This is a genomic window from Halomonas denitrificans, from assembly GCF_003056305.1.
Lineage (GTDB): Bacteria > Pseudomonadota > Gammaproteobacteria > Pseudomonadales > Halomonadaceae > Halomonas > Halomonas denitrificans.
In genome coordinates this window covers 787,283-842,213 of sequence record NZ_PYVX01000001.1, presented here as the reverse complement: position 1 = coordinate 842,213, position 54,931 = coordinate 787,283, and the positions used below count along the sequence as shown (strand labels likewise).

The window sequence follows — 54,931 nt, the reverse complement described above, 5'->3', positions numbered from 1 at the left end:
TTCTTGTTGGAAAAGACTTCCATGCGTCAATCAATCCATGGTCCATGTGGCCCAGCGTCAGAGGGAAACTGGTCCTATTCAGGCCTCAGCCGTCCCTCTAATGTTGCGTGTTGGAATTCTTATGGAAGGAGAGTCGCCAGCAGGAGTACCTTGAGGCGGGTTTTTTTCTGCATGCCTCTACTTCGCCGACTCGCTGTGCCATCCGCGCAGCATGATCGGGCGAGACAAGAATAAACGTAATCGAGAGACTTCCACGAGATGCCGGACAAGAGAGCAGATCACTGCCGACAACATCGCATCTCAGGGACGACGGAGAGACGGAATGGAAGCATCCAATACACTCAAGAAATGCCTCAAGCCACACTGGGTATGGGCAATCGCCTTCGGCTCCGCCATCGGCTGGGGGAGCTTCGTCTTGCCGGCGGACTGGATCGCCACGGCGGGCCCGATGGGCGCCATCATCGGCCTGGTCATCGGGGCGCTGCTGATGATCGTGATCGGCGTCAGCTACGGATTTCTGATCAAGATATTTCCGGTGGCAGGGGGAGGGTTCTCCTACGCCTACCTGGGGTTCGGGCGCCGGCATGCCTTCTTCTGCGGCTGGTTCTTGACCCTGGGCTACATCTCCATCGTGGCATTGAATGCCTCGGCGCTGGCGCTATTGGCGAAGTTCCTGGTGCCGGAGATCGCGACCTTCGGTGAGATGTATACCATCGCCGGCTGGAAGGTGTACTTCGGTGAGGTGGCCATCGCCAGCCTGGCACTGATGCTCTTCGCCTGGATCAATATCCGCGGAGGCAGCCTCTCCGGCAAGAGCCAGTTCGTCTTCTGCATGCTGCTGGTTACCGGCGCACTGCTGGTGGCGACCGGGATGCTGGTGTCGCCGTCCACCTCCTTCGACAATGTGGTTCCCCTCTTCCAGCCTGACAAGGCGACCTGGTCGGCGATCTTCGCCATCGTGGCCATCGCCCCCTGGGCCTATGTAGGCTTCGACAGCGTGCCCCAGGCGGCGGAGGAGTTCGACTTCTCACCGGCCAAGGCCTTCACCTTGATCGTCCTGGCCCTGGTCATGGCGGCCGTGCACTACTCGATCCTGATCGTCGCCACCTCGATGGCCATGCCCTGGACCGAACTCGTGGCCGGTTCGCCGGTGTGGGGCACCGGCGAGGTGGTCCAGGGGGTGCTCGGCAACCTCGGGCTGGCGGTGCTGGCGGTGGCATTGCTGATGGGCATCGCGACCGGCCTCAACGGCTTCTACATCTCCACCAGCCGGCTGCTGTTCGCCCAGGGACGTGCGACCTTCCTGCCCGAGGTGTTCGCCCGCCTGCATCCCGTTTACGGCACGCCGTCCGCGGGCATCCTCTTCACCTGCGGCGTCTGCCTGCTGGCGCCCTGGTTCGGCCGTGAGGTGCTGCTGTGGATCGTCGACATGGCCGCCACCGGCGTGGCCATCGCCTACTTCTATTGCTGTGCCGTGGCCTACAAGTGCTTCAAGTGGTCCCCGGCGGGGGCGGGCGAGCATTACGAGGGCTGTGTCTCGCCATTCAAGAAGGTGCTGTCGCTGCTGGGGGCGATGAGCAGCCTGCTGTTCCTCTCCCTGCTGCTGATTCCCGGCTCGCCGGGGGCGCTTGGCCTGCCGTCCTGGATCGCCCTGATCGGGTGGGGAGCCCTGGGCATCGTGCTCTATGCCGCCCGCCGCTTCCATATCCATGGCATGCCCAAGCACCAGCTCGACCGCTTGATCCTGGCCGTCGGCGAGGGGTAGGGCAGCACGCATGCCCATCGCTGCTGGGGGCCGTGGCGGCGGCCCGGATACTGCGCCTGGGCCATGACCCCAGGGCGGTGGTGGACGATGAGCTGCGCGTGCACGGCCTGGAGGGCCTGCGCGTGGTGGACGCCTCGATCATGCCGGTGAGCGTCTCCGGCAATCCCAATGCCCCGACCATCATGATCGCCGAGAAGGCGGCCGAAATGATCAGGGCGGCCCGCGCCGCGCCGGCGCGCACCTCGACGGTGGCCTGAGCGTTGGCCTCAAGGGCGGCCGGCAACTGGTCCTAACCCCGCTTGCCCCATCCCGTCACCATGATGCCCAGGCCGGCCGGCGAGGGCATGCCGCGGCCGGCACCGGCGTTCCGCGAGGACGCCGTCGGCACCCCTGCCGAGCGCCAGTGAGACCCCATTCCAACAACGAAGGGCCGAGGCCGTCGCGGGACGCGACGCTCGTGCCATAGCTTATCGAGGTGGCGATATGACTCGTCGAGACGCCGACGCGGCAACCGATCCGTCGACCTTCCAGGCTGACAAGCGGGTCCTGCCGCGTCGCCTGGAACCCCTCCAGCGCGTGCTTCCCGGGCTGATGATCTGCGTCACCATTGCCCTGGCGACGACCTTCATCGCCGACCATTATGGCGGCCCGACACTGCTCTATGCGCTGCTGTTCGGCATGACCCTGCACTTCCTCTCCGAGGAGGGGAAGTGCCTGGCCGGCGTCGAGTTCGCCGCCAAGAAGGTGCTGCGGCTCGGCGTGGCGCTGCTCGGCGTGCGCATCACCATCGAGCAGGTCGCCGAGCTCGGCATCGGGCCGGTGCTGACCGTGGTCTGCGGGGTGATGCTGACCATCGCCCTGGGTGCGCTGCTGGCGCGCCTGCTGGGGCTGGACAAGGACATGGGCCTGCTGACCGGCGGCTCGGTGGCGATCTGCGGCGCCTCGGCGGCGCTGGCGCTGTCGGCGGTGATGCCGCGCCACGAGACCCACGAGCGCAACACCATCATGACGGTGGTGGGGGTGACCACGCTCTCCACCATGGCGATGGTGATCTACCCGCTGATCGTCGGCCTGCTGGGCCTCGGCGACACCGAGGCGGGCATCTTCCTCGGCGGCACCATCCACGACGTGGCCCAGGTGGTCGGCGCCGGCTACATGATCTCCGAGGGCACCGGCGACGTCTCCACCTTCGTCAAGCTGCTGCGGGTGGCGATGCTGGTGCCGGCGGTGATGGTCTTCATGTTCCTGTTCCGCCGCGAGCGGCGCCAGGAGGAGGGCGCCAGCAAGGTGCCGATGCTGCCGACCTTCCTGGTCGCCTTCGTGGCGCTGGTGATCATCAACAGCCTCGGCTGGATTCCGCCGGTGGTCACCGAGGGCTTCACCGACCTGTCGCGCTGGTGCCTGGTCACGGCCATCGCCGCGCTCGGCATCAAGACCTCCTTCCAGAAGCTCGCCGTGGTCGGCTGGAAGCCGGTGGTGCTGATGGTGGCGGAGACCGTCTTCCTGCTGCTGCTGGTGCTGGCCTTCATCTACTTCGGCGTGGCGAGCATCTGACCGCACCCCAGGCGTAAGGCGTTATCCGCGGGCGCCCCCTCGAGCGATCGAGTGGGGCGCCCGCGCCGTGAGGGGGCCGGATCCCCGCGGGCGCGTCCTCAGCCCCCCTCGGCGGCCTGGATGGCGGTCAGGGCGATGGTGTAGACGATGTCGTCGACCAGCGCCCCGCGGGAGAGGTCGTTCACCGGCTTGTTGAGCCCCTGCAGCATCGGGCCGACGCTGACCACCCCGGCGCTGCGCTGCACCGCCTTGTAGGTGGTGTTGCCGGTGTTGAGGTCGGGGAAGACGAAGACGGTGGCGCGCCCGGCGACCGGCGAGTCTGGCGCCTTCTGGCGGCCCACGCTCTCGATGGCCGCGGCGTCGTACTGCAGCGGCCCGTCGATGCAGAGCGTGGGCTCGCGCTCCCGGGCGAGACGCGTGGCCTCGCGCACCTTCTCGACGTCCGCGCCGTGGCCAGAGGCCCCGGTGGAGTAGCTGATCATCGCCACCCGGGGCTCGATGCCGAAGGCCGCGGCGGAGCGGGCGCTCTGGATGGCGATCTCGGCCAGCGTCTCGGCATCCGGGTCGGGGATCACCGCGCAGTCGCCGTAGACCACCACCTGCTCGGGCAGCAGCATGAAGAAGATCGACGACACCTGGCGATAGCCGGGGGCGGTCTTGATCAGCTGAAAGGCCGGGCGCACGGTGTTGGCGGTGGTGTGGACCGCCCCGGAGACCAGGCCGTCCACCGCGCCCTCGGCGAGCATCATGGTGCCGAGCACCACGCTGTCCTGGAGCTGGTCCGCGGCGGTCAGGGCGTTGAGCTTGCCGGGCCGGCGCTTGACCATCGGCTTGACGTAGGAGAGGCGAAGCTCGGCCGGGTCGAGGATCTCGAGCTCCTCGGGGAGCTCCAGGCCGCGGCTCCGGGCCACCGCCTCGACCTCCTCGCGCCGGGCCAGCAGCACGCAGCGGGCGATGCCGCGCTGCTGGCAGATCACCGCGGCCTCGACGGTGCGCGGCTCGCTGCCCTCGGGCAGCACGATGCGCTTGCTCGCCTGCTGGGCCAGCCGCACCAGCCGGTGGCGGAAGGCGGCGGGGGAGAGCCGGCTCGGGTAGCCGAGGCTGAGGTGCGCCTTGAGCCAGCCAAGGTCGAGGTGCTCGGCGACGAAGCGGGTCACCTGCTCGGCCCGCTCGGGGTCGTCGATGGGGATGTCGTTGGCCATGCGGTCGAGCTGCTGGGCCGTCGTGTAGCTGTCGGTGTCCACGGCCAGCACCGGCAGGCCGCTCGCCAGCGCCGGGCGACAGAAGTCGATCATCGCCTCCTCGGGCAGTTCGCCGTGGGTCAGCAGCAGGCCCGCCAGCGGCACCCCGTTCATGGCCGCAAGCGAGGCGGCGAGCAGGATGTCGTCACGATCGCCGGGGGTGACCAGCAGCCGCCCGGCGCGGAAGACGTGCAGGGCGTGGGAGGCGCTGCGCGCGCACAGGCTGGTGCCGAGCACCCGGCGGCGGTCGGCCTCGCCCTGGTGCAGGATGCGCGCCTCAAGGGCCCGGGCGACGTCCAGCACCCGGGGGGCGGAGAGGGTGGCGTGCCAGGGCACCGCGCCGATCAGGTGGAAGCGGTCGTCGTCCAGCGCCGGCAGGTGGCGGCGCAGGCTCGCGAGCTGCGGGTCGTCGAGCCCGGTCGTGGGGGCGGGCGCCGCCAGCGGCGCGGGGGCCTCATCGGCGGGCTGCGGGCGCAGGCGCATCAGGATGCAACCGAGGGTGCGCGGCGAGTCGACGCCCTCGAAGGGCTGGGCGTGCAGGTCCAGGCGCTCCGCCAGGTCGCGCGGGTCGCTCAGGTCGCCGTCGGCCACCAGGATGACCCGCGCGTTCAGCGCGTGGGCCAGCGCCTCGTTGAGCCGGCTCGCGTAGCTGCTGTGCGGGCTGGGCGCGAGCCCCTCGATCACCACCAGCTCCGGGGCGTCGCCCGCCTCCGGCAGGGCGACCCGGGCGTGGCGCTCCACGGCCTCCTCCATCAGCTCGTCGGCGCGCTCCTCGCGCAGCAGGCGCTCGAGGCGCGCCTGGGGCAGCGGGGCGGGCGGGTCGAGGCCCAGGGTGCTGGCGGCCAGCGCACAGGAGCGATCGGGCCCCTGGCCGTTGATCTCGTCCTGGCGGAACGGCTTCATGAAACCGGCCTTGAGCCCGAGGGTGTCCAGGGCGCGGATCAGGCCCAGGCAGGCCGAGGTCAGGCCGACGCCGCTGTCGGTGGGCACCAGCAGCAGGTTGCGGGGATCGGGGCGGCGATCACTCGGGTGGTCATTTCGTGGCATGGGCGGCCTCTTCCTTGAGCAGCTGGCGGGTTTCCTCGGCGATGCGCCCCTCCTCGTCGGTGGGGATGACCCACAGCTCGGGGGCGTGGGCCTCCTTGCCGGGATCGATTCGGCCCTCGCGGCCGCCCACGGCCTCGGCGTTGGCCGCGGCGTCCACGCGCAGGCCGAAGTGGCGCAGCTGCTCGACCACCCGGGCGCGCACCTCGCCGTCGTTCTCGCCGATGCCGCCGGTGAAGACGATGCCGTCCAGGCGCGGCAGGGCGCAGGTGAGCCCCGCCAGCGACTTGGCCAGGCGGTAGCAGAAGACCTCGATGGCCAGCTCCGCGCCCGCGTGGTGCTGGGCGGCGGCCTGGTGCAGGCGGCGCATGTCGTTGGAGAGCCCCGAGAGGCCGAGCAGGCCGCTCTCCTTGTTGAGCAGGGTGTCGATGCGCTCCAGCGACCAGCCCAGGTGGCGCGCCAGGTGGGCGTGCAGGCCGGGGTCCACGTCGCCGCTGCGGGTGCCCATCACCAGGCCCTCCAGCGGGGTCAGGCCCATGCTGGTGTCGACGCTCTGCCCCTGCCACACCGCGCAGGTGGAGCAGCCGTTGCCCAGGTGGGCGACCAGCCAGCCGCCGTCGCCGCGCTCGCTCAAGGACGCGACCCGCGCGCTCACGTAGGCGTGGCTGCTGCCGTGGAAGCCGTAGCGGCGGATGCCATGACGGCGGTAGAGGGTGTCCGGCAGCGCGTAGCGAAAGGCGCGAGGGGGCAGACTCTGGTGGAAGGCGGTATCGAAGACCGCCACCTGGGGCAGGTCGGGGAACAGCGCCTCGGTGGCCGCCAGGCCCGCCAGGTTGGCCGGGTTGTGCAGCGGCGCCATGGCCACGGTGGCCTCGATGGCGCGCTTCACGGCGGCGTCGATGCGGGTGGCGCGGGTGAAGCGCTCGCCGCCGTGGACGACGCGATGGCCCACCGCCCCGGGGTGCTGGCCCTCCAGGCCCTCGAGGATCGCCGCCATGGCGTCGGTGTGGCCGGCCCCGTGCAGCGGCCGCGAGAAGGCGCGTCCGTCGCTGTCCACGCCCTTGAGGCGCGCGTCCTCGCCGCCCAGGCGCTCGGCCAGGCCGGAGAGGCGCGGCACCCCGGGCGAGGCGGGCACCAGCGCATACTTGATCGACGAGGAGCCGCAGTTGATGACCAGTACCGGGTCGTTCATGGCACATCCTTTCATTGCGTGGGGCGCCGGGCGTGCGAGCGCCGGTCAGCGGGCGGGCACGGCGCCTGATCCTCGCGAAATTAACACGTGGCGAGGCGAGAAACAGTGACGTGGGTCGCACGGTGACGCGGACGCTTCTCGTTCGTTGCGCGACGCCGCTGTCCGTCGCCTCGAGGTGAGCATTGCACCTTGGTCGAAGCTGTACCAGAATGACGAGGTGAATGAAAACAGTGTTTTCTAACTGGAGTGCCGCCATGAAGACCCTCACGATCTCTGCCGTCTCCGCCGCCCTGCTGCTGGCCGGCACCAGCGCCCTGGCCCAGGGCAGCCCGATGAACTACGACCCGAGCCCCTACCTCGGCGCCGACGCCCTGTTCTGGGAGCTCGATCCGGACCGCGGCCCCCACAAGGCCGACAGCACCGGCCTGCGCCTGCGCGGCGGCGTGGCCTTCAACGACTACTTCGCCCTGGAGGGCCACCTCGGCGGTGGCGGCTCCGACGGCAGCGTCGAGCTCGACTACCTGGCCGGCGCCTACGCCAAGGGCATCCTGCCGATCACCCCGGACTTCCGCCTCTACGGCCTGGCCGGCTTTACCGAGGTGGACTTCGACCTCGACGAGGAGACGGGCTTCTCCTGGGGCGGCGGCGCCGAGTTCGACGTGGCCCCGAACCTCGCCCTGGGGGCCGACTACGTCCGCTACCTCGACGAGTCGAACTACACCTTCGACGCCGCGAGCGTGGGGATGACCTTCCGCTTCTGACAAGCGCCGGGCGTACGTTCGCCGCGCCATGAAAAAACGCCCCCGCCGGCTGACCGGCGGGGGCGTTCGAGTGTGTGAGGGGAGCCCGCGACCGTCAGGGACGGCGACGGTCGGGGCGTCGCCTCAGACCTCCTTGTAGAGCTCGGCGCCCTCCTGGCGGAACTTCTCGGCCTGCTCCTCCATGCCCTTCATCACCGCGGGCTGGTCGCCGTCGAGGCCCTTGTCCTTGGCGTAGTCGCGGACCTCCTGGCTGATCTTCATCGAGCAGAACTTGGGCCCGCACATGGAGCAGAAGTGCGCCACCTTGGCGGAGTCCTTGGGCAGGGTCTCGTCGTGGTATTCCCGGGCGGTGTCCGGGTCGAGGCCCAGGTTGAACTGATCCTCCCAGCGGAACTCGAAGCGCGCCTTGGAGAGCGCGTTGTCGCGGCGTTGGGCGGCCGGGTGGCCCTTGGCGAGGTCGGCGGCGTGGGCGGCGATCTTGTAGGTGATGATGCCGGTCTTGACGTCGTCCTTGTTGGGCAGGCCCAGGTGCTCCTTGGGCGTGACGTAGCAGAGCATGGCGCAGCCGTACCAGCCGATCATCGCCGCGCCGATGCCGGAGGTGATGTGGTCGTAGCCGGGGGCGATGTCGGTGGTCAGCGGCCCGAGGGTGTAGAAGGGCGCCTCGTCACACTCGGTGAGCTGCTTGTCCATGTTCTCCTTGATCAGGTGCATGGGCACGTGGCCCGGGCCCTCGATCATCACCTGGACGTCGTGCTGCCAGGCGATGCGGGTCAGCTCGCCCAGGGTCTCGAGCTCGGCGAACTGCGCCTCGTCGTTGGCGTCGGCCACCGAGCCCGGGCGCAGGCCGTCGCCCAGCGAGAAGGCCACATCATACTTCTTGCAGATCTCGCAGATCTCCTCGAAGTGGGTGTAGAGGAAGCTCTCCTGGTGGTGGAAGAGGCACCACTTGGCCATGATCGACCCGCCCCGGGAGACGATGCCGGTGACCCGCTTGGCGGTCAGCGGCACGTAGCGCAGCAGCACCCCGGCGTGGATGGTGAAGTAGTCCACGCCCTGCTCGGCCTGCTCGATCAGGGTGTCGCGGAACACCTCCCAGGTGAGGTCCTCGGCCACGCCGTTGACCTTCTCCAGCGCCTGGTAGATCGGCACGGTGCCGATCGGCACCGGAGCGTTGCGGATGATCCACTCGCGGGTCTCGTGGATGTTCTGCCCGGTGGAGAGGTCCATGATGGTGTCCGAGCCCCAGCGGATGCCCCAGGTCATCTTGTCGACCTCGTCCTCGATGGAGGAGGTGACCGCCGAGTTGCCGAGGTTGCCGTTGATCTTCACCAGGAAGTTGCGGCCGATGATCATCGGCTCGGACTCCGGGTGGTTGATGTTGCAGGGGATGATCGCCCGGCCGGCGGCCACCTCGTCGCGCACGAACTCCGGGGTGATCTCCTCGGGGAGGCGGGCGCCGAAGCCCTGGCCGGCGTGCTGGTGGCCGAGGATTCGCTCGACCTCCTCGCTGCCGAGCGCCTGGCGACGCTGGTTCTCGCGAATGGCGATGAACTCCATCTCCGGGGTGATGATGCCCTGGCGGGCGTAGTGGAGCTGGGTGACGTTGCGACCCTCCTTGGCGCGACGGGGCGTGCGGGTCAGGTCGAAGCGCAGGTTGGCGAGCATCGGGTCGTTGGCGCGCCGGCGGCCGTACTCGGAGGTCGGGCCGTCGAGCTGCTCGGTATCGCCGCGCTCCTCGATCCAGGCGCGGCGCAGCTCGGGAAGGCCCTGGCGCAGGTCGATCTCGGCCTCGGGGTCGGTGTAGGGACCGGAGGTGTCATAGACCAGCAGCGGCGGGTTGGCCTCGTCCTCGCCGGAGGTCCTGGTCGGCGAGAGTGAGATCTCGCGGAACGGGACCCGGATATCGGGGCGCGAGCCCTCGACGTAGACCTTGCGCGAGCCGGGCAGCGGCTGGATGGCGGCCTCGTCGACGCGGGCGCTCTCGGCGAGGAAATGGGCGGTCTTGCTCATGGTGTTCTCCCTTGGATTGTCGGGGGTCTTGTTCAGGGAGGACACAGGCGGGAAGGACAGGGGCCGGGCGTCAGGGGGCACGCGGCCTGTCGCTTGATCCCTACGCTGGTCCTAGCCAGTTCAGGTTCAACGGGATCCATGCTGGCAAGCGCATGGTCTCAGCCGTCATCAACGGCGCCCCGTCAAGCGTTGGTGGTCGGGCAATCTCGCGATTCCCCTTCTATCCCGTGGGTGGGCGGCCTGACCAGAACCAGCCCGGGACGTCAGGTGGGGCCAGCTCAGAGGCGCTGGTCGAGCCCCATCTGCCAGAAGTCGATCTCGAGCCGGGTGGCATCGCGGAACACCGCGGTGAGCTCGGCGAAGCGCGCCGGCGTCACCTCTGCCAGGCGCGCGTCGAGCCAGGCGCGCTCGTCCGCCATGGCCTGCTGGAAGGCCTCGCTCTCGTACATGGTGATCCAGGCGTCATAGGGGTTCGCGTCGCCGCGCACCGTGGTGGCGCGGCCGTTGAGCCACTGGGCGATCTCGCCGTAGCCGACCAGGCAGGGGGCGAGGGCCACGTGCAGGTCGAGCAGGTCGCCGCGGTGGCCGGTGTCCAGCACGTAGCGGGTGTAGGCCAGCGTCGCGCGGGCCTCCGGCAGCCGCTCCAGGTCCTGCTCGGCGATGCCCCAGCCGCGGCAGTACTCCACGTGCAGTCCCAGCTCCACGTCGAGGATGGTCTTGAGGCCCTCGAAGGCGTGGCGCAGCTCGCCGAGGTCGCGGCTCTTGTAGGCAGCCAGGGCGTAGGCCCGGGCGAAGTGGATCAGGAACAGGTAGTCCTGCTGGAGGTAGTGGCGAAAGGCCCCCTCCTCGAGGGTGGCGTCGCCGAGCCGGCGCACGAACGCATGCTCGATGTAGCCGCGCCAGTCGTCCTGGCAGGCCGCGGTAAGGTCGTCGAAACGGTAGCCCATCATGCCTCCGGTCAGGGGTCGATCCGGAAGCGGGGCAGGAGAGGGTGGCCAGGGAAGGTGCCGGGCGGGCACTGGTCACCGCTTGATTCCTACGCCGGTACTAGCCGGATCAGGTTCCACGGGACCAGCGCTCGGTGTCTTCACACCCCGCGCCATCTCAGCCGGCTCTACCGGCACCCCGTCAAGCGAAGCACTTACCTTAGCATCCTGTCGTCGTCTTGCCACCCTCTGAGGGGATGCCGGTGTCGGCACTCCCGTCTTTCGGCACCGGCTCCCCGCCGGTTGGTACCGCGACGCATCATTCCGGCTCGGCATCCAGCAGGTCGATCCACTCCCTCCGCTCGGGAAGGGTCAGCTCGCTGGCGGGCCGACCGCTGGCATACCACTCGCGGACGTTGCGCAGCTGCCATCGCCGGCGGTCGCCGAGAAGCTCGATGCCCAGACGAAAGGGCCCGTAGCGGGCGAGGGCGCGGCCAGACAGGCGGGCATCGCGAAGGGCGACGTTAGCCAGCAGCTCCAGGCGTTCGCCGCCCTGCACGGCGAGGTCCTCCAGGCGGAGGGTGTCGTCGACGAACATCACGCGCGCCGCGCCGCGTACCTCGCCGAGCGTCAGCCTGTCGCGCAGCCAGCCCCGCTCCTTGGTCGAGTCGATGAACAAATTGACCAGCAGGCCGCTGTCGCGCATGGCCAGGTCGACTCGGGCGTCGAGCGCCAGCGGGGCCACCCAGCGCATCTCTCCCTCGGGGATTTCGAGGCGCGCCCACCAGCCTCGGGTGAGGCCGCCGGCGGCGTCTTCCAGTCGCACGTCGCGCATGCTCAGCTGCGAGCCGGACACGTCGAAGCGCAACGTCTCCAGGTCGCCATCGGAGAGGCGCGTCGTCAGCGTCAAGTTGCCCTCGAGGATCTGGTCATCGATGGCGAGGCGGGCGTCGGAGGCGTGAAGCTGCAGGCTGCCCTCGGCCCCCAGGCCCTCCAGCCGCAGGTGGGTGGCCATCGTCGCCTGGCCCGAGAGGAAGACGATGCCGGCATCCTTCGGCAGGTAGTCGTTGAAGGCGGCGAGATCCAGTATTGCCACATCGGGCATGTCGATGCGCGTGCTGAGTGCCCCCAGGCCCTCGCCGGGGTCGAGGTGGGGCGACTGGCTGCGGATCTCCAGCAGTCGGCCGTCGATCAGCGCGTCGCTTCCCCCTTGGCGGCGCAGGCCGAAGCGGGGCAGGGAGAGGTGCAGCTGCGCGCCGGGGGCGGTGGTCTCGAGCACCAGCGAGCCGTCGCCGAAGGCCTCGTAGTGCAGGAAGCGCACGGCGAGCCGGTCGGAGTGCACGCGAAGCCGGCTTTCCGGCATCACCTCGCCGTTCGCCAGGTCGAGGTCGAGGCCCAGGCGTCCGCCCCCCTCGACGCCCAGGCCATGTTCGTCAGGCAGGAAGGCATTGAGGAAGCCGAGCCGGTCGAGCTGGCCATCCAGCTGCAGGGTGCCGGCCAGCGGTTGGCGTGGCGCCTCCCGGCCGGGCCAGTCGAAGCCGCCCTCGAGGCGCGCCTGGCGCAGCACCAGCCGGGTGCGAAGCGTCTCTCCGCGACTCGACGAGGCGGTCAGTGCCAACCGGCTGCCGGACAGGTCGACTCGCTGGCGGTCGGGAAGGATCTCGCCAAGCTCCAGGGTCACGTCCAGCTCGCCCTGGAACTCCTCCTCCAGCAGGCGCCCCCGGATCGCGTCGCCGGCGAGTGTGATGCGCCCACGGCCCCGGTCGTCCTCCAGCACGATGCGCCCTCGGCTGTCGGCCCATCCGGCGGCCAGCTCCAGCGGCGCGGCCTCTGGGAGGTAGGCGTTGAGCACCGCCACATCGGGGATGCGCGCGCCGTGCCACTCCACCGTCAGCGAGCGGGAGCCCGGGAGCTGCGGTCCTGCACTCGCCGTGCCGGTGAGAGAGAGCCGCTCGGCCTGGAAGAGTCGGCGGCCATCCGCGAGGCGGGTGAGATCCACCTCATGGAAGGCGAGCGCGAGATCTGCCTGCGGATCGGTGCCGTCGGAACCCAGGGTGAGGTGCGCCTGACCCTCGCCGCGAGCCTGGACGCCTAGGAAGCGCACACCCAGCGCCTCGGAGCGCACCTCCAGCTGGCTGCCCTCCAGCGGCTGCCCCTCCTGGATGCGCAGGGTACCGGCGAGCCGGCCGCCGCCTTCCAGGGCCAGTCCGACGCCGTCGAAGCGTTGGGCGAGGAAGGGGGTGAGCATGCCGAGATGGTCCGCCCGGCCATGCAGTTCCACATCCGCCGACCAGAGAGAGGCGGCGTCGAGCGCCGGGGCGGCATCCGGGGCTCGCCAGGCCAGCGGGAACTGGAATCGGGCCCTGGGCAGTTGCAGCTCGGCGTTGAGCGGCTGCGCTTCGCCCGGGGCGGCGGCGTCGAGGTCGAGTCTCGCGCCGGAGATGTCCACCAGGCCGCGTTCGACGTCGAGCTCGGTAATCGGCAGGTGCAGGTCGAGTCGTCCCGTCAGCGACTGCTCGCCCAGGCCCAGGGCCAGGGCCTCGCCGGAGAGGTCGAATCCCCCGCTCAGGCGCTCGCCGTCATAGTTCAGCTCGCCCTGCAGCTGTGCCACGCCGCCCTCCAGCGTCCATGGCACCCCGGCCGGGAGATAGCGGTCGAGGGCGGCGATGTCGCCCACCTCGGTGTTCCGCCAGTTAAGGCGGGCCCGGACATGACGCGCCTCGTGACGCGGGTCGGAGAGCGCCTGAAGGCGCAGGGTGGGGGCGGTGAGGTCGAGCTCGAAGCCGTCGCCGTGGAGCAGCGGGGGAGCCCCGGGGGACGCGGCGACATCGGCCATCTCGATGTCGTCGAGGTCGACGGTGAGGCGGGTGCGCTCCTTCATCTCGGCCACCACCGACCCGGCGCCATCGATCCGATAGCGTACCCCCTCCTCCAGCCAGTGGCGCTCGTCGAGTCGCACGCTCAGCTGCGGGGAGTCGAGGCGCAGGCGGCTGCCTGGCTGTACCTCGCCCTCCTCGATCATGACCTCGCCGCGCAGGTCGCCGCTGCCATCGATCTCCAGCCAGCCGAGCGAGGCGAGGTAGGGGTTGAAGACGGTGTAGGCATCGCTGCGACCGGCCAGGACAACGGTACCCGAGACGGCGCGTCCCGCCTCGGTGCCGGTCGCCTCGGCCAGCGCCAGCGGAGCGAGGGACAGGTCGGCCTCCAGGGTGACGCCCTGCACCAGTCGCGTGTCGTCCTTCAGCACGGCACCGTCGTCCAGCGTCAGCCGCACCGCCTCCGCGGCCAGCGTGCCGGCTCCCCAATGAAGGCCCGCCAGGTGCAGGCGGCCGCGTCCCTGCAGGCGGTAGGCATCCAGCCTGGCGTGGCGGATGCCCTCGGCATCGAGGCGGCGAAGCCGGACCTCACGACTGAGCAGCGGGGCGAGTGCGACGCCCAGCGTGGCGGCCGCTGCCTCAAGCGCGACGTGGTGTTCGGCGGCGGTGCCGGCAAGGCTTAGACCGGCCACCCGCAGGTGGCCGGGAAAGGCCGTCCAGGCCCGCTCCCACTCCAGCGTGAAGTGCGGCGCGCGGTCGAGTTGGCGGCGTCCCCAGTCGCTGTTGAGCAGGACGTTGGCGATGACGAGGTAGAGAGCATAGAGGGCCGCCAGGAGGAGGGCGAGCCGGGCCAGCGTCCTGAGCGGCGTGGGACGAATCATGGAAGGCGTTGGCGTGTCGGATGCATGGGGACACCTTCAGGTCGGACGGCAACAGCCGCGCTCAATAGAGCCGGAAGCGCTTCCAGCCGGGCTTGCCCTCGGCCTCCTCGGGGGTCTTGCGATAGCGCTTGTACTCCCACTGGTACTGGACCGGGTCCAGGGCGATGGTCGACTCCACGCAGGCGTTGACCCCGGCGGCCGAGACCGCCTCGTCGGGGTCGTAGACCCGCTCGTCGGCGGCCAGGAAGTGCAGGGCGTAGCCCCGGCCGGGCAGGCGCAGGGCGACGCCGGTGACGACCCGCGCCTCGGTGCGGGCCACCAGCTTGGGCAGCAGGGTGGCGGTGTAGGCGGGTCGGCCGAAGAAGGGGGCGAAGACCCCGCTGCCCCAGCTGGGCACCTGGTCGGGCAGGATGCCGACCGCCTCCGAGCGCTTGAGCGCCTTGAGCAGGGCGGCCACGCCGCGGGGATTGGTCGGCACCAGGCGGGCGCCGCGGCGCTCGCGGCCCTGGCGGATGATCGGGTCCAGCCCGGCGAGCTTGGGGGGCTCGTACATGGCGGTGAAGGGGAAGTGGCCGGAGAGCCAGAAGTTCAGCACCTCCCAGTTGCCGAAGTGGGGCGCCAGCACGATGACGCCGCGCCCCTCGGCGCGGGCCTCGTCGAGGAGCTCGCGGCCGTGGACCTCGATGATCGACCCCTCGACCCGCTCGGGGTCGCCCATCCAGGCGAAGCCGAGCTCCAGCATGGTGGCGGCGGAGTGGGTCAGGCTCTGGCGCGCCAGTCGCCCTCGCTCGGCGTCGCTGCGCGAGGGGTAGGCCTCGGCCAGGTTGATACGGGTGACCGTGCGCTCGCGGGTACTGAAGCGCTCGACCAGCGGACCGATCATCCGGGCCAGCCGCCACAGGGTCGTCAGGCGCCGGTTGGCGAGGCTGCGCCACAGGGTGGCGATGGCGCGCGCCTGGCAGGCCGGCAGGCGGGAGTCACCGTCGCTCATGTTTTACACCCACCAGGTATCGACGTTGTCCGGCGCACGCCGCTCGTTGAGCGCCTTGAGGCCCTTCACGCAGCGGATCACCAGCCACACCACGGCGGCCAGCCAGGTCAGAAAGCCGATCAGTACCAGGGTGAGCAGGCCGGAGATGCCGAAGTAGAGCAGGGCCATCCAGAAGGTGCGGATCTGGTAGCGGTAGTGCTCGTCGAGCCAGTCGGGCCCGTTGCCGCGGTAGACGTAGGCGATCACCACGGCCACCAGCGAGGTCAGCCCGCCGGTGACCATGCCCGCCAGGTGCAGCACGTACACCACGATGGGAATGGTCGTGTCGGGGGCGCTGCCCTGTTCGGCGACGGCCCGGTCATCATCTCGGTGCAAGTTGTCGTTCATGGCTCGTCCCTGATGGTGGCTTGGCTGGCGCCAATGATACCGACCGGCGCCGACAATGACACCGGGTCGCCCCGGCGATCGCCCTGGCAGGTCGCGTCGTCAGGAGGCGGCGGGCTGGGGCTTCACGGGACGGCTGATCTCGATGAGGTTGCCGTCGGGGTCGCGCAGGTAGAGCGAGCTGAGCTCGCCCGTGGCGCCCTGGCGGGGCACCGGGCCGAGCTCCACCTCCACGTCCAGCGCCTCCAGGTGGCGCTGCACCTCGTCCAGCGGCAGCAGGCTGCGCACGCAGAGATCCACGCTGCCGGGGGTGGGCGTGGCGGCCCGGGGGGTGATGTCGGTGGCAGTCCAGTGCAGGCGCAGGGCCATGTCGCCCAGCATCAGGTCGACGCGTTCACGGTCGCGGTAGCGGACCTCGAGCCCGAGGACGCGGGAGTAGAAGTCCACGGCGCGGGATATGTCGGTCACGGTGATGACCAGGTGGTCCAGACCTGACAGCATGCATGTCTCCTCGGAATGATGGCCTGGCAAGAGAATACGATGATGCTGATCTGTCCGCTATGCGCGTCGGTCGATACCGCGCCCTTTCACCGCGACGCCCGGCGCGACTATCAGCGCTGTGGACGCTGTGAACTGGTCTTCGTGCCGCCGGCCCAGCGCCTCGATGCGGCGGCGGAGCGGGCGGTCTACGACCAGCACGAGAATAGCCCCGATGACCCCGGCTATCGTCGCTTCCTGTCGCGGCTCTTCGACCCGCTGCGCGCAAGGCTCGCCCCGGGCGCGCCCGGCCTCGACTTCGGCGCGGGCCCGGGGCCGACCCTCTCGGTGATGTTCGAGGAGGCCGGCCATCCGATGGCCATCTATGACCCCTTCTACGCGTCGGATGCCAGCGTGCTCGGGCGCCGCTACGCGTTCATCACGGCCACCGAGGTGGCGGAGCACCTCTTCGCCCCCGGCGAGGAGCTCGAGCGGCTGGTCGACCGGCTCGAGCCCGGCGGCTGGCTGGGACTGATGACCAAGCGCGTCACGACCCGCGAGGCCTTCGTCGGCTGGCACTACATCCTCGACCCCACCCACGTCTGTTTCTTCAGCGACGCGACCTTCACCTGGTTCGCCCGGCGCCACGATCTGCGCGTGTACTTCCCCGCCGACGACGTGGTATTGCTGCAGCGCGGGTAATCGGGCTTCGTTCAATAACGTGTCATTATCGTAAGGAAAAAAGCCGTGAATCGGCCCCGCCAGGGGGATTGGCGGCGCCCGGCGGCGAGCGTATATTCGACCCATCGAGTTCATGCTGCCCGACCGCGGTGGCTTTCACCCACCCCGTCCGTCGCGAGATTCTTGCCCATGTCTCGGCAGTTGCTGCTCATGGCCCTGGCACCCCTGCTGGGGCTCTTCATTCTGGGGATCGGCAACGGTTTCCTGGCCACCGTGATCACCCTGCGCCTGGACGCCGCCGGCGAGTCGCCGGTGGTGATCGGCTGGGTCTCCTCCGCCTACTTCGTCGGCCTGGCGCTGGGCGCCATGCTCAATGACCGGCTGCTGCTGCGCATCGGCCATATCCGCGCCTACGGCAGCTTCGCCTCGCTGGTGGCGGTCACCGTGCTGCTGCAGGGGCTGGTCGCCGAGCCCTGGGCCTGGTTCGCGCTGCGCCTGATCGGCGGCTGGGCCACGGTGGGGGTGTACCTGGTCATCGAGAGCTGGCTCTTGGCCTCCGGCGATGCACGGGTGCGTGGTCGCCTGCTGGCGCTCTACATGATCGCGCTCTACGGTGCCGGCGTACTCGGCCAGCTGCTGCTAGGCGTCACCGAGGCGATGGGCGGACCGGCGTCGTTCATGGTGATCGGCCTCTTGGCCTCGCTCTCGGTGCTGCCCATGGCGATGATCCCGCGCGTCTCGCCGCTGATCGAGAAGGCCGAGCCGCTCTCGCCGCTGCGCCTGGTCACCCTGACCCCCACCGGGGTGATGGGTAGCTTCGGCTCGGGGCTGGCGGTGGCCGCCGCCTACTCGCTGCTGCCCCTCTACCTGCAACGCACCGGGCTCTCCGTCGACCGGGTCGGCCAGATGATGGCGGTGATGGTGCTCGGCGCCATGCTGCTGCAGTACCCGGTCGGGCGCTGGTCGGACCGCCACGACCGCCAGCTGGTGCTGATCCTGATCGGCGCCTTCTGCACCCTGATTTCCGCGGCGGTGCTCTGGCTGCCGATGAACACGGCGGTGTTGGCGGCGCTGCTGTTCCTGCTCGGCGGCGGCATCTTCTCGCTCTATCCGGTGGCGGTGGGCCACGCCGCCGACCGTGCCCCGGCCGGGGCACTCGTGCGCATGAGCCAGGGCCTGCTGCTGATCAATGCCATCGGCTCGGCGGTGAGTCCGCCGCTGGTCTCGCCGGTGATGAGCCTGCTCGGCGATGCCGGCCTCTTCTGGGCCTTCGGGGCCATGGGCCTGTTACTGGTGCTCTTCTTTAGCTGGCGGCGCAGCGTGCGTCCGGCGCCGGTGCCGGTGGCTCCGTTCTCCGCCTCCACTCCGATGTCCTCGGCGGGCGCCGAGCTCGCCGTCACCGAGGAGTGGGTGCAGGGCGCCCTGGAGCACGAGCACGTGGAGGACCTTTCCGAGGCCGGTGCCATGGCCGACGTCGAGGTGGCGGAAGCCCTGGTGGGCCCGCCACCCCCGGACGAGCCGCACATCGTCTACTACGACGAGGACACGGAGCCGGAAAAACCGTCGGCCCCCGCCCACGCCTGATGCCACACGAGCCCGCCGCCCTGCCGCGGGCTCGTGCACATCCACGCCTCCCGACGGGCAGGGAGCGACCCTCTTGAAGGACGACCTTGGGCTAATGGCCAACGAAAAGTAGGGAATCTACTATCGTGGCTATCATTTTTCCCAGAGGTGCTCCATGACTCCCTATGCCGCTCCCGTCCGCGACCTTCGTTTCGTGCTGGAGGAATTGCTCGAGCACGGCTCCCTGGCCCTGCCCGGCTTCGAGGAGGCCAGCCCCGACCTGGTCGAGGCGGTGCTCGAGGAGGCGGCGAAGCTCGCCGGTGACGTCTGGGCCCCGCTCAACGCCAGCGGCGACCGCCAGGGCTGCGTCCGCCGCCAGGACGGCTCGGTGAGCGTGCCCGACGGCTTCATCGAGGCCTACCGCGCCTACGCCGAGGGCGGCTGGAACGGCATCGGCGTCAGCGAGGCACGGGGCGGACAGGGCCTGCCCGAAGTGGTGGCGAGCGCGGTGCAGGAGATGCTCCACGGCGCCAACATGGCCCTCGGGCTCTGCCCGATGCTCACCGCCGGCGCCATCGAGGCGCTGGCCCACCACGGCAGCGAGACGCTCCAGGCCCGCTACCTGCCGAAGCTGGTCGAGGGCACCTGGACCGGCACCATGAACCTCACCGAGCCCCAGGCCGGCTCCGATCTCTCCAAGGTGCGCACCCGCGCCGTGCCCCAGGAGGACGGCAGCTATCGGCTCTTCGGCCAGAAGATCTACATCACCTGGGGCGAGCACGACGCCGCCGAGAACATCCTGCACCTGGTGCTGGCGCGCACGCCGGACGCCCCCGAGGGCAACAAGGGTATCTCGCTGTTCCTGGTGCCCAAATACCTGGTCGACGACGACGGTTCGCTCGGCGAGCGCAACGACGTCATCTGCGCCTCCCTCGAGCACAAGCTGGGCATCCACGGCTCGCCGACCTGCACCCTGAGCTTCGGCGAGAACGCCGGCGCCGTCGGCTACCTGGTGGGCGAGCAGGGGCGAGGCCTCAACCACATGTTCACCATGATGAACGAGGCGCGCCACAAGGTGGGCGTGCAGGGCATCGGCGTGGCCGAGCGGGCCTGCCAGCACGCCTTCGCCTACGCCCTGGACCGCGTGCAGGGCAGGCGCCCGGCGCACCGCGGCGGGGGCGAGTGTCCCATCGGCGACCACCTGGACGTGCGGCGCATGCTGCTCTCCATGCGCGCCCGCACCGATGCGCTGCGCGCGCTGGCCCTCTACTGCGCCGCCCAGCTCGACGTGGCGCGCCACGCCGCGGACGAGAACGAGCGCGAGGCCGCCCAGGCGCGGGCCGAGGTGCTGATCCCGGTGGTCAAGGCCTTCTCCACCGACCAGGCCGTGGAGATCGCCTCGCTCGGCGTGCAGGTGCACGGTGGCATGGGCTTCATCGAGGAGACCGGCGCCGCCCAGCTGCTGCGCGACGCCCGGATCGCGCCCATCTACGAGGGTACCAACGGCATCCAGGCCCTGGACCTGGCCGGGCGCAAGCTGCAGCGCGACGGCGGCCGGGCCCTGGGCTCGCTGATCGACGAGGTGGAGGGTTCCGCCCGGGCGCTGTGTGCCGCCCCCGGGCTGGCGCCGCTCGGCGAGGCGCTCGCCGCCGGCGCCGCCGACCTCACCGCGGCACTGGCCGTGCTGCTCGAGCAGGGCTGCGATCCCGAGCGCGGCCCCGACGCCGTCCAGGCCTACGCCACGCCCTTCCTGAGCCTCGCCGGCCACGTGCTCTGCGCCTGGCAGATGGGGCGCTCGGCGCTGGCGGCCACCGCCGCACGCCAGGATGGCAGCGACGATCCCTTCTACGCGACCAAGCTCGCGAGCGCCGACTACGCCCTGCGCCAGTGGCTGCCCGTGGGGCGCGCCCAGCGCGCGGTGATCGAGGCCGGCATGGAGAGCCTCGTCGCCTTCGAGCCCGGCGCCCAGTAAGCCTTGAGCCGAAAGCCTCCCCGCCGCCGGCCTTCGGGCCGGCGGCGACCCACCGGAACCTCCGTGGAGCCCATCATGACCCAGAGCATCTTCGAGCAGGGCCTGCCCCAGACGCCGGCCAACCACGTGGCGCTCTCGCCGCTGACCTTCATCGAGCGCAGCGCCAGCGTCTACCCCGACTACCCGGCGGTGGTGCACGGCGAGATCCGCCGCAGCTGGGCCGAGACCTGGGAGCGCTGCCGGCGCCTCGCCTCGGCGCTTGAGCGTCGCGGCATCAAGCCCGGCCAGACCGTGGCCGCCATGCTGCCCAACGTGCCGGCGATGTTCGAGGCGCACTTCGGCGTGCCGCTGGCGGGCTGCGTGCTCAACACCCTCAACATCCGCCTGGACGCCGAGGCCATCGCCTACATGCTCGAGCACGGCGAGGCCCAGGCCGTGCTGGTCGACCCCGAGTTCGCAGAGGTGATCGAGGCCGCGGTGGCCGGCCTTGCGCACAAGCCGCTGCTGATCGACGTCGACGATGCGCTCTACGAGGGCGAGGCGCGCCGCATCGGCGAGGTGGAGTACGAGGCGCTGCTGGCCGAGGGCGACCCGGAGTACGCCTACGTGCTGCCCCAGGACGAGTGGCAGGCGATCTCGCTCAACTACACCTCCGGCACCACCGGCAAGCCCAAGGGGGTGGTCTACCACCACCGCGGTGCCTACCTGAACGCGGTGAGCAACATCCTCGAATGGGCCATGCCCCACCATCCGGTCTATCTGTGGACGCTGCCGATGTTCCACTGCAACGGCTGGTGCTTCCCCTGGACCATCGCCGCCCGGGCCGGCGTCAGCGTCTGCCTGCGCCGGGTCGACCCGAAGCGGGTCATGGACCTGCTCGCCGACGAGGGCGTGACCCACTTCAGCGGTGCGCCCATCATCCTCAACGGCCTGGTCAACCTGCCCGACGAGCAGAAGCGCGACTTCGACCACCCGGTGAAGGTCACCACCGCCGGCGCCGCGCCGCCCGCCTCGGTGATCGCCGGCGTCGAAGGGCTCGGCATCGAGGTGACCCACGTCTACGGCCTGACCGAGGTCTACGGCCCGGTGACCGTCTGCGCCTGGCGCGAGGCCTGGAACGAGTTGCCCCTGGAGCAGCGCGCCCGGATCAAGGCCCGCCAGGGCGTGCGCTACCACATGCTCGAGGCGCTCTGCGTGGCCGACCCGACCACCCTCGAGCCGGTGCCCAAGGACGGCGAGACCATCGGCGAGATCCTGATGCGCGGCAACAACGTCATGAAGGGCTACCTCAAGAACGAGGCGGCCACCGAGCAGGCGCTGGAGGGCGGCTGGTACCATACCGGCGACCTGGCGGTCTGGCATCCGGACGGCTACCTCGAGATCAAGGACCGCTCCAAGGACATTATCATCTCCGGCGGCGAGAACATCTCCACCATCGAGGTGGAGGACGCCGTCTACTCGCATCCGGCGGTGGAGGAGGCCGCGGTGGTGGCCAAGCCCGACGAGAAGTGGGGCGAGACGCCCTGCGCCTTCGTCAAGCTCAAGGTGGGCTACGGCGAGGTCACCGAGGAGGAGATCATCGAGCACTGCCGCAAGCACCTGGCCCGCTTCAAGGTGCCGAAGACCGTGATCTTCACCGAGCTGCCCAAGACCTCCACCGGTAAGATCCAGAAGTTCGTGCTGCGCGAAGAAGCCAGGAATCAATAGGTTGTCAGAACCAACCGGATCAACGGAATCAAGGAGAGTGCTATGAGTGAGCAACCGATCGGCGTGGTCGGCGCCGGCACCATGGGCCAGGGCATCGCCCAGGTGCTGGCGGCGAGCGGCTTCGAGGTCAAGCTCTACGACGTCGCCGACGAGCAGCTCGGCCGCGCCACGGCGGCCATCGACAAGGGGCTCGGCAAGCTGGTCGCCAAGCAGAAGCTCGGTGAGGCCGACAAGGCGGCCGCCATGGCGCGCCTGGACACCACCACCGCGCTGGACGCGCTGCGCGAGTGCGAGGTGATCATCGAGGCCGCGCCGGAGCAGCCGGCGCTCAAGGAGAAGCTCTTCCGCGACCTGAGCCGCCTCACCCACGACGCGATCCTCGCCTCCAACACCTCGTCGCTGTCGCTGACGCGCCTGGCGGGCGTCTGCGAGCGCCCCGAGCGGGTGGTCGGCATGCACTTCTTCAACCCGGTGCCGGTGCTCAAGCTGGTCGAGGTGATTCGCGCCGAGCAGACCAGTGACGCCACCGTGGCGCGCATCGAGGCCCTGGCCGAGGCGCTCGGCAAGACCGCCGTGCCGGTGGGCGACTCGCCGGGCTTCGCGGTGAATCGCCTGCTGGTGCCGATGATCAACGAGGCGGCCTTCCTGGTGCAGGAGGGCGCGGCCACCCCCGAGGCCATCGACGAGGCGATGAAGCTCGGCGCCGCCCATCCCATGGGACCGCTGGCGCTCGCCGACCTGATCGGCCTGGACGTCTGCCTGTCGATCATGGAGGTGCTGCAGGAGGGCTTCGGCGATCCCAAGTACCGCCCCTGCCCGCTGCTGCGGCGCATGGTCGATGCCGGCTACCTGGGGCGCAAGAGCGGGCGCGGCTTCCATATCTACGAGTGACCCTCTGGGGCTGTGCCGGCGACAGGCTGTCGAGCAGGCGCTGTGAATACTTCCCTGTACGCTACCGACGCCATCCCTGGCGTAGGACCTGCTCTTCAGCCTGCCCCCGGCGCCCCTGTACTTCACGGGTGGCCGGCCCCGACAAAAGAGGGGATTGCCGCCCAACCAAGCGTTCGCTAGGGTTGGGCGGTCTGCTGTCGATAACGCCTTCCCCCTCAACAACAATCCCAGGAGCCATACCATGAGCGAGACCCTGATCGAGGTCGCCGACAACGCCGGCGTCGTACGCCTGACCATCAGCCGCCCCAAGGCGCTGAACGCCCTCAACAGCGCCGTGATCGGCGAGCTGGCCGGCGTGCTGGACGAGCTGGAGCAGCGCGACGACCTGCGCGCCGTGCTGATCACCGGGGCCGGCGAGAAGTCCTTCGTCGCCGGCGCCGACATCGCCGAGATGCGCGACAAGACCCCGGAGCAGGCCCGCGCCTTCGCCGGCCAGGCGCTGAAGACCATCAAGCGCCTGGAGACCCTGCCGGTGCCGGTGGTGGCGCTGGTCAACGGCTTCTGCCTGGGCGGCGGCTGCGAGCTGGCCCTGGCCTGCGACTGGGCGGTGGCCAGCGACAACGCCATCTTCGGCCAGCCCGAGGTGCTGCTCGGCGTGATCCCCGGCTTCGGCGGCACCCAGCGCCTGCCGCGCCGCGTCGGCCCGGCCATGGCCATTGACCTGGTGACCACCGGGCGCAAGATCGATGCCCAGGAGGCGCTGCGCATCGGCCTGGTCAACCGCGTGATGCCCCAGGACGAGCTCGAGGCCTACGCCGAGGAGCTCACCAAGCAGCTCGCCGGCAACGGCCCCGAGGCGGTGCGCGGCGCCAAGCAGGCGGTCCACGACGGTCTGGACCAGGACCTCGACAGCGCGCTGGCGCTCGAGACCAGCCTGTTCGCGCTCTGCTTCGCCGGCGAGGAGCAGCGAGAGGGGATGAGCGCCTTCGTCGAGAAGCGCAAGCCGAACTTCTGATCCCGCTGCCTCTGTCCGGACACAGCGCGGCCGTGGCCTTCCTGCCACGGCCGCGCTGTCTGTCGAGCCCACCGCCCACCGCTACCCGCTGCAGATGATCGTCGACGCCTCCGACCTCTTCTCCCACCAGCCCGATGGCGTGCTCAAGGTTGCCCTCAAGGTATCGTCGATTTTCACAGCGCTTCTTCGAGTCCGATCAAGAGGCTCAATGACACTCCAAAAAATCGAGTACGAGCTCAGGGCATCACTTTCCAATATTGCCGTTTATGAGTCGCCACTTGCCGATTTTTACCCAGCCTAATTGTCGGTTTTCACCGCTCAGGGAGCCAGCGGATCAGTCTCGAGTTAGGCATCCTAAGCCATGTGCTTAGTAAACATCTCTTTACAGTTAACCTGCGCCATTCCTATTCTTGTGATGAATTATTGCTGCTCGTGGATGAATGTTTTTATTCGAGGGCATGGCTGAAGTGCTGGCCAAATAATTTGGCGGGCAGAGAGTAGTAGATTCAAGCGTCATAGTGTCACTTGTTTATTAAAGGAATGATCATGTCTACCACGAAGAAACGTGTTCTCGTTGTTGGCGGTGGGATCGGTGGTACTATGACCGCGAATCATCTGGTCGCAAAGTTTTATCCTGAAATTCTCAGGGATGAAATCGAGATCATGATGCTCTCGAACTCCCCCGACCATGTTTACAAGCCGGCCAACATGTATGTGGCCTTCAATAGCTATCATCCGCATGAGCTGGTTCGCAAGCAGCGTTCGCTGTTGCGGCCCGAGATTGTCTTTCATGTGGATGGAGTTGAAAGTTTCGAATTCGATAAAAGCCGCGTCTCGTGTGAAAGTGGCAAGCGCTACGATTATGAGTATCTCGTTATTTCCACTGGCTGTATCCCCGCGCCAGAACGTATCGAGGGTCTGAAGGAGGCCGGAGATCATTTCTATCAGACGAGGCCGGCCCAGCAACTCGCCAAGAAGTTGAGTAGCATTAACGAGGGGCGTATCTTTATCACGGTCAATTTCCCTAAGACGCCCAATGTTCCTCACCAGTGTGGCATCGCCCCGATCGAAACCACCTTGATGCTCGATGAGTATCTGCGTAAGCGCGGCGTGCGAGATCGCGTGGAAATCATATATAGCTACCCGACGGTTTCACAGCTCTTGCGCAACTGTCTTTTTTTGCAAAAGCCGACCTGCGAGATACTGCCTGGCATTTTTGATAGCAAGAACATCAAGTATCAACGTGGCTTTACCCTGGACAAGGTCGATCCCGAGTCCAAGATCGCCTATTCGGAGGAAGGGGCTTCTCAAGAGTTTGATATCCTGATGGCGACGCCGCCTATCCGGGCGGTTGATGCCGTCATAAATTCAGGTAAATCACAAGCCCAGAATAATGAAGGCTGGTTACCCACCGACTTCGAAACGTTGAAGATGTACGGTGCCGATAACGTCTATGTCATGGGAGATACCGTTGACTTGCCTGTGAGTAAAGCAGGAGGCTCATGTCATAACCAGTCGCCCATCATCGTGGAAAATATCGCCTCGGAAATCCGTCGTGGGTATACCTCTGCGATCTATGATGGGAAGGTTCAGGCAATCGCTCAGATGGGATTGGAAGCCGGCATGCCGCTCTGGTACGACTACAAGAGCGATGTCCAGGTCGCGCCACCCACCAAGCTGGGGGGCTTGATGCGGAAAACGTTTAATCGCGGTCTTTATTGGGCCGTTGCACGTGGCATGGTTTGATTCACCAGGAGACTTTCATGTCTGATCAAGAGCAGTTGGCCATGAGCTTGGAGAAACTCGCATCCGAGACGGCCCTTAATGACCATGCCACTATCGACGGCCTCAGGGCCTTGATCGATAAGGCAGCACCATTAGTTCAGGCTGGCCGGTTGAACAACATCATTGATCTGTTATCGGTCATCTCGGACAACATCGAGTTTCTAGACGAAGCGGCATTGGAAAAGACCACTAAGGTGGGTGAGGAAGTCCTGGCCCTGGGTTGGACCACCGGCAATGCCATGCGTATGGCGAATGCCCAGACCCAAGCCTTGGACAAGCCGCCGGGTCTGTTCCAGTTGATGAGCTCCCTGAAGGATCCGGATGTCCGCCGTTCGTTGCATTTTCTCATTGGGACGATGCGCATCATTGGCCGACAAATGAAACCTGATTGAGCCCGCCGTGCGCCTAGCGCCGCGCCAGAGCGATGGTGTGCTCAAGGTCGGCGTGGGGTATGCCGTGATGTCCTCAGAGCCACCATGGCCGTGCAGCACAAGGCGACTGCGCGGCCATGAGAAGCAACCGTGTCATGTAACGCGGTTCTTCGCGCTACTGACCGACCGTTCCTGCGGCGTGGGTCAGCGCAGCGGCTCGACCCCCTGGCCCGAGAGCTCCGGGAAGTCGTCGTGCATGGTCAGCGCCTCGACGTCCTCGCGAGCCGCCAGGTACTCGGGTCGCCGCGTGGGCGCCGCATAGGGCTCGTCCAGGGTGTTGTCCACGCTGTTGTAGACGAAGAACAGGTTGGAGCGCGGCCAGGGCGACATGTTCTCGTTCGAGGCGTGCAGGGTGTTGCACTCGAACAGCAGCAGCGAGCCCGCCGGCCCCTTGGGCGCCTGGATGCCGCCATGCTCGGCGAGCTGCGCCAGGGCCTGCTGGTCCGGCACGCCGACCTTCTGGGCCTTCAGCGACTCCTGCCAGTTGGCCTCGGGGGTCTCGCCCATGCAGGGCACGAAGTGGCGGTGCGAGCCGGGAATCAGCATCAGCGGGCCGTTGAACTCGCTGTTGTCGGTCAGCATCAGCGAGGCGCTGACCGCCCGCATGCGCGGCATGCCGTCCTCGGCGTGCCAGGTCTCGAAGTCCGAGTGCCAGTCGAAGCCGCTGCCCTGGAAGCCGTACTTATCGTTGATGCGCGACTGATGGATGTAGACCTCGCTGCCCAAGAGCTGGCGCACCATGCCGAGGATGCGCGGGTCGCGGGTCAGCCGGTCGAAGTGCTCGGAGAAGCGGTGCATGCCGAACACCGAGCGGATGGCGCCGCTGTTGGGGTCCTGGATGACCTGCTCGGAGCGCATCAGCGCGTCGTCCTTGGCCATCTCCTTGAGCTCCTCGAAGAACGGCTCGATGCGATCCCGCGAGAAGAAGCCGTCGAACCACAGGAAGCCATCCCGCTCGTAGCGCGAGAGGGCGACTTCATCCAGCGGGCCCTCCCAGCGACGCTGGTTGCGGGCATGCACCACCGGCTCGCGACGGGGCAGGGGGGCGCGGTGGTGGTTCAGGCGAGTGGGATAGGGATCTGCCAGCATGAGAAAACCTCCTCGTGATGTCAGTGACGCTAAACCCACTTCACTATCTTCAGTGAATCGAAGCTGACTTCAACCCCTCGGCCGGGAGAGCCGGGGCGATCGCGTCGCCGAGGAGGGGCGCCGACGTGGCGTCGTCCCGCCTTTAGCGCAATCGCCACGGGCGTCTTGCGCTGGGCATAGACTTATGGATAATCGCGACCGCAAACGTTTGCGTCCTACGCTGAAGCTCATTATCGCGATACCTCGCCTGGATGTGTCATGAAACGCCACGGCCTTCTCAATGCCCCCCTCGCCACGCTCATCGCCGAGCTTGGCCATACCGACACCTTCGTGATCGCCGATGCCGGGCTGCCGATTCCCCCGGGCGTGCCCCGGGTCGATCTGGCGCTGCGCCCCGGCCTGCCCGGCTTTCTCGAGGTGTTCGATGCGCTGGCCGACGAGCTCTGCCTGGAGGGGGTGACCCTGGCCAGCGAGCTCGCCGAGGCGAGCCCCGACCTGCATGACCGGCTCTCGGCCCGCCTCGATGCCCTGGACGCCCGGGACAAGGCCCCGATGGAGCGCACCCGGGTCGCCCACGAGGCCTTCAAGCGGCTGCTGCCCGAGGCGCGCTTCGTGGTGCGCACCGGCGAGTGCACGCCCTTCGCCAACGTCGTGCTGCGCAGCGGGGTGCCGTTTTGAGTGCCTCAGAGCAGCCGATCGAGGCCGCGCAGCCGCGCATGGCGCTGCAGGGGATCGGCAAGTCGTTCGGGGCGGTGACCGTCCTGCAGGACGTCGACCTGGACCTCTACGCCGGCCACGTGCTGGCGCTGGCCGGCGAGAATGGGGCCGGCAAGTCGACCCTGATGAAGGTGCTGAGCGGCGTCCACCAGGCCGACGCCGGGGTGATCCGCCTGCACGGCCAGGAGGTGCGCTTCACCACCCCGCGCCAGGCCATGGATGCCGGCATCGCCATCATCCACCAGGAGCTCAACCTGGTGCCGACCCTCTCCGCCGGCGAGAACATCTTCCTCGGCCGCGAGCCGCTCACCGCCTGGGGCAGCGTCGACTGGCGCCGCCTGTTCCGCGAGGCGGCCGCGCTGCTCGAGGAGCTCGAGCAGCCCATCGACCCGCGCGCGCCAGTCTCCGAGCTGAGCATCGGCCAGCAGCAGATGGTCGAGATCGCCCGGGCGTTGTCGCTGGACGCCGAGATCATCGTCATGGACGAGCCCACCGACGCGCTGACCGACGTCGAGACGGCGGTGCTCGAGCGGGTGGTCGCCACCCTGCGCGCCGCCGGCAAGTCTCTGGTGCTGATCACCCACCGGCTGGCCGAGATATTTCGCATGTGCGACGACGTCGCCGTGCTGCGCGACGGCCGCCTGGTGCATCAGGGCCCCACGGCGGAGTCCAACGAGGATCGGTTGATCCAGCAGATGGTCGGCCGCGAGCTGGCCGACCGCTACCCCTACGAGCCGCCCCAGGCCGGCGACGTGGTGCTCGAGGTCGAGCACCTGGCGGCGCCGGGCGTCGACGACGTCTCGTTCACCGCCCGCGCCGGCGAGGTGCTGGGCTTCGGCGGCCTGATGGGCGCCGGGCGCACCGAGATGTGCCGCGCCCTGTGCGGCGACGTGGCGCGCCGCGCCGGTCGGGTCCGGGTCAAGGGCCGCGAGGTGCGCTTCGCCTCGCCCCGCCAGGGCCTCGAGGCGGGGCTTGTCTACGTGCCCGAGGATCGCAAGCAGTCGGGCCTGGTGCTCGAGCACTCGGTGGCCGACAACATGTCGCTGACCGCGCTGCCGGCCTTCTGCGGCCCGCTGGGCGTCGTCCGCCACGGCCGCGAGCGCCGCGCCATCGACCACTACATCGAGGCCTTCCGCATCAAGCTGAACGATGCCGGCCAGCCGGTGAAGACCCTCTCCGGCGGCAACCAGCAGAAGGTGTCGCTGGCCAAGGCGCTGATGCCCGAGCCCGAGATCGTGATCCTCGACGAGCCCACGCGCGGGGTCGACGTCGGCGCCAAGCGTGAGATCTATCTGTTGATCAACCGGCTCAAGCGCGAGGGCAAATGCGTGCTGCTGATCTCCTCGGAGATGCCGGAGCTGATCGGCCTGTCCGATCGCATCCTCGTGCTGGCCAACGGCCACATCAGCGGTGAGTTCACCCGCGACGAGGCCACCCAGGAAAAGATCATGACCGCGGCGGCACATGTCGCCACGCCGATGGAGACTTGAGAGACCATGACTGCTACCCCCATGAATCGGTCGGCGGTGCGCCTGCTGATCGACAACAAGGCCTTCCTGGCCCTCGTGCTGCTGGTCGTGGTGAGTGCCGCCATGAGCGACAACTTCCTGACCGGGGACAACCTGCTCAACGTCCTGCGCCAGACCAGCATCAACGCCATCATCGCGATGGGCGTGACCTTCGTGATTCTGACCGCCGGCATCGACCTCTCGGTGGGCGCCGTGCTGGCGCTGAGCGGCGCCTTCGCCGCCTCGATGACCGCCTCGGGGCTCGCCCCCTGGATCAGCGTACCCGGCTCCATCGCCGCGGGCGCGGCGATGGGCATGGTGTCGGGGCTGTTCGTGGCCTACGGCCGCATCCAGGCCTTCGTGGTCACCCTGGTCGCCATGACCGTGGTGCGCGGGGCAACCCTGGTCTACACCGACGGCCGGCCGATCTCGATCGGCGGCGGTGACGTCGCCGATGCCTTCTGGCAGCTCGGCGGCGGCTACTGGATGGGGATCCCGATTCCCATCTACCTGATGTTCTTCGTCTTCGTGCTCTGTTGGGCGGTGCTGCACCACACCCGCTTTGGTCGCCACGTCTACGCCGTGGGCGGCAACGAGCAGGTCGCGCGGCTGTCGGGCATCAACGTCAACCGCATCAAGGTCAGCGTCTACGCCATCGCCGGGGCCTGCGCGGCGCTGGCCGGCGTGGTGCTGACCGCGCGCCTGGGTTCCGCCCAGCCCAATGCCGGCATGACCTACGAGCTGGACGCCATCGCCGCGGTGGTGATCGGCGGCACCAGCCTGATGGGCGGGCGCGGGCGCATCTTCGGCACCCTGGTCGGGGCGCTGGTGATCGGGGTGCTCAACAACGCCCTGAACATCCTCGGCGTCTCGTCCTACTTCCAGATGATCGCCAAGGGCGCGGTCATCCTGCTGGCGGTACTGATCGACAGCCGCTCGCAGTCCTCGTCCTGAGCTCGCCCCGAGCCGGGACACTCGACACTCGACCGCAGGAGCCTTGCCACATGAAAAAGCTGATCCTGGCCACCGCCGTGGCCGCCGGAGTGGGCCTCGGTACGGCCCAGAACGCCATGGCCGACCGTATTGCCCTGGTGATCTCGACCCTCAACAACCCCTTCTTCGTGACCCTGCAGGAGGGCGCCCAGGCCCAGGCGGAGGCACTCGGCCATGAGCTGATCGTGCTCGACTCGAGCAACGACGCCGCGCGTGAGCTCTCCAACGTCGAGGACGCCCTGTCCCGTGACGTCGACGTGCTGCTGATCAACCCCACCGACTCCGATGCCGTGGCCTCCAGCGTGCGCACCGCTAACGCCCAGGACGTGCCGGTGATCACCCTGGACCGCAGCGCCAACGGCGGCAACGTGGTCTCGCACATCGCCTCCGACAACGTGGCGGGCGGCGAGATGGCCGGCGAGTTCATCATCGAGCAGCTCGGCGGCGAGGGTAAGGTCGTGCAGCTCGAGGGCGTGCCCGGCGCCTCGGCGACCCGCAACCGCGGCGAGGGCTTCATGAACGCCATCGAGATGATGGACGGCATCGAGCTGGTGGCCACCCAGCCGGCCAACTTCAACCGCAGCGAAGGCCTCAACGTCATGGAGAACCTGCTCCAGGCGCACCAGCAGATCGACGCGGTGTTCGCCCAGAACGACGAGATGGCCCTCGGCGCCCAGCGCGCGCTGCAGGCGAGCGGGCTCGACGACGTCGTGCTGGTCGGCTTCGACGGCACCGACGACGGCATCCAGGCCGTCAACGACGGCAAGATGAGCGCCACCATCGCCCAGCAGCCGGCGCGCATCGGCGAGTTCGGCGTGACCGCCGCCGACCGCCTGCTCAAGGGCGAGAGCGTCGAGGCCAACGTGCCGGTGCCGCTGCAGCTGGTGGTTCAGGAGTAACGCCGGTGACGGAAAGGCTGGGCGCCGCGCCATGATTCGTCTCAAGGACGTCGCCCGGCAGTCGGGCGTCTCGGTGACCACGGTCTCCCACGTGGTCAACGGGACGCGGCGCGTTGCCCCCGCCACCCAGGTGCGGGTGCAGCGCGCCATCGCCGAGCTCGGCTATCGGCCCGACAGTATCGCCCGGGCCCTGAAGTCGAACCGCAGCCGCACGATCGGCATGATCGTGACGGCCGCCAACAACCCCTTCTTCGCGGAGATCATCCGCGGCGTCGAGGATCACTGCTTCGCCCACGGCTACAGCCTGATGCTGTGCAACACGGGCGATGCCGACACTCGACAGCTCACCTACCTGCAGGCCCTGCGCGACAAGCGCGTCGACGGCCTGATCGTGATGACCGCCCACAGCGGTCCCGACTTCCTGGCGGCGCTGGCACGCCAGCCGCTGCCCACCGTGTTGATGGATGCCGACCCGACCAGCGGCGAGGAGATCGCCGTGGTCAATGACGACTCGCGCCTCGGGGCGCGGCTCGCCATCGAGCACCTGCTGGAACGCGGCTTGACCGACATCGCGCTGCTGACCGGGCCCGCCACGCACCCGCGCTCGCGGGAGCGCCTGGCCGGCGCCTTGGAGACGCTGGCGGAGGCGGGCCTGCGCTCGCCCGAGTCGCGCATCGTCGCCACCAACCTGATGGCCGACGGCGGCCACGCCGCCATGCGTCGGCTGCTCGAGGCGTCGTCGCCGCCCCAGGCGCTGTTCGCCTTCAACGACCTGGTGGCGATCGGCGCCATGCGCGCGGCCCGCGAGCACGGGCTTGCGCTTCCCGACGACCTCTCGGTGGTCGGCTACGACGACATCGAGCTCGGCCGCTACCTCACCCCGGCCCTGACCACAGTGCATCAGCCGGTCTACGAGCTGGGCGCGATGGCCAGCGCCCAGCTGATCGAGCGCCTGGAGCACGACCGCCCCCTGCAGCCGGTGCTGCGGCTCGATCCCAGCCTGGTCGTGCGAGAGTCGGTGAGGGAGCCGGCGAGCGAGTCGCTCAGCGCTCGCTCTTCCTGAGCCCTCGCCGCCTGAGGCGCGCCACGCGTTCTTCCAGACGCGCGACATGGCTGCCGTGCCAGTAGAGCTGGCCGCACGCCTCGCATTCCAGAAACGCCTCGGCATGGCGGCGGGTCAGCGGCTCCAGCCGGTGAAGCACCGCCGCCTTCTCGACGCTCGCCAGCCGGCCGTTGCAGCGCGCGCAGCGGGTGAAGGGGGCGAAGGCGGGATAGAGGTCGAACTCGTCGCACACCTCCTCGACCTGGCGCCAGGGATCGGTGTGGCGCACCCAGTGGGCGAGGCGGATGCGCTTGCGCCGCAGCAGCGGGCGGTCGCGGGTCAGCACCACGCGATCCTCCCGCTCGGCGATGGCGGCCAGCTCCGCATCGGCGATGTCGGGGCGGTAGCGGCAGTCGAAACCGAGCAGGCGCAGGTGGCGGGCGAGCCGGCCGAGGTGGGCGTCCAGCACGAAGCGCGGGCAGGCCGGGGGCGTTGGGCGCAGGTGCTGCGCCGCCTCGGGGGCGGTTGGCCAGGGGTAGACCTCGACCCGCTCACCGCCGGCCAGGAGATGATCGAAGCCCACCGAGGCGCCGTCGACCAGGATGACGTCGACCTCGGTATGGGGCACGCCCAGCGACTCGATCACGTCCTTGATCGCCGCCCGCCGCGTGGCGGCAAGCGTCAGCGTCCGGCCGCGCCGGGCAGGCTTCAGCAGGTCGTTCAGCCGGTCATGGAAGCGAAGCTCGACGTCGGCCATGGCGTCTCCCGCCGGCGGGTGGATGCTCGCTCAGTCTAGGCCAGCGCCCGGCGCTGAAGCCGGATCATCCGCGTGGCGATGGCGGTGCCCGCCAGGGTGATCGCCATGCCGGCGAGGATCTGCAGGCTGAGCCCCTCGTCGAGCAGCAGGTAGCCCCACAGCAGGGCGCTGACCGGCACCAGGAAGGTGACGGTGGAGGTCGCGGTGGCGCCGGCGCTGGCGATCAGGCCGAAGTAGAGCAGGAAGGCCAGGGCGGTGCTCAGCACCGCCAGCGCCAGGCCGTTGCCCCAGGCCAGGCCGCTGATCGGCGCCTCGGGCCAGAGCAGCAGCCCCGGCACCAGCAGGATCAGCGCCGAGGCGGCGGTGCTGCCGGCCGCCAGCACCCGCACCGGCAGGTGCGAGAGGTGGCGCCGGGCGTAGTTGCCGGCGATGCCGTAGCAGAAGGTGGCGCCCAGCACCGCGAGGATGAACCAGCCGTCGCCGCCCAGCGCGAAGTCCAGACGGTCCGCCGAGAGCACGTAGACGCCGAACAGCGCCAGGGCGAGCCCCAGGTACTGCTGGCGCTGCACCGGAGTGGCGAAGAACAGCGCCCCGATCAGCGCGGTGAAGATCGGCGTGGTGGCGTTGATCAGCGAGGTGAAGCCCGCCTCCAGCCGGGTGGTGGCGAGCGCCAGCAGCGAGAAGGGCAGCACGTGGTTGATCAGGCCGAGCAGCAGCAGCCGGCCCGCGTGCTCGCGCACCAGGCGCAGGTAGCGCAGGCTCAAAAGCAGTGGTACCAGCAGCAGCGCCCCGATGCCCATGCGCAGCAGGATCAGCGGCACGGGACCGAACTCGGGCACCGCCACCCGCATGAAGATGAATGACATGCCCCACAGCGTGGAGAGCAGGATCAGGCGCAGGGTATCGGCCGCTGACATTCGACGTCCTTGTCGTTGGGGGAGGGCAGTGCGTGATGGCACGGGCACCAAGTCGAGGCGTCCTTGACGTGCATCACGGGCAAGAGTGTCACATGGCTGCTATAGCTTAACCGCTTATATTCTAATGCACGCCAGGAGCCCTGCATGCCCGCCATGATGAAAGCCGCCATCTTCGTCGAACCCGGCCGCATCGAGATCGACGACAAGCCGGTGCCGGAGATCGGTCCCAACGACGCCCTGATCCGGGTGACCACCACCACCATCTGCGGCACCGACGTGCACATCCTCAAGGGCGAGTATCCGGTGGAGCGGGGCCTGACCGTGGGCCACGAGCCGGTGGGGGTGATCGAGAAGCTCGGGGCCAACGTTCAGGGCTACCGGGAAGGGCAGCGCGTCATCGCCGGGGCGATCTGCCCCAGCTTCACCTCCTACGCCTGCCAGGACGGCTGCAGCGCCCAGGACGGCGGCCATCGCGGACACGGCTACAAGCCCATGGGCGGCTGGCGCTTCGGCAACACCATCGACGGCGCCCAGGCCGAGTACCTGCGCGTGCCGGATGCCCAGGCCAACCTCTCGCCGGTGCCCGATGGCTTGAGCGACGATCAGGTGCTGATGTGCCCGGACATCATGTCCACCGGCTTCGCCGGGGCGGAATCCGCCAATATCCGCATCGGCGACAGCGTGGTGATCTTCGCCCAGGGACCCATCGGCCTGTGTGCCACCGCCGGCGCCCGGCTGCGCGGCGCCGGGCTGATCATCGCCGTGGACGGGGTCGACGAGCGGCTCGAGATGGCCCGCAAGATGGGCGCCGACGTGGTCATCGACTACCGCAAGGTCGACGTGGTCTCCGAGGTGCTGAAACTGACCGGCGGGCGCGGCGTGGATGCCTCCATCGAGGCGCTGGGGCTGCAGCAGACCTTCGAGTCCGCCCTGCGGGTGCTCAAGCCCGGCGGCACCCTGTCGAGCCTGGGCGTCTACTCCGAGGACCTCACGATCCCCCTGGACGCCTTCAGCGCGGGCCTGGGCGATCACCGCATCGTCACCTCGCTCTGCCCCGGCGGCAAGGAGCGCATGCGCCGGCTGATGCAGATCATCGACAGCGGCCGCCTGGACCTCGGTCCCATGGTCACCCACCGCTATCCGCTGGAGCGGATCGTCGACGCCTACGACCTCTTTTCCCACCAGCGCGACGGCGTGCTCAAGATCGCCCTCGAGGTGTCGTGAGCCGCCATCGTCCTGCATGACCGGGCGGCATCCGGCCGCCCGCTCCTTGTCCGTCCGCCGCCCGCACCACGCCACGGCCGTGGTGCGGGCGGCGTGTCGTGCCGTTGGCCCTTCTGGCAGGAATAAGGCGAGGGGTTTCACTGGCCGAGAGGGGACGATAAGCTGTCTCACTTCACTACCCCTTGTGGTTCAGCGTGGCGTTATACTATCGCCCTGCGATGCAGGCCCCTGATGTGGCGCGCCCTCGGGCGGCCCCTCGGCTTCGCATCGGTACGATCTTTCGATAGGCACTCTTTCGACAGGCAGTCTCGCCTGGACGACGCCTGAGCGCGCGTCCAGCCGACGGCCGGTAGTCGTAAGCCTTGCGACCATCGCCATTGTCACTCGCCACCACGTCATCGCAGCGAGGCTCTCCGGCTCTGTTGCCATGGCGTGTCGAACCGGCGCCGTCGAGCGATGGATGTCGCCCCCTTTGATCACCCGCCGCATGTGCCCATGCGGCCCACGGAGCAACGATGGAAACAGAACTGAGCGAATTCGAACAGGTGATGCGTCGCCAGATCGAGGACTTCATGAGTCCCAAGCAGGGCGAGGCGAAGCGCCGCGATGCGAAAGCCGCGCCGAGCGCCGCCGCGCCGGCGCCCAAGGCGCCCCGCAGCAAGGCCGCCGGCGCGCCGAAGACCGGCCATCGGGTCAAGCTGGCGGTGCGCACCAAGCCGCTGGAGATGGACACCGAGTTCGAGCACATCTCCACCAGCATCTCCAAGATCGAGGCCCAGCTCGAGGCCGAGAAGGCCGCCAAGAAGGCCGGCTACCCGATCATCGGCTACGTGATCGAGACCCAGCGCCTCTGAGGCCGCTTCCTCGGGACGCCCACCCGCCACGCCGCGTGAGGCCCTTCACCGGAGGGCTATGCTGAAGAGAGAGCCACCCACGCCCGCGAGGAGTCCGGCATGACGGAGATCGTCACCACATCGACCCTGACCTGCCCGGAGTGCGGCCATCGCAAGACCGAGACGATGCCCACCGACGCCTGCCAGTATTTCTACGAGTGCGAGCAGTGCCACCGCCTGCTGACGCCCGAGGCGGGCGACTGCTGCGTCTTCTGCTCCTACGGCGACGTGCCCTGTCCGCCGGTCCAGCAGGACCCGGGCTGCTGCGGCGGTGAGTAACTGGCGAGTCAGGTGCGCCTGACATCGACCGCCCGTTGACGCGCCCGCGTCGCACGCCCCTTTGCCCGGCCGCCCCGGCACGGCACGATAGGGGCCCCAACGGCGAGAGGCACGACCCGTGAAGATCACCCAGCTCACCATCTACCCGGTGAAGTCGCTGCGCGGCATCTCCCTCGAGCGCGCCGCGCTGACCGAGCGCGGCCTGGCCCATGACCGGCAGTGGATGGTGGTCGACGACATCGGCCGCTTCGTCACCCAGCGCCAGCTCCCCGGCATGGCCCGAATCGGCGTGCGCCTGACCGACGAGGCGCTGGTGCTCGAGCACCCGGCCGCCGCGCCGCTCGTCGTTCCCCTCGAGCGCGCGGACCAGCCGCGCCTGCCGGTGTACGTCTGGGACGACCTTTGCCAGGCGCTGGACGAGGGCGCCGAGGCCGCCGCCTGGCTTGGCGCCGTGCTCGGCGACTTCAAGGGCAGCGGCCTGAGCCTGGTGCGCTTCGCCCCGGACCAGCGCCGCGGCGTCGAGCCCCACTACCTGGCGCCCGGCGAGCAGGCCCACACCGCCTTCGCCGACGGCTACCCCTTCCTGGTGGTCTCCGAGGGGTCGCTTGACGAGGTCAACCGCCGTCTCGCGGCCAAGGGGCTCGCGCCCGTGCCCATGGCGCGCTTCCGCCCCAGCATCGTCATCGACGCCGCCGAGCCCTTCACCGAGGACGGCTGGGACGAGCTGAGCCTTCATGACGGGGCGGTGCGCCTCGGCCTGCGCAAGCCCTGCCAGCGCTGCAAGATCACCACCGTCGACCAGGCGACCGGCGAGATCGCCGTGCCCGGCGAGCCGCTGCGCACCCTGGTGGAGATGAACACCCGCCGCGCCCCGGGCGGCTACTTCGGCCAGAACGCCATCCTGCTGGCCGGCGGCGGCCGCACCCTCGCCGTCGGCGATGCCCTGGTGGCAAGCCCGAACTGAGTCAGCAACGGGCCGAAGCAAGCCGCTCCGCCGCGCCCCGCACCGCGGCGGGGCTATACTCCGAAGAAGGGCGAGCCGCGTGATGCCGGCCGCGATCGACCGACCCCAGCCCGCCTGCTTCCGCTCCCATCGGGGGGATGGATGGGAGATAGGGGAGGGCGCACGATGAACGACACAGCGATGACCCGGGAGATCGAGGCCGCCCGCGCCTACGAGGCGCTCTTCGTCCCCGCGCTGTTCCGGCAGTGGGCCACGCCGCTGCTCGACCTGGCGCGGGTCGCGACCGGCGATCGCGTGCTGGACGTGGCCTGCGGCACCGGCATCCTCGCCCGCGAGGCGCAGCCCCGCGTCGCCCCCTGCGGCTTGGTGGTCGGCCTGGACGACATGGCCGGCATGCTCGAGGTGGCCCGCGAGCTCGCCCCGGAGATCATCTGGCGCCAGGGCGACGCCCAGCAACTTCCCTTCGAGGCCGAGGCGTTCGACGCCGTGCTGAGCCAGTTCGGGCTGATGTTCTTCGTCGACCCGCGGGCGGCGCTTGGCGAGATGCACCGCGTGCTGGTGCCGGCGGGGCGGCTCGCCGTGGCGGTGTTCGACGGCCTGGACGGCAACCCCACCTACGCCCGCGAAGTCGCTCTGCTGGAGCGCATCGCCGGCCCTGCCGCCGCGGAGGCGCTGCGCGCGCCCTTCGTGCTCGGCGACGCGGCCGCCCTGGCGGCCATGGCCCGCAAGGCGGGCTTCGAGGACGTGGCGGTGACCACCCGCCAGGGCCTCGCCGACTTCCCCAGCATCACCTCCCTGCTCGAGGCGGACCTGCGCGGCTGGCTGCCGGTGATGGGCGTGCACCTCGATGAGGCCACCATCCAGCGGGTTCTCAGTGAGGCCCAGGTCGAGCTGGGCGATGTCATCGATCCCACCGGCCGCGCGGTGTTCGAGGTCTCCGCGCACCTGCTCAGTGCCCGCCGCGGGTAGGGCCTCTGTCTTCCACGACGAGCACCTTCGCCGCCGAAATACTTCCTTCTAAGACCTATGTATTAGTCTCCACTCACACACCCAAAGGAATCTTTGGTAGCCTCTGTGTTACCAGATGTTTCCGCGTGGATGTGTGCCGTAGCCGGATGGCGACGCTTCTTTCCCGCAGCGGCCAGGAAGGCGGCACCTCACGGGCCTGTCGTGGCGGTAGCGTGCCTTCCTCTGAAATGCGGGTTTGTGGCGGTACATTTGCGTTGATAGGCGAATGTTCTCACCAAATTTTGGAAGTGGGAGCATTACTCTCTCACGGGCTGCTATCGACCCAAAGGTGACATGCCGAAAAAGGCAGCAGGCAAGCTCATTTCTGTTATGCATCCGGCAGGATGATCGGTGTTATGCTGACGAGTTATAATCAATTGTCAGGTGGTCAACTAGGTGAGAGGTGGTCAAGCGCCCAACATAAAGTTATTTAACGCGCAGGCGCGCTCACCCAATGTTAGAGTATGCAGTATAATGCCTGTTAAGGGTTTAAGGAATGAATTTTGTTAGAAAAAATTGGACATATAAAAAACCCGCTTACAGTAATAGCCATCTTTGCTGCTATAGCAGAGATTAGCGGTACTACTGTTTTGCCATTCATTGAGCCGGATAATCAGGGCCTCTACGTTTGGTTTTTAATGCTTTTTCCAGTATTCCTTGTTGGCGTGTTTTTTCTGACTCTGAATTTTAATCATAAAGTTCTATACGCTCCTTCGGATTATAAAAATGAGGACAACTTCCTTAAGTCGTTTAGCCGAGCGACTGCGGAAGAAAGAGAAGAGAAATACAGAGAGGAGTTTGAGGAGACTGCCGAGGAGACGCAGTCGGAAAACACGCAAGAGTCTAAAAGCCAGGCTGACCAAGGCCAGAAGAATTCTTTTAATAAAGATCGCAACTCTATGTTGATGGCGAATTTTTTCTTGGCCGAAAAATTGGCTATTAACAAGCTTTCAAAAGAGCTGAGTCTAGACTTTAAGACCGACGTTAGGTTTGAAACGTCCAGCCATAGAAAAATCTTCTTTGATGGTTTAGCTCTTGATGGCGATACGATTCATGCTGCTGAGATAAAGCTGTTTCGTAATGAGTATGTAAGCCCCTCGAGAATTGATAAGGTTTTACTTGAATCAGAGCTTATGAAGGGGCACCTAAAGGGAATGGATTCGAAGGAGTTTGTTCTTCACTTTGTAGCGGTGATCGATAATCCCGAAGTCGACTTGAGGAAGGTAGAGGAAAGGCTCAAGAAGTACGTTTCTAGATACGATGCTAACGTGAGGCTACACGTCGTCAGCCTCGCCGATTTGCGCAACGAATACCAATATAGTCCTTAACAAGGGCAGACGCGGCGACGCCTACTACATTGAGGCTTCGCCTACATTCCGTAGCCGCGCATGCTGGCAGCTTTAGGTTCTAGGAGGGGTGTTTGGAATCAATACTAAAAAAGAAACATTATAGAAAGGTCTTCTATAGTTTTGTTGCAATGCTCTTGGCCTTTTCGGTTACTTTGCGATACTTGGTTCTCCCGCGTTTTGATAGCTCTTTGGATGTGAGTGTCGTGAAGCTTTTTGCTTCAATTCTTGATGGTTTTTCTATCTCTCTGCTTGTTACTGTTATAATTGGAAGTTTTATTTTTTGGTTGACGCCTGAGATAGTTAAAAAGTCAGTGATGGATGTTATTGATCCAAAAGAAATTGGACCATTGTTAAAAAAGGCAATACCAGTTTCTCGCACATGGATCTATAAGGGAGCATGTGGTAGATATACTCGGGCTACCACTCTTCCAATGATGGCTCAAGCTGCAAGGCAGGCTGGCATTGGGCGGGACATAAGGATCATACTGCTTGATCCTGATAATAGTTTACTTTGCGAAGAATATGCAACTTACAGAAGAAGCTTGAAGTCTGCCAGAAATGGAGACGCTTGGACTGCGAGTAAGGTTAAAGAAGAAATAGTAGCTACAGTTATTTCTGCGTTGAGATATAAGCATGAAGAGCCGCTTTTAAGAATAGATTTGCATCTGGCAAACCACTTTTCTGCTTTTAGGTTTGATATCTCTGACAGTTATGTTGTTGTGACCAAGGAGGACAGCGAAGCTGCAGGCCTCAAGGCGGATCAAGCAACGTATTTTTATGACTCATATGTTGATGATGCTCGATTGACAGAACGGCAGTCGAAACGTGTTTTTTATTCTAAAAAAGTTCCCTTGGACGGTGACTTAACAGCTGATGCTGTGAAAGAGATAGCTTTGGAATCAAATTTAGTTTCTCAGGATGGCGTAAGAATGTTGGATTTAGAAAAAATTCTGTCGTATATAAATTGCCCCAAAGATCCGTATTCATGAACTTTAGAGATTTAAAAGATATTGATTCATGGTCGCTAAAATTAGACCAAGGGGTTGTAGGTGCTCATGGCTTGTTCTCCTGGCTAATAGAAGAAAGATTTGAGTTTTCATGGCACCCTTTGGGTTTTGCGATGTGTCGGATTGCGAAGTGGGGTCCTGTTTCATTAAGGGTACACATATGGCCCGTTGAGATGGAGAATCAACAAAAACCTGCATGGTTGATTCATGATCATCGCTTTCACTTGACGAGTTGGGTCTTGGCTGGGAGCTTGGAAAATAGAGAATACCAGATAGACTACTCAGGTTCGGATTTTGCAATTTATAACGCTAATTATTCTGGAGACAAATCGCTTTTGAACAAGACGAGCGCTAGTTGCTCAAAAAAGCTGACACGAAAAATAATACTTGGGAAAGGTGAGGTGTACGAGGTGAATTCTGGTGTTTTTCATGAATCGTTACCCAGATCGAACTGTTCCACCTTCACAATTTGCAGAACAATAGATGAATTAGATAGCAAGCCTAAGGTGCTTGGCGAAAGAAAAGGGAAAAGAACATACGCTTTTTGTCGACGTCAGGTAGAGATGCTGGAGTTGCGGGAATTGTTATCGGGAATTTAACAATTCGCATAAGTCGAACTTCCCTGGTGGGCCGTCTCTTCGACTAGCATTAGTGATCACAGACCGTCCGCTTCTGGTCGTTTCCTGCCGCTTACTCTTATTGAAGGCTCGAGGCCTTACGAACGCTAAGTTGCCTGCTCTAGCTTGCGCCGGCGCCGACCCGGCAACATACAAAAGGGCCCGCGATATCGCGGGCCCTTTTCGTTGCGCTGCCGAATCGTCTGTCTAGGCGACGTCGGCGGCCTTCTGGAAGTGCGTCCTGGCGTGGTGGTAGAGCACGCCGGCGTAGCCGTTGCGCTGCATGACCTTGAGGATCTTCGCCGGGTTGTTGTCCTCCAGCGCCTTGTGCAATTTTGCCCGCTGCTCGGCATCGAGGTCTTCGTACCAGTGGAAGGGCTCGCCGCGCGCGTCGCCGTCCTCGGCCTTGGCGATGAGGTCCATCTCGACGCGACCGCCGTGGCGGTAGAGGATGTCGTAGCCCTCCTGCAGGAGAGTCGACGGCACGTCGCTCGGCTTCTCGAGACCTTCCAGCACGTTGTAGTAGTAGTAGCTCAGCGGTTGCATTTGGCTTCTCCGGGGGTAGGCCATGGATCCGTCCCTGGCATGTGCTCCTGAACCTTCATCCTGCCTTAGCCATGGCGAGGCGCTCAATAGAAAAATGCGCCCGTCGCTGCCCCCGTCGCCTCACCCCTCGAAGATGTCCGGCCAGTGGGCGTCGGCCGCCTCGATGTAGCCGGGAATGTCGCGCTCCCAGCGCCACTGGATCCACTTGCTGTAGTTCAGGTAGAGCCTGTCGTCGACGATCTTCCAGGCCTCGGGCACGGTCGAGGCTGCATCGCCCCGGGCTGCCGCCCAGGCGCACCAGCCGCCGTACTGCGGGGCATAGGCCTCGGGGTCGGCCTGGAAGAGGGCCAGATGCTCGGCCGAGGCGAACTGCCAGGTGGCCTCGTGCCACTCCCACTGGAACTCGGGCGAGCCCGCCACCGGCTCGCCCTGGGTGAAGTAGGCCACCGGGTCGGTGCCGCCGATGGCCAGACCGTCCCGGGTGAAGATGCGTCCGTCGGCGGCCGCGCCCAGCGACCAGGCCAGGCCGATCGCCAGGGCGAGGGCCATCCACCAGCGTGTGTGCGTCATGATCGGTCTCCTCTCGAGCCTGCGTGCATGGCGCTCTGTCGCGCCGCGGCCCCCGGCCTTACAGCCCTTCACGGCGCCCGCACTGTTAAATATGGAAGGCATTTCCACTCTAGGCGCGGCTGGGCTACCATGGCGCTCTCATTTCTCTGTCCCTGGAGCCCGCATGAGCTTTTACGTCTACCTCTCCGGCGAGATCCACACCGACTGGCGCGACGAGATTCGGCGGGGCGCCGAGGCCGCCGGCCTCGATGTCGTCTTCACCGCGCCGGTCACCGATCACGACGCCAGCGACGCCGCCGGCGACCACCTGGGCCCGCAGAGCGAGGGCTTCTGGCGCGACCACAAGTCGTCCAAGGTCAACGGCATCCGCACCAAGACGCTGATCGAGCAGAGCGATCTGGTGGTGGTGCGCTTTGGCGACCAGTACAAGCAGTGGAACGCGGCCTTCGATGCCGGCTACTGCGCGGCGCTGGGCAAGCCCTACGTCACCCTCCACGGCGAGTCGATCATCCACCCGCTGAAGGAGGTCGACGCCTCGGCCATGGCCTGGGCCACCACCACCGAGCAGGTGGTCGAGATCCTGCGCTACGTGCTCAAGGCCTGAGGTCGCTCTTGGCTACACTGGGGGCGAATTTTTAGCAGGAGCTCGCCCATGGGCATTCGGCTGAAGCGCGCCTTCGAGGCGCCGGAGCCTGACGACGGCTATCGCGTGCTGGTCGATCGCCTCTGGCCGCGCGGCGTGGCCAAGGCCGAGGCACGCATCGACGACTGGCCCAGGGAGGCGGCCCCCAGCGACGCGCTGCGCAAGGCGTATCATGCCGGTGAGCTCGGCTGGGGGGCCTTTCGCCGCCGCTACCTGGCCGAGCTCAAGGCCCATCGTGAGACCCTGCGGCCGCTGGCCGAGCGTGCCGGCCGCGAGACCGTCACCCTGGTGTTCGCGGCCAAGGACGTTCGCCGTAACAATGCCGTGGTGCTGCGCCAGTACCTGGCGATGCTGCGACCCTAGCGGCGCGACCGCCACCCGGGCGACGAGGCGGCCGCGAGCTGGTCGAGCCTGGGCGCTGTGCTAGCTTGAAGGTACCGGGCAGGGACGCCTGCCGCTCACCGCGAGGTGGCCCTTCATGCTCTTCATCACCAATCGCTTCCCCACCCAGAGCATCCGCACCCGGGCGAACCGCCCCTTCGATTTCGACCTCAAGAACAACGCGGCGAGCAACTCCGTGTACTACTGCGAGGAGATCGGCGCGGGGCTGTACCTGGAGGTCGGCAGCACGGCCTTCCTGCAGCGTCTCAAGGAGTCGAAGGCGCGGCAGGTGCTGATCTACCTCCACGGCTTCTCCAACCTGCCCGAGGACGTGTTCGCCGCGGCCCGCGAGTTCCAGGACCTCTGCGATGCCAACGACCCCGGCGAGGTGCTGGTGGTGCCGCTGATCTGGCCCTGCGACAACGACCTCGGCATCGTCAAGGACTATTGGGACGACCAGGAGTCGGCCGACCTCAGCGCCTTCTCCTTCGCCCGGGTGCTGCAGCGCTTCCTCGACTGGCGCGAGGGCGATCAGTTCGCGACGGACCCCGCGCCCTGCCTCAAGCGCATCAACGTGCTGGCCCACTCCATGGGCAACCGGGTGCTGCGCGAGACGCTGCGGCTGTGGCGCAAGTACTACCTGCCGGGCGGCGTGCCGCTGCTGTTTCGCAACACCTTCCTGATCGCCGCCGATATCGTCAACGAGTCCCTGGAGGAGGGGCGCGCTGGCGAGCCCATCACCCACGCCTCGCGCAACGTCACCGTCTACTTCGCTTCCGACGACCTGGCGCTGCGGGCCAGCAAGGCCTCGAACCTGCGCAACCGCATCGCCTCGCGGCGCCTCGGCCACTCCGGCCCCGAGGACATGGAGAAGGTGGGGCGCAACGTGTTCGCCGTGGACTGCGACGAGATCAACACCCGCTACGACTTCCCCAAGGGGCACTCCTACTTCCGCTCGGGGGAGGTCTTCGGCGAGCCCGGCGTGGTGTTCCTGCACCTGTTCGCCGCGCTGAAGAGCGGCCGCGTCTTCCCCGAGGACGAGACGCGCCGCATGACCATCCTGCGCGACTGAGCCGCGTCGCGGCTCACAGCTTGGCCGCCTGCACGTGCATCCAGTCAAAGTTGCGCGTGCGGCCGAGGCTGACCCAGCCCTCTTCCTCCCAGAGCCGCCACCAGGTGTCGTATTCCGGCCGCGCCAGGCGGGCGCGGTCGCGTCCCCACTTGAGCTTGTTGTGGGCGGGATCCCAGTCGATGGCGATGCCCCAGGCGTGGGTCGACCAGGCGGTGCCGCCGCGCTTGCGCCGCTTGTTGTAGCAGCCGCCGTAGCGGTGCAGCCCCAGCTCCCTGAGCCGCTCGGGACCGTAGTGATCGTTCACTCTCACGAGGATGCGCGCCAGACTCTCCGCCACCCGCTCGTGGCAGCCGATCCCGCTCGGATGGGTACCGAGGTCCCAGGCGAGGCAGAGCTGCCAGGGGCAGGGGACCACCACCATCGGCGGCCTGCGGGTCGGCGAGCCGAGCGCCTGGTGGAGCTCCGCCTCGCGGACCCAGCCGTTGGGGTTGGCGTCGAGCGGCTCTTGATCCCGCCAGGGGGCGGGGGGCTGGCCGGTCGCCTGGATGGTGGCCAGCACCTCGGCCGCGTGCTCGGTCTGCGGGCCCCACAGGCCGTCGATGGGGCCGACCTCGATCTTCTTCAGGCGACAGGCGACCTGCAGGCAGGCGACGGCGCGTCGTCGGTCGCTCCAGGCTTCGGCGCCCGCCGGCAGCCGGTCGGCGTGGGCTTCGAGGGTGGCGTTCACCGCGGCGCGGGTCTTCGGGCCGCGCAGGCCGTCGATCTTGCCCCGGTAGCTGCCGCCCTTCGCGAGGAACCGCTGAAGGGTCCTGACGTCCGTCCTGTTCATCTCGACCTCCCCCCTGACGCGGGTCGCGTCGCTGCCGCCACCCGGGCGGGCGGCGTTTCTTGCAGTCTAGAGGCTCGAGAGGGCGTCGCCAGGCCGCCGGCCAAGGGCACGCCGAGCCGCGGGGCTGAGAAGGAGAGGGGGGCAGCAGGAGAGAGGGTGCTCTTCAGGCAGGGGCAAAGCAGGCCAGTGAGGTCAGGAGGGCGAGGGCGCGTCCGGCAGCGGGGCGACCAGCTCCAGTGCCACGCACAGGCGCACCAGCTCGGCCAGGTTGGCGGCGCCCAGCGCCTTCATGGCGCGCAGGCGATAGACCTCCACCGTCTTGGCGCTGATGCCGAGCAGGGCGGCGATCTCGCGGCTGGTCAGCCCCTCGGCCACGTGCACGAGTATCTGGCGCTCCTTGGGCCGCAGGGCAGCGTAGCGCTCGCGCAGCGCCTCGAGGCGATCCTGCGTCTCGCGGTGGCGGCGGTGCTGGGCCAGGGCCTGCTGCACGGTGTCGATCAGCTGCTGATGGTTGAAGGGCTTCTCGATGAAGTCGCAGGCGCCCGCCTTGAGCGCCTGCACGGCCATGGGCACGTCGCCGTGGCCGGTCATGAAGATCACCGGGGTGTCGTCGCCGCGCTCGCCCAGCCGCTGCTGCACCTGCAGGCCGGAGAGGCCGGGCATGCGCACGTCGAGCAGGATGACGTCGTGGCGCCCCGGCTCGGCATCGAGCAGCGCCTCGCCGTCGCCGTAGGCCAGGGTCGCAAGGCCCACCGAGTCGAGCAGCCAGGTGAGGGAGTCGCGCAGGGCCTGGTCGTCGTCGACCACGGCGATACAGGGCTTGTCGGGCACGGGCCCCTCCGGGGGGATGAACGAAGACAGTGGGATGAAAGAAGGCGCTCAGCGGGCCGACGGCAGCGGCCCGGGTTCGGCGAGCAGTGTACCGGCAAAGGTGGCGCCGCCGGAACCGCCGGCCGGGGCCAGGACGAGCCGGCCGCCCATGGCCTCCATCAGCGAGTGGCTGATGGCGAGCCCCATGCCGAGGCCCTCGGGGCGCCCCGAGTGGAAGGGCGCGAAGATTCGCTCGCGCTCGGCCTCGGGCACGCCGGGGCCGCGATCACTGATCGTGAAGCGCACCTCCCGCGGGCCGCTCTGCCGGGCGCTGAGCGTCACCCGGTCGGCGCCGGGGTGGGGGCGGCTCGCCTCCAGGGCGTTCAACAGCAGGTTGACCAGCACCTGCTCCAGCGCCACGGGGTCGGCCTGTACCCGGGGCAGGCTCTCTGGCAGCGCGGCGTCCAGCGCGATCCCGGCCTGCCGGAACTGCCAGTCGCAGAGCCGGCAGGCGGCCTTCACGACCTCCTCCAGCGCCACGGGCCGCGGCCGGGTCTGGCCCTTGCGCACGAAGGTGCGGATGTGGCGCAGCCGCTCGGCGAGGCGCTGGACCTGCTCGCTGATCCGCTCGAGCGGCACCGCCAGCTCGCCGGCCGGGCCCGTCGGGTCGGCCTCGAGGCGCATCAGCGCGCCGCTGGCGTAGTTGGCGATGGCACCCAGCGGCTGGTTGAGCTCATGCGCGATGTTGGAGGCGAGCTCGCCGGTGGTGGCCAGGCGGTTGGCGTGGGCGATCTGCGCCTGGTGGCGCCGCTCCTGGGCCTCGGCGGCCTTGCGCAGGCCGATGTCGCGGTTGATCAGCGAGAGATGGTCGGGTTCGGCGGCGGGGCCGCGGTGGGCCATCACCACGCTGAGCACCGGCACGGGGCCACGGGGACCGCACATCGCGAGCTCGCCGCTCCAGGAGCCGTAGCGCGCCACGGCGGGCAGCACGACCTCGCGCAGCACGGCCAGCGACTCGGGGGTATAGGCCTGCTCGAGGCGCAGGGCCTCCTCCTCTCTCTGGTTGCGGCTCGGGCGGTCGCGGCCGGGGCGCGCCAGCAGGCGTCGGGCCGCCTCGTTGGCGGTGAAGATGCGCTCCTCGCCGTCGAGGAACAGCACGTAGTCGGTGGTCGACTCCACCACCCGGGCGAGGCGCTCGCGGTGGGCCTCGGCCTCCAGGCGCCGGCCGACGTCCCGGGAGACGCAGAGCACGTCCAGCAGTTCCCCGGTGGCGGGGTCGCGGCGGGTGCGGCTGGTGGTCTCGAACCAGACGTAGTGGCCGTCCTTGGCGCGGAAGCGGTAGGTCTGCTGGTAGAAGCCGTCGTGGTAGTAGATGCGCGGCGACTTGGTGAGCAGCTCCTCGAGGTCCGCGGGGTGGAAGAGGTCGTAGGCGGAGACGCCGATCAGCTCCTCGGGGGCGTAGCCGAGCAGGTCCCGGGCCGCCGCCGAGGCGAACAGGAAGGTGCCGTCCCGGGCGTGGCGGGAGATCAGGTCGGTGGTGCTGTCGGCCAGCCACTGGTAGTGGCGCTTCTCGGCGTCCAGCGCCGCGTTCTGCTCTTCCAGCGCCGCTTTTTCCGCTTCCAGCGCCAGGCAGCGCGCCCTGAGCCGCTCGGTCTCTCCCCGGTCGCCTGCATTCGCCATCAGCGCGCCGGGTCCACCAGGCCGCCGAGCGAGGCGTTGCGCCGGAACCAGCCGGCGATGCTCGAGCGCGGCAGGCGGGTCGGCAGCACCTCGTGGGGCACGCTGTCGGAGAGGAAGCAGGCGAAGGTGCCGGCCTGTGGGCGCACCCGGGCCACCTCGCGATTGGGGTCGTCGGCGGCGAAGATCACCATCTCGCCGCCGCCGTCCTCGGGCCAGTCGGGGTTCAGGTAGCCCACGGTGGAGACCACCCGGTTGGCACGGCCGCGGAAGCTGTCGACGTGGCGTTTGTAGAAGGCGCCGGGCGGGTAGTGGGCGAAGTGCGCCTCGTACTCGAAGAGCCCCAGGAAGAGCGCCCGGTTGAGCTCCTGCTGCAGCTCGGCCATGGCGTCCAGATACTGTCGCCGGGCCTGGCTCTCGCGGTCCAGCCAGCGGATGGCGTCGCCCCGGATGTCCCGGCGCAGGGCGTGCTCCTGGCCGCGGCCGATGCCGGCGGCCTCGAGCGCCTCGTGGTCGGCCATGGCGCCGAGCTCGTGGTGCAGCGCCGCGCACAGCTCGGCGGGAATGAAGCCCTCGCCGACGTACCAGCCCTGTTCCACCAGGGCATCGACCAGCTCGGCCAGGCGGGCGCGGGGCAGGGCGGTGGCGAAGGCGTCGCGTGTCGGCATCATGGGCGGGAGACTCGGCGTTCGGGAAGGTGAATCAGGTCGCCCGACGGGCGCTCGAAGAGGCTGATCGGCATGGCGAAGCCCTCGGCGAGCAGCTCCACCAGCATCATCGCCGAGAGCCCCCAGATCACGTGGCCATCGGTGGTGTAGCTGGGCACGTAGTAGTCCCGGCCGTCCACGCGGATCACGTCGGTGTGGGTGCGTCGATCCTCGAGGAAGTGCGTGAGCGGCACCTCGAAGATGGCGTCGAGTTCGCCGGGATCGGGGACGAGCGGCAGGTCGGGCGGGATCAGCCCCACCCAGGGCGTGACGCGCAGGCCGTGCAGCGAGAGCACGTCCGAGAGCCGCCCGAGCAGCGCCACCCGATCGGGGGGCAGGGCGATCTCCTCCTCGGACTCGCGCAGCGCCGTGGCCAGCAGGTCGGCGTCGCCCGGCTCGCGCTTGCCGCCGGGGAAGGCGACCTGGCCGCTGTGGGTGGCGAGGTGGCCGGCACGGCGGGTGAACAGCAGGGTCGGCTCGGGACGGTCGACGATGGGGATCAGCACCGACGCCTCGGGCAGGCGCAGCCCGATCCGGCGCGGGCGGTGTGCTTGCAGGCGTTCACGAAGGTTCTCTAACATGGGGCGTCCATCGGGTTTGATTCCTTCTACTCGGCCGCCATGAGCGGCGTCAAGCCCTGACCGGGCGGCCGTCATGCCGCCCTCCGGCCTGCCAGGGAGCGCCATGAACTTCTGTAGTCACTGTGGGCATACCGTGCGCTTCACGATCCCGGACGGCGACGATCGCCCCCGCCACTGCTGCGACGCCTGCGGCACCATCCACTACCAGAACCCGCGCATCGTCGCCGGCACCCTGCCGGTGAGCGGCAGCCGGGTGCTGCTGTGCCGCCGCGCCATCGCCCCGCGCAAGGGCTTCTGGACCCTGCCGGCGGGCTACATGGAGAATGCCGAGACCACCGTCGAGGCGGCGGCCCGGGAGACCCGCGAGGAGGCCTGCGCCGAGGTCGAGATCCACGGCCTCTACACGCTGATCAACCTGCCGCACATCGACCAGGTCTACATGATCTTCCGCGCCGACCTCGCCGGCGGCTTCGGCGCCGGTCCCGAGAGCCTCGAGGTGGCGCTCTTCGAGGAGCACGAGATCCCCTGGGACGAGCTCGCCTTCCCGACCATCGAGCGCACCCTGCGCCACTTCTTCGCCGACCGGCAAGAGGCCGCCTTCCCGCTGCACGTCAGCGACATCACCGCCGAGGATCGCGAGCGCTACTTCGGCAGCGCCTAGGGTCTGAAGCCTCACTTCCGGCGACACGGATTTCCGGCCGCGCCCGCGTCACGGGCGCGGCCGGTGTGTGTCAGTCCCGCTCGATATGGGTCGGTGACCAGCTCTGTCGCGTCGGCATGATCTCGAGGAAGTTGATGTTGATGTGCGCGGGCAGCGTTGCCACGTGGACGATCTGCTCGGCGACGTCCTCGGCCTGCAGCGGCGTGGTGTCGCTGTAGAGCGCCTCGGAGGCGGCCTCGTCGCCCTTGGTGCGCACCAGGGTGAACTCGGTCTCGGCGAGCCCCGGGGCGATGTCGGTGACCCGCACGCCGGTGCCCTGGAGATCACACCGCAGGTTGTAGCTGAACTGCTCGACGAACGCCTTGGTGGCGCCGTAGACGTGGCCGCCGGCGTAGGGCCACTTGGCCGCCGCCGAGCCGATGTTGATGATGCTGGCCCCGGCGCCGGTGGCGATCAGCAGCGGCAGCATGGTGTGGGTGACGTTGACCAGGCCGGTGACGTTGGTGTCGATCATGGTGTGCCAGTCGGCCAGGTCGACCTGCTGCGAGGGCTGGGGCGCCAGCGCCAGGCCGGCGTTGTTGACCAGGCAGGTGACCCCGCGAAACGCCTCGGGCAGTGTCTCGACGGCCCGCTTCACCGCCTCGGCATCGCGCACGTCCAGGGCCAGGGTCAGCACCTCGACGCGCTCGCCGAGCTCCTGCTCGAGGGCGTCCAGCCGCTCCTGGCGGCGACCGGTGAGGATCAGCGACCAGCCGGCCTCGGCGAAGCGCCGGGCGGCGGCGCGGCCGAAGCCGGACGTGGCGCCGGTGATCATGGCGATGGGCATGGGGGAAACCTCCTGAGGGTGAACGGAATATGCAGCCTCGCATCATAGGCCGAGCCGCGGCGCGTCTCCAGCCGCCGGCCTTCCCGGGGGCGCGTGACGCTCACCAGGTCTCCAGCCGCCAGACATCGAAGGCCGGCTCCTCGTAGGGGTGGGCCCGTCGCAGGGCGGCCACCGCCTCGCGGATCAGCGCATCCTCGCAGACCAGCTCCACCTTCAGCTCCTCGACCCGCTCCAGGTCGCCGACATGCCCGATGTGCGGGTCGGCCCCCGGCAGCGGGCGGAACTGCCCGGTGCCCGGCGTCTGGAAGCAGCACGCCTCGTAGTCGCCGATGCGTCCCGCCCCGGTGGCGAAGACGGCTTCCTTGACGGCCTCGGCGTCGGCCATCGGCACGAAGAAGGCCAGCTTGTACATGGTCGTGACTCCTCTCTGGCAGGTGAACCTCTCGTTGTGCCATATCGCGCCGGCGGCGTCAGCCGTGGCGGCGGGATGAAATTAATACTTGTCCAATAGCTATACAGGGTCTAGATTCTGTACAGGTTGAGGCGGAGAGGCCTCCACCGGGTGTTCCATGACGAGTATGACGAGAGCGTCACTCCCGCCGGGCGAATCGCGTCCGCGGCCAAACAAGAGGAAGTGCCCCATGAAGACCCCGATCACCGCCACTCAAGCCCCCCGCACCGTGCCGATGACCCGCGCCCTCGGAGTCGGCCTGCTGGGCCTGATGCTCGCCGGCGGCGTCCAGGCCGGCGATCACGGCATGAAGAAGGACATCGTCGACACCGCCGCGGGTGCCGGCCAGTTCGAGACGCTGGTCGCCGCCGTAAAGGCTGCGGAGCTGGTCGAGACCCTCAAGGGCGAGGGGCCCTTCACCGTCTTCGCCCCCACCGACGAGGCCTTCGCCGCGCTGCCCGAGGGCACCGTCGATGACCTGCTGAAGCCCGAGAACCAGGAGACCCTGCAGGCTGTGCTCACCTACCACGTGGTGCCCGGCAAGATCATGGCCGAGGACGCCATGGCGGCCGACAGCGCCACCACCGTGCAGGGCCAGGACATCACCATCACCACCATGGATGGCAGCGTGATGATCGATGATGCCACCGTCATCCAGGCGGACATCGAGACGAGTAACGGCGTCATCCACGTGATCGACGGCGTGCTGATGCCGGAATAAGCCCCGGCCGCTCAGTCCGCCGCGAAGTTTCACCGAGTTATCTCCCGCTTGTGTTTCTTGGCCGCCCCTCGGGGCGGTTTTTTTTGTCGCCAGTCCCGCGCTTTGACAGCGCCGGGTGCTTTGACAGCGTCGGCTGGGCTGGCGACCCTCGGGGCAGGCGACACGTCAAAGGAGGCAGGACCCATGGAGCGAACCCTCGAACGACTGCTGGCCTCGGCGGCCCTGGTGCCCCGCGGCGAGCCCGTCTCCCTGGGTGGTGGCGACATCGCCGAGGTCCGGCGCCTCGTGACCGACCAGGGGGCGGTGGTGATCAAGCGCGACGATCCCGCGCGGCTGGCCGGCGAGGCCGACGGCCTGCGCGCCCTGCGCCAGGCCGACACGCCGCTGATCGTGCCCGAGGTGCTGGCCGAGGGCGACGGCTGGCTGGTGATGGAGGCGCTGGAGCGCGGGCGCGCAGGGAACGATGCGGCACGCCTGGGCGAGGGGCTGCGGGCGCTGCACGCCGATACCGGCGACGCCCACGGCTGGCCGCACGACAACGCCTGCGGCCGCACGCCCCAGCCCAATGCGCCGCTCGTCGACGGCCGTGCCTTCCAGCGCGAGCGGCGCCTGCTGCCCCTGGCCGAGGCCTGCCAGCAGCGCGGCCTCATGGACGACGCGCTGCGCCGGCGCCTCGAGGCCATCGCCCACGGGCTCGAGGCCTGGCTGCCGGACGCCCCGGCGAGCCTGGTGCATGGCGATCTCTGGTCGGGCAACGTGCTCTTCACCCCCAAGGGGCCGGCGATCATCGACCCGGCGGTCTATCGCCACTACCCGGAGGTGGATCTCGCCATGCTGACGCTGTTCGGCGCGCCAGGCGAGGCCTTCTTCGAGGCCTACTGGAACGGCCGCGCCCCGGCCGACTGGCCGAGGCGCGAGGCGCTGTTTCAGCTCTATCCGCTGCTCAACCACCTGCTGCTGTTCGGCGCTGGCTACCGCGGTGCCGTCGAGCGGGCGGTGGCGCGGCTGGAGGCCGCCTAATCCGGCCGGCTAGTGACTCCTGTCGAGGCCCCGGCGCAGGCCGTCGGGCGTGGCCACGGTGAGGCCGGAGTGGGCGAGGGGCCGGGACGGTCGCTGCCGTCGGCCGCCCAGGCGCTGCGGCGGCCGGGCCGGCTCGATGAGGGCTTCATCGCGCCACCTCGTGCCGCTCAGGCCGCCGGCCTTGCGAGTGTGCCGGCGCGCCCGCCCCGCGAAGGGCCGGGCCCGTGCCGCGACGCGGGTCTCGCCCCGGCCAGGGGGGACAAGGGCGTCGCCGGAAGGCGGGACCTCGGCCTGGAGGCGTCGCGCGGGGAGCCAGGCCGCCAGGCTGGCCATCAGCACCAGGCCGACGGTCAGCCTGCCGAATCGTCGTCGCGCGGCGTCCGGCAGGATCGGGGAGCCGACGCCCTGTAACGCGGTGGCCGGAGAGAAGGCGGATTCGGTGCGCTTGCGGACATGAGGTCCCATTGCGTTACCCCTTGGGTGGTGGGTGACACCGCCGGCCTTGGCCGTGCGGGTCGGCGTCCTGCCCGGAATCTCGTGCGAGCGGCGTGCCATTCCCCCCGGCGCGTCGATGAAACGAGAAGAGATCAGCGCATTGAAGCCCTCTATCGAGCGCTTGTGGTCGGCAAATGGCGCCCAGATGGCCGGGAAAACGCACGAAAAGGAGGCGTTTTCCGGTTGAAATGCGACATGTGGGGGCAGCGTTCAGGAGGCGGGGGCGGCCAGCCGGGCCAGGGTCCAGTCGACCACCTCGACGGCGAGGCGGTCGGCGGCGCGGCCGAAGGCGGCGACCACCGCCTCGAGGCCATCGCCGTCGCTTGCCACCACCGCCTCGAAGCGTCGGCTCGCCCGCACCGCGCGGCGGGGGGCGTCGAGCAGCTGGGCGTCGAGGCGCACGACCACCTCGGGCCTGCCCGCGCGATAGCGGACGTGGAAGGCGCCCAGGTGGCCGGTCAGTGCCGCGTCGCCCTGTGCCCGACTGGTCTCGTCGATCACCGCGGCCAGGCGTCCGTTGCGGCGCAGGGCCTCGATCAGGTGGTCGCGCACGAGCCGCGGCGCGTCGTCGCGCCAGCGGGCCCCGGCGTAGGCCTGGAACTCGCCGGGGCTCGGCTTGATCAGCAGGCGCCGGCCGTCCAGCGGCGCCCCGGCGCCGGGCGTGTCGACCCGCAGGGTCAGCGGGAGGGGCGCCTCGACGGCGGCCGGCAGCGACGGCTCCGGCAGCGTGAAGAGCCGCACCGGCTCGCCCTCGGGGAGCACGCTGCAGCCGGCGAGCAGCCCGGCCAGCAACAGGGGCAGCAGCCGAACGAGGCGCGAGGGGCGTGAGAGGGATCGGCGGGCGTGCCGACGGGACGGGCTCATGGGCGGAACTCCTGGATCTCGTCGCCGCCGAGCAGGGTCTCGGCGGGGTTCTCCTCGAGGCGCTGCAGTAGCCGGTTGAGGGTGCGCAGTGCGGCGTGCAGCTCGCGCATGGCCGGATCGAGCTCACCGATGCCCTGCAGGCCGCGATCCAGCGAGCCCGCGTGGCGCTCGGTCAGGCGATCCAGCCGCGCGGCGGTGGTGGAGAGCGAGCGCATCGCCTCGCCGGCGTCCTCGAGCGCGGCGCTGCCCTGGTCGTCGAGCAGCCGGTTGGCCCGCTCGCCGAGGCGCTCGAAGCGTTCCAGGGTGGCTGTCGCCTGCTCGCCGGCGCGCCCGATCCCGGTCATCGCCTCGCCGAGGGTGTCGCGCTGATCGGCCAGCGAGCCCGTGAGCGTCTCCAGGTTGGCCAGGGTGCGCGTCAGGTGCTCGGCGTTCTGCGCGGAGAGCACCCGGTTGGCGTTGGTCAGCAGCCGGTCCAGCTTGGCGAACAGCGCCTCGCTGCCGGAGAGCAGCGAGCTCAGCGGCGAGGGCTCGGCCCGGATCAGCGGGGGATCGTCGCGGTCGCCCTCGAGGCGCGGGCTCTGGGGGCTGCCGCCGGAGAGCTGCAGGTGCTTGCTGCCGGTGATGTTGGCCAGCGCCAGGCTGGCGCGGGTGTTCTCGCGGATCGGCACCTCGCTGTCGACGCGGATCAGCGCCCGCACCCGGCGCGGGTCCTCGGGATCGAGGC

Annotated in this window: 53 protein-coding genes, 1 pseudogene and 2 riboswitches (1 of these 56 only partly in view); of the genes and pseudogenes, 31 read left to right on the top strand and 23 right to left on the bottom strand. The window is 68.1% G+C overall.

The window, feature by feature from the left end; all coding sequences use genetic code 11:
• The first annotated feature begins 322 nt into the window (after positions 1–322).
• From C9F13_RS03780 to C9F13_RS03770, 3 genes and pseudogenes are all read left to right on the top strand, one after another.
• Positions 323–1,765, top strand: coding sequence for an APC family permease (locus C9F13_RS03780; protein WP_108444870.1), 1,443 nt, complete (start codon positions 323–325; stop codon positions 1,763–1,765).
• A gap of 65 nt (positions 1,766–1,830) precedes the next feature.
• Positions 1,831–2,022 (top strand): annotated as a pseudogene (locus C9F13_RS03775) (GMC oxidoreductase); the annotation flags it as partial.
• Between the two features lie 226 nt (positions 2,023–2,248).
• Positions 2,249–3,319 (top strand): YeiH family protein, encoded by a 1,071-nt coding sequence (locus C9F13_RS03770; protein WP_108444869.1) that lies wholly within the window; start codon positions 2,249–2,251, stop codon positions 3,317–3,319.
• Between the two features lie 98 nt (positions 3,320–3,417).
• On the opposite strand, the gene pta is transcribed toward C9F13_RS03770, so the two are convergent.
• Positions 3,418–5,607: a phosphate acetyltransferase gene (gene pta / locus C9F13_RS03765; RefSeq protein WP_108444868.1), complete on the bottom strand. Its 2,190-nt coding sequence runs from the start codon at positions 5,605–5,607 to the stop codon at positions 3,418–3,420.
• Entirely contained in the window at positions 5,594–6,796 is a 1,203-nt protein-coding gene (locus tag C9F13_RS03760) for an acetate/propionate family kinase (protein WP_108444867.1), read from the bottom strand. The genes pta and C9F13_RS03760 overlap by 14 nt, the downstream gene beginning before the upstream one ends.
• Positions 6,797–7,050: 254 nt before the next feature.
• On the opposite strand from C9F13_RS03760, the gene C9F13_RS03755 reads away from it, so the two are divergent.
• Entirely contained in the window at positions 7,051–7,557 is a 507-nt protein-coding gene (locus tag C9F13_RS03755; RefSeq protein ID WP_108444866.1) for a porin family protein, read from the top strand.
• Positions 7,558–7,680: 123 nt separating this feature from the next.
• On the opposite strand, the gene thiC is transcribed toward C9F13_RS03755, so the two are convergent.
• The 6 genes from thiC to C9F13_RS03725 all read right to left on the bottom strand — a co-directional run bounded on the left by thiC (position 7,681) and on the right by C9F13_RS03725 (position 16,069).
• Complete coding sequence (gene thiC / locus C9F13_RS03750; RefSeq protein ID WP_108444865.1) at positions 7,681–9,570, bottom strand: phosphomethylpyrimidine synthase ThiC; 1,890 nt, start codon at positions 9,568–9,570, stop codon at positions 7,681–7,683.
• 80 nt (positions 9,571–9,650) lie between these two features.
• Positions 9,651–9,762: riboswitch (TPP riboswitch) on the bottom strand.
• Between the two features lie 86 nt (positions 9,763–9,848).
• Positions 9,849–10,517: a thiaminase II gene (tenA, locus tag C9F13_RS03745; protein WP_108444864.1), complete on the bottom strand. Its 669-nt coding sequence runs from the start codon at positions 10,515–10,517 to the stop codon at positions 9,849–9,851.
• Between the two features lie 69 nt (positions 10,518–10,586).
• Positions 10,587–10,708: riboswitch (TPP riboswitch) on the bottom strand.
• Positions 10,709–10,815: 107 nt separating this feature from the next.
• On the bottom strand, positions 10,816–14,193 hold the full coding sequence (locus C9F13_RS03740; protein ID WP_108444863.1) for a hypothetical protein: 3,378 nt from the start codon (positions 14,191–14,193) through the stop codon (positions 10,816–10,818).
• A gap of 61 nt (positions 14,194–14,254) precedes the next feature.
• Positions 14,255–15,184 (bottom strand): lysophospholipid acyltransferase family protein, encoded by a 930-nt coding sequence (locus tag C9F13_RS03735; protein WP_108444862.1) that lies wholly within the window; start codon positions 15,182–15,184, stop codon positions 14,255–14,257.
• 3 nt (positions 15,185–15,187) lie between these two features.
• Complete coding sequence (locus tag C9F13_RS03730; RefSeq protein ID WP_108444861.1) at positions 15,188–15,571, bottom strand: DUF4870 family protein; 384 nt, start codon at positions 15,569–15,571, stop codon at positions 15,188–15,190.
• A 99-nt stretch (positions 15,572–15,670) separates the two neighbouring features.
• Positions 15,671–16,069 carry a VOC family protein gene (locus C9F13_RS03725; protein WP_108444860.1) on the bottom strand — a complete coding sequence of 133 codons (399 nt, stop codon included), beginning with the start codon at positions 16,067–16,069 and terminating at the stop codon, positions 15,671–15,673.
• A gap of 39 nt (positions 16,070–16,108) precedes the next feature.
• On the opposite strand from C9F13_RS03725, the gene C9F13_RS03720 reads away from it, so the two are divergent.
• The 8 genes from C9F13_RS03720 (at position 16,109) to C9F13_RS03680 (ending at position 26,051) form a co-directional block, all read left to right on the top strand.
• Entirely contained in the window at positions 16,109–16,747 is a 639-nt protein-coding gene (locus C9F13_RS03720; RefSeq protein WP_108444859.1) for a class I SAM-dependent methyltransferase, read from the top strand.
• Between the two features lie 168 nt (positions 16,748–16,915).
• Positions 16,916–18,310 (top strand): MFS transporter, encoded by a 1,395-nt coding sequence (locus C9F13_RS03715; protein WP_108444858.1) that lies wholly within the window; start codon positions 16,916–16,918, stop codon positions 18,308–18,310.
• A 154-nt stretch (positions 18,311–18,464) separates the two neighbouring features.
• Positions 18,465–20,261, top strand: a complete 1,797-nt coding sequence (locus C9F13_RS03710; protein ID WP_108444857.1) for an acyl-CoA dehydrogenase — start codon at positions 18,465–18,467, stop codon at positions 20,259–20,261.
• 75 nt (positions 20,262–20,336) lie between these two features.
• Positions 20,337–21,968 carry an acyl-CoA synthetase gene (locus C9F13_RS03705; RefSeq protein WP_108444856.1) on the top strand — a complete coding sequence of 544 codons (1,632 nt, stop codon included), beginning with the start codon at positions 20,337–20,339 and terminating at the stop codon, positions 21,966–21,968.
• 42 nt (positions 21,969–22,010) lie between these two features.
• A complete protein-coding gene (locus tag C9F13_RS03700) occupies positions 22,011–22,859 on the top strand; it encodes a 3-hydroxybutyryl-CoA dehydrogenase (RefSeq protein WP_108444855.1) in 849 nt (282 codons plus the stop codon).
• A 241-nt stretch (positions 22,860–23,100) separates the two neighbouring features.
• A complete protein-coding gene (locus C9F13_RS03695) occupies positions 23,101–23,874 on the top strand; it encodes an enoyl-CoA hydratase-related protein (RefSeq protein ID WP_108444854.1) in 774 nt (257 codons plus the stop codon).
• A 546-nt stretch (positions 23,875–24,420) separates the two neighbouring features.
• Positions 24,421–25,620, top strand: a complete 1,200-nt coding sequence (locus tag C9F13_RS03685) for an NAD(P)/FAD-dependent oxidoreductase (protein ID WP_108444852.1) — start codon at positions 24,421–24,423, stop codon at positions 25,618–25,620.
• A gap of 17 nt (positions 25,621–25,637) precedes the next feature.
• Positions 25,638–26,051, top strand: a complete 414-nt coding sequence (locus C9F13_RS03680; protein ID WP_108444851.1) for a helical membrane plugin domain-containing protein — start codon at positions 25,638–25,640, stop codon at positions 26,049–26,051.
• A 183-nt stretch (positions 26,052–26,234) separates the two neighbouring features.
• Here C9F13_RS03680 and thpD read toward each other — a convergent pair whose 3' ends face one another.
• Positions 26,235–27,179, bottom strand: coding sequence for an ectoine hydroxylase (gene thpD, locus C9F13_RS03675; RefSeq protein WP_108444850.1), 945 nt, complete (start codon positions 27,177–27,179; stop codon positions 26,235–26,237).
• Positions 27,180–27,437: 258 nt separating this feature from the next.
• Between thpD and rbsD the strand changes: the two genes are divergently transcribed.
• Genes rbsD through C9F13_RS03650 form a run of 5 tightly spaced genes read left to right on the top strand, consistent with a single transcriptional unit; the run spans position 27,438 to position 32,359 of the window.
• Positions 27,438–27,857: a D-ribose pyranase gene (gene rbsD / locus C9F13_RS03670; protein ID WP_108444849.1), complete on the top strand. Its 420-nt coding sequence runs from the start codon at positions 27,438–27,440 to the stop codon at positions 27,855–27,857.
• Complete coding sequence (locus C9F13_RS03665) at positions 27,854–29,386, top strand: sugar ABC transporter ATP-binding protein (RefSeq protein ID WP_245888696.1); 1,533 nt, start codon at positions 27,854–27,856, stop codon at positions 29,384–29,386. The genes rbsD and C9F13_RS03665 overlap by 4 nt, the downstream gene beginning before the upstream one ends.
• 6 nt (positions 29,387–29,392) lie before the next feature.
• Positions 29,393–30,358 carry a ribose ABC transporter permease gene (gene rbsC, locus C9F13_RS03660; protein ID WP_108444847.1) on the top strand — a complete coding sequence of 322 codons (966 nt, stop codon included), beginning with the start codon at positions 29,393–29,395 and terminating at the stop codon, positions 30,356–30,358.
• A gap of 50 nt (positions 30,359–30,408) precedes the next feature.
• The gene (gene rbsB, locus C9F13_RS03655) at positions 30,409–31,296 is read left to right on the top strand and encodes a ribose ABC transporter substrate-binding protein RbsB (protein ID WP_108444846.1); all 888 of its coding nucleotides are present in this window, start codon (positions 30,409–30,411) and stop codon (positions 31,294–31,296) included.
• A 31-nt stretch (positions 31,297–31,327) separates the two neighbouring features.
• The gene (locus C9F13_RS03650; protein ID WP_108444845.1) at positions 31,328–32,359 is read left to right on the top strand and encodes a LacI family DNA-binding transcriptional regulator; all 1,032 of its coding nucleotides are present in this window, start codon (positions 31,328–31,330) and stop codon (positions 32,357–32,359) included.
• Here the strand turns inward: C9F13_RS03650 and C9F13_RS03645 are convergent.
• Complete coding sequence (locus C9F13_RS03645; RefSeq protein ID WP_108444844.1) at positions 32,340–33,095, bottom strand: Mut7-C RNAse domain-containing protein; 756 nt, start codon at positions 33,093–33,095, stop codon at positions 32,340–32,342. The genes C9F13_RS03650 and C9F13_RS03645 overlap by 20 nt on opposite strands.
• A 35-nt stretch (positions 33,096–33,130) precedes the next feature.
• Complete coding sequence (locus C9F13_RS03640) at positions 33,131–34,012, bottom strand: DMT family transporter (RefSeq protein WP_108444843.1); 882 nt, start codon at positions 34,010–34,012, stop codon at positions 33,131–33,133.
• A gap of 144 nt (positions 34,013–34,156) precedes the next feature.
• Between C9F13_RS03640 and C9F13_RS03635 the strand changes: the two genes are divergently transcribed.
• From C9F13_RS03635 to C9F13_RS17430, 8 genes are all read left to right on the top strand, one after another.
• Complete coding sequence (locus C9F13_RS03635) at positions 34,157–35,236, top strand: NAD(P)-dependent alcohol dehydrogenase (RefSeq protein WP_108444842.1); 1,080 nt, start codon at positions 34,157–34,159, stop codon at positions 35,234–35,236.
• Between the two features lie 515 nt (positions 35,237–35,751).
• On the top strand, positions 35,752–36,090 hold the full coding sequence (locus tag C9F13_RS03630; RefSeq protein ID WP_108444841.1) for a hypothetical protein: 339 nt from the start codon (positions 35,752–35,754) through the stop codon (positions 36,088–36,090).
• Between the two features lie 99 nt (positions 36,091–36,189).
• On the top strand, positions 36,190–36,408 hold the full coding sequence (locus tag C9F13_RS03625) for a GDCCVxC domain-containing (seleno)protein (protein ID WP_108444840.1): 219 nt from the start codon (positions 36,190–36,192) through the stop codon (positions 36,406–36,408).
• A 118-nt stretch (positions 36,409–36,526) separates the two neighbouring features.
• A complete protein-coding gene (locus tag C9F13_RS03620; RefSeq protein ID WP_108444839.1) occupies positions 36,527–37,372 on the top strand; it encodes an MOSC domain-containing protein in 846 nt (281 codons plus the stop codon).
• Between the two features lie 165 nt (positions 37,373–37,537).
• Positions 37,538–38,341: a methyltransferase domain-containing protein gene (locus C9F13_RS03615; protein ID WP_157955163.1), complete on the top strand. Its 804-nt coding sequence runs from the start codon at positions 37,538–37,540 to the stop codon at positions 38,339–38,341.
• A 542-nt stretch (positions 38,342–38,883) separates the two neighbouring features.
• Positions 38,884–39,708: a hypothetical protein gene (locus tag C9F13_RS17440; protein WP_157955162.1), complete on the top strand. Its 825-nt coding sequence runs from the start codon at positions 38,884–38,886 to the stop codon at positions 39,706–39,708.
• A 92-nt stretch (positions 39,709–39,800) separates the two neighbouring features.
• Positions 39,801–40,718 carry a hypothetical protein gene (locus C9F13_RS17435; protein WP_157955161.1) on the top strand — a complete coding sequence of 306 codons (918 nt, stop codon included), beginning with the start codon at positions 39,801–39,803 and terminating at the stop codon, positions 40,716–40,718.
• The gene (locus tag C9F13_RS17430; protein ID WP_157955160.1) at positions 40,715–41,335 is read left to right on the top strand and encodes a hypothetical protein; all 621 of its coding nucleotides are present in this window, start codon (positions 40,715–40,717) and stop codon (positions 41,333–41,335) included. Before C9F13_RS17435 ends, C9F13_RS17430 begins: the two co-directional genes overlap by 4 nt.
• 225 nt (positions 41,336–41,560) lie before the next feature.
• Here the strand turns inward: C9F13_RS17430 and C9F13_RS03610 are convergent, their stop codons facing one another.
• Entirely contained in the window at positions 41,561–41,899 is a 339-nt protein-coding gene (locus tag C9F13_RS03610; RefSeq protein WP_108444837.1) for a hypothetical protein, read from the bottom strand.
• A 120-nt stretch (positions 41,900–42,019) separates the two neighbouring features.
• Complete coding sequence (locus C9F13_RS03605; RefSeq protein ID WP_108444836.1) at positions 42,020–42,469, bottom strand: YHS domain-containing (seleno)protein; 450 nt, start codon at positions 42,467–42,469, stop codon at positions 42,020–42,022.
• Between the two features lie 163 nt (positions 42,470–42,632).
• On the opposite strand from C9F13_RS03605, the gene C9F13_RS03600 reads away from it, so the two are divergent.
• From C9F13_RS03600 to C9F13_RS03590, 3 genes are all read left to right on the top strand, one after another.
• Positions 42,633–43,073 carry a YtoQ family protein gene (locus C9F13_RS03600; RefSeq protein WP_108444835.1) on the top strand — a complete coding sequence of 147 codons (441 nt, stop codon included), beginning with the start codon at positions 42,633–42,635 and terminating at the stop codon, positions 43,071–43,073.
• 48 nt (positions 43,074–43,121) lie between these two features.
• Positions 43,122–43,475 (top strand): DUF488 domain-containing protein, encoded by a 354-nt coding sequence (locus C9F13_RS03595; protein WP_108444834.1) that lies wholly within the window; start codon positions 43,122–43,124, stop codon positions 43,473–43,475.
• A gap of 115 nt (positions 43,476–43,590) precedes the next feature.
• A complete protein-coding gene (locus C9F13_RS03590; protein WP_108444833.1) occupies positions 43,591–44,565 on the top strand; it encodes an alpha/beta hydrolase in 975 nt (324 codons plus the stop codon).
• Positions 44,566–44,578: 13 nt separating this feature from the next.
• On the opposite strand, the gene C9F13_RS03585 is transcribed toward C9F13_RS03590, so the two are convergent.
• From C9F13_RS03585 to C9F13_RS03565, 5 genes are all read right to left on the bottom strand, one after another.
• Entirely contained in the window at positions 44,579–45,394 is an 816-nt protein-coding gene (locus C9F13_RS03585) for a peptidoglycan-binding protein (RefSeq protein WP_108444832.1), read from the bottom strand.
• Positions 45,395–45,586: 192 nt separating this feature from the next.
• Entirely contained in the window at positions 45,587–46,225 is a 639-nt protein-coding gene (locus C9F13_RS03580) for a response regulator transcription factor (protein WP_108444831.1), read from the bottom strand.
• Positions 46,226–46,273: 48 nt separating this feature from the next.
• Positions 46,274–47,884 (bottom strand): PAS domain-containing sensor histidine kinase, encoded by a 1,611-nt coding sequence (locus tag C9F13_RS03575; RefSeq protein ID WP_108444830.1) that lies wholly within the window; start codon positions 47,882–47,884, stop codon positions 46,274–46,276.
• Positions 47,884–48,552, bottom strand: coding sequence for a 2OG-Fe(II) oxygenase (locus tag C9F13_RS03570; RefSeq protein ID WP_108444829.1), 669 nt, complete (start codon positions 48,550–48,552; stop codon positions 47,884–47,886). The genes C9F13_RS03575 and C9F13_RS03570 overlap by 1 nt, the downstream gene beginning before the upstream one ends.
• Positions 48,549–49,169, bottom strand: coding sequence for a CoA pyrophosphatase (locus tag C9F13_RS03565; protein WP_108444828.1), 621 nt, complete (start codon positions 49,167–49,169; stop codon positions 48,549–48,551). Before C9F13_RS03565 ends, C9F13_RS03570 begins: the two co-directional genes overlap by 4 nt.
• 103 nt (positions 49,170–49,272) lie before the next feature.
• On the opposite strand from C9F13_RS03565, the gene C9F13_RS03560 reads away from it, so the two are divergent.
• Complete coding sequence (locus C9F13_RS03560) at positions 49,273–49,830, top strand: NUDIX hydrolase (RefSeq protein ID WP_108444827.1); 558 nt, start codon at positions 49,273–49,275, stop codon at positions 49,828–49,830.
• A gap of 70 nt (positions 49,831–49,900) precedes the next feature.
• Here the strand turns inward: C9F13_RS03560 and C9F13_RS03555 are convergent, their stop codons facing one another.
• Entirely contained in the window at positions 49,901–50,656 is a 756-nt protein-coding gene (locus C9F13_RS03555; protein WP_108444826.1) for an SDR family NAD(P)-dependent oxidoreductase, read from the bottom strand.
• Positions 50,657–50,756: 100 nt separating this feature from the next.
• Positions 50,757–51,068: a YqfO family protein gene (locus C9F13_RS03550; protein ID WP_108444825.1), complete on the bottom strand. Its 312-nt coding sequence runs from the start codon at positions 51,066–51,068 to the stop codon at positions 50,757–50,759.
• 229 nt (positions 51,069–51,297) lie between these two features.
• On the opposite strand from C9F13_RS03550, the gene C9F13_RS03545 reads away from it, so the two are divergent.
• Both C9F13_RS03545 and C9F13_RS03540 read left to right on the top strand, forming a co-directional pair.
• Positions 51,298–51,828 (top strand): fasciclin domain-containing protein, encoded by a 531-nt coding sequence (locus tag C9F13_RS03545; RefSeq protein ID WP_245888695.1) that lies wholly within the window; start codon positions 51,298–51,300, stop codon positions 51,826–51,828.
• Between the two features lie 183 nt (positions 51,829–52,011).
• A complete protein-coding gene (locus C9F13_RS03540; RefSeq protein WP_108444824.1) occupies positions 52,012–52,848 on the top strand; it encodes a fructosamine kinase family protein in 837 nt (278 codons plus the stop codon).
• Between the two features lie 9 nt (positions 52,849–52,857).
• Here the strand turns inward: C9F13_RS03540 and C9F13_RS03535 are convergent, their stop codons facing one another.
• The 3 genes from C9F13_RS03535 to C9F13_RS03525 form a co-directional block, all read right to left on the bottom strand.
• Entirely contained in the window at positions 52,858–53,313 is a 456-nt protein-coding gene (locus tag C9F13_RS03535) for a hypothetical protein (protein ID WP_108444823.1), read from the bottom strand.
• A 240-nt stretch (positions 53,314–53,553) separates the two neighbouring features.
• A complete protein-coding gene (locus tag C9F13_RS03530; protein ID WP_108444822.1) occupies positions 53,554–54,207 on the bottom strand; it encodes an ABC-type transport auxiliary lipoprotein family protein in 654 nt (217 codons plus the stop codon).
• Positions 54,204–54,931, bottom strand: the 3' portion of a protein-coding gene (locus C9F13_RS03525) for an MlaD family protein (protein ID WP_108444821.1). It continues 211 nt past the right edge of the window; 728 of the gene's 939 nt are visible here — the last part of the coding sequence; its start codon lies beyond the right edge, outside the window; it ends in the stop codon at positions 54,204–54,206. The genes C9F13_RS03530 and C9F13_RS03525 overlap by 4 nt, the downstream gene beginning before the upstream one ends.

Excerpts from the sequence above, each read along its gene's own strand:
- C9F13_RS03630 (WP_108444841.1), top strand. The coding sequence starts at position 35,752 with ATGGAAACAGAACTGAGCGAATTCGAACAGGTGATGCGTCGCCAGATC.
- C9F13_RS03550 (WP_108444825.1), bottom strand. The coding sequence starts at position 51,068 with ATGTACAAGCTGGCCTTCTTCGTGCCGATGGCCGACGCCGAGGCCGTC.
- C9F13_RS03710 (WP_108444857.1), top strand. The coding sequence starts at position 18,465 with ATGACTCCCTATGCCGCTCCCGTCCGCGACCTTCGTTTCGTGCTGGAG.
- C9F13_RS03610 (WP_108444837.1), bottom strand. The coding sequence starts at position 41,899 with ATGCAACCGCTGAGCTACTACTACTACAACGTGCTGGAAGGTCTCGAG.
- C9F13_RS03705 (WP_108444856.1), top strand. The coding sequence starts at position 20,337 with ATGACCCAGAGCATCTTCGAGCAGGGCCTGCCCCAGACGCCGGCCAAC.
- C9F13_RS03680 (WP_108444851.1), top strand. The coding sequence starts at position 25,638 with ATGTCTGATCAAGAGCAGTTGGCCATGAGCTTGGAGAAACTCGCATCC.
- C9F13_RS03740 (WP_108444863.1), bottom strand. The coding sequence starts at position 14,193 with ATGATTCGTCCCACGCCGCTCAGGACGCTGGCCCGGCTCGCCCTCCTC.
- C9F13_RS03735 (WP_108444862.1), bottom strand. The coding sequence starts at position 15,184 with ATGAGCGACGGTGACTCCCGCCTGCCGGCCTGCCAGGCGCGCGCCATC.
- C9F13_RS03575 (WP_108444830.1), bottom strand. The coding sequence starts at position 47,884 with ATGGCGAATGCAGGCGACCGGGGAGAGACCGAGCGGCTCAGGGCGCGC.
- C9F13_RS03770 (WP_108444869.1), top strand. The coding sequence starts at position 2,249 with ATGACTCGTCGAGACGCCGACGCGGCAACCGATCCGTCGACCTTCCAG.
- C9F13_RS03640 (WP_108444843.1), bottom strand. The coding sequence starts at position 34,012 with ATGTCAGCGGCCGATACCCTGCGCCTGATCCTGCTCTCCACGCTGTGG.
- C9F13_RS03545 (WP_245888695.1), top strand. The coding sequence starts at position 51,298 with ATGAAGACCCCGATCACCGCCACTCAAGCCCCCCGCACCGTGCCGATG.
- C9F13_RS03560 (WP_108444827.1), top strand. The coding sequence starts at position 49,273 with ATGAACTTCTGTAGTCACTGTGGGCATACCGTGCGCTTCACGATCCCG.
- C9F13_RS03755 (WP_108444866.1), top strand. The coding sequence starts at position 7,051 with ATGAAGACCCTCACGATCTCTGCCGTCTCCGCCGCCCTGCTGCTGGCC.
- C9F13_RS03600 (WP_108444835.1), top strand. The coding sequence starts at position 42,633 with ATGAGCTTTTACGTCTACCTCTCCGGCGAGATCCACACCGACTGGCGC.
- C9F13_RS03725 (WP_108444860.1), bottom strand. The coding sequence starts at position 16,069 with ATGCTGTCAGGTCTGGACCACCTGGTCATCACCGTGACCGACATATCC.
- C9F13_RS03780 (WP_108444870.1), top strand. The coding sequence starts at position 323 with ATGGAAGCATCCAATACACTCAAGAAATGCCTCAAGCCACACTGGGTA.
- tenA (WP_108444864.1), bottom strand. The coding sequence starts at position 10,517 with ATGGGCTACCGTTTCGACGACCTTACCGCGGCCTGCCAGGACGACTGG.
- C9F13_RS03650 (WP_108444845.1), top strand. The coding sequence starts at position 31,328 with ATGATTCGTCTCAAGGACGTCGCCCGGCAGTCGGGCGTCTCGGTGACC.
- C9F13_RS03645 (WP_108444844.1), bottom strand. The coding sequence starts at position 33,095 with ATGGCCGACGTCGAGCTTCGCTTCCATGACCGGCTGAACGACCTGCTG.
- C9F13_RS03605 (WP_108444836.1), bottom strand. The coding sequence starts at position 42,469 with ATGACGCACACACGCTGGTGGATGGCCCTCGCCCTGGCGATCGGCCTG.
- rbsB (WP_108444846.1), top strand. The coding sequence starts at position 30,409 with ATGAAAAAGCTGATCCTGGCCACCGCCGTGGCCGCCGGAGTGGGCCTC.
- rbsC (WP_108444847.1), top strand. The coding sequence starts at position 29,393 with ATGACTGCTACCCCCATGAATCGGTCGGCGGTGCGCCTGCTGATCGAC.
- C9F13_RS03720 (WP_108444859.1), top strand. The coding sequence starts at position 16,109 with ATGATGCTGATCTGTCCGCTATGCGCGTCGGTCGATACCGCGCCCTTT.
- C9F13_RS03760 (WP_108444867.1), bottom strand. The coding sequence starts at position 6,796 with ATGAACGACCCGGTACTGGTCATCAACTGCGGCTCCTCGTCGATCAAG.
- C9F13_RS03700 (WP_108444855.1), top strand. The coding sequence starts at position 22,011 with ATGAGTGAGCAACCGATCGGCGTGGTCGGCGCCGGCACCATGGGCCAG.
- C9F13_RS03615 (WP_157955163.1), top strand. The coding sequence starts at position 37,538 with ATGAACGACACAGCGATGACCCGGGAGATCGAGGCCGCCCGCGCCTAC.
- C9F13_RS17430 (WP_157955160.1), top strand. The coding sequence starts at position 40,715 with ATGAACTTTAGAGATTTAAAAGATATTGATTCATGGTCGCTAAAATTA.
- C9F13_RS03730 (WP_108444861.1), bottom strand. The coding sequence starts at position 15,571 with ATGAACGACAACTTGCACCGAGATGATGACCGGGCCGTCGCCGAACAG.
- thiC (WP_108444865.1), bottom strand. The coding sequence starts at position 9,570 with ATGAGCAAGACCGCCCATTTCCTCGCCGAGAGCGCCCGCGTCGACGAG.
- C9F13_RS03565 (WP_108444828.1), bottom strand. The coding sequence starts at position 49,169 with ATGTTAGAGAACCTTCGTGAACGCCTGCAAGCACACCGCCCGCGCCGG.
- C9F13_RS03635 (WP_108444842.1), top strand. The coding sequence starts at position 34,157 with ATGCCCGCCATGATGAAAGCCGCCATCTTCGTCGAACCCGGCCGCATC.
- rbsD (WP_108444849.1), top strand. The coding sequence starts at position 27,438 with ATGAAACGCCACGGCCTTCTCAATGCCCCCCTCGCCACGCTCATCGCC.
- C9F13_RS03590 (WP_108444833.1), top strand. The coding sequence starts at position 43,591 with ATGCTCTTCATCACCAATCGCTTCCCCACCCAGAGCATCCGCACCCGG.
- C9F13_RS03585 (WP_108444832.1), bottom strand. The coding sequence starts at position 45,394 with ATGAACAGGACGGACGTCAGGACCCTTCAGCGGTTCCTCGCGAAGGGC.
- C9F13_RS03535 (WP_108444823.1), bottom strand. The coding sequence starts at position 53,313 with ATGGGACCTCATGTCCGCAAGCGCACCGAATCCGCCTTCTCTCCGGCC.
- C9F13_RS03595 (WP_108444834.1), top strand. The coding sequence starts at position 43,122 with ATGGGCATTCGGCTGAAGCGCGCCTTCGAGGCGCCGGAGCCTGACGAC.
- C9F13_RS03540 (WP_108444824.1), top strand. The coding sequence starts at position 52,012 with ATGGAGCGAACCCTCGAACGACTGCTGGCCTCGGCGGCCCTGGTGCCC.
- pta (WP_108444868.1), bottom strand. The coding sequence starts at position 5,607 with ATGCCACGAAATGACCACCCGAGTGATCGCCGCCCCGATCCCCGCAAC.
- C9F13_RS03695 (WP_108444854.1), top strand. The coding sequence starts at position 23,101 with ATGAGCGAGACCCTGATCGAGGTCGCCGACAACGCCGGCGTCGTACGC.
- C9F13_RS03555 (WP_108444826.1), bottom strand. The coding sequence starts at position 50,656 with ATGCCCATCGCCATGATCACCGGCGCCACGTCCGGCTTCGGCCGCGCC.
- C9F13_RS03685 (WP_108444852.1), top strand. The coding sequence starts at position 24,421 with ATGTCTACCACGAAGAAACGTGTTCTCGTTGTTGGCGGTGGGATCGGT.
- C9F13_RS03715 (WP_108444858.1), top strand. The coding sequence starts at position 16,916 with ATGTCTCGGCAGTTGCTGCTCATGGCCCTGGCACCCCTGCTGGGGCTC.
- C9F13_RS03530 (WP_108444822.1), bottom strand. The coding sequence starts at position 54,207 with ATGAGCCCGTCCCGTCGGCACGCCCGCCGATCCCTCTCACGCCCCTCG.
- C9F13_RS03570 (WP_108444829.1), bottom strand. The coding sequence starts at position 48,552 with ATGATGCCGACACGCGACGCCTTCGCCACCGCCCTGCCCCGCGCCCGC.
- thpD (WP_108444850.1), bottom strand. The coding sequence starts at position 27,179 with ATGCTGGCAGATCCCTATCCCACTCGCCTGAACCACCACCGCGCCCCC.
- C9F13_RS03625 (WP_108444840.1), top strand. The coding sequence starts at position 36,190 with ATGACGGAGATCGTCACCACATCGACCCTGACCTGCCCGGAGTGCGGC.